Here is a 57,671-nt window from a genome sequence, read left to right on the forward strand (position 1 = left end):
GTACAGCTGTCGCAGGTGCAAACGGCGGTGCCATTTTTGTTGCGAGCGGTAGTAAGGTAAAGCTTTCACACTGCACGATTGAGGGCTGTAAAGCGAACTCCAGCGGAGGTGGCGGTGCCATTGGAAGTCAGGGAACCGTTACGACAGAGCATACTACTATCTCATCCTGCAGCGCTAAAAACGGCGGCGGTATTTATGCAAGAAATTCTATTGTTTCTCTCTCTGATTCAACAATCGTAAACTGTACCGCGATAGGATCTGATAAACAAGGCGGAGCTGTCTATATTGAAAACAGTACTTTTACAATAAAAGGCGGTACTAGCATAACGCCCTCATCAGGCTCTGATGAAAATGTTAAAGGTAAAAACGACGTGTATCTTAAAAACAGTCAAACAATTACCATTGACGGCAACCTGACGGGAACAAGCCCGATAGCACGCATAACGCCTGAAAACTACACTGACGGTGCCATTGTGGTACAAGGGACATCATCTTTTACACTTCCTTCAGGCTACGCTCAAAAATTCGTTATTACGCCATCTACTAATACTGATGAAAGCTGGGCTCTCGATGACTCCACCAATAATCAGCTCAAATTAAAAGATTACGGTGTATTCACTATTGCAGCTACACTAAGTTTAGCTGGAGACAAGATTACACTTTCATGGAAGAATAACGAATCGAGCAAAACCGAAACAATAACAAACCAGCCGTATCGTCTTATGCTGAGTCCGTATATTACCGACATAAAACTAGAGGCGGAATGCTCGTCAAGCACATTCCTAAAGAAATGGACACTGATAGGAGGAGGTACGCCGCCGCCCGGCTATACCGTAGAATATCCGAATAGTACAAGTGTGAAGGGAAAAACCATTACAGCAGTATTTGCCGGTCGCAGTTCTCTTCCTGCAGGCTTGAACCTTTCTTCCGACGGAAAAACGATAGAAAAATATACCGGCACAGAGTCTATTATTAATTTTAATGATCGCGGTCTCGGTTGCGTTGAAGAAATCGCAGCAAATGCTTTTAGAAATGAAAGCGGCGGCAGTTTCATCGATAATACTACGATACAAGAAGTTGTATTGCCGAATGGTTTAAAAAAGCTCGGCTCGTATGCTTTTTTTGACTGTACAGCGCTAAAGAAAGTTACCATCCCAAGCGGTTTTACCGGAGATATTAACGAAGTCTTTCCAGGCTGTACTGCCTTAGAAAAATATGTGATCGCTGCCGGCAATCCTCGCTACTGTCTTTCAACTCAGAAACACCTGTGTTCGAAGAAAGAGACCGCTCCCGGCAGTTATGCTCCGAATGACTTAACGCTTGTTTCGGTGGTATTCAAACCGTCAACTCATCCTATTCTAAACATTACGGATAGCAGAATAAAAGAGATTAAAAATATGGCTGCAGAGTTTCATACCTTTACCAAGATACAAATCTCCGGCCTAACAGCTCTTTCAAAAATATACCAGTATGCTTTTTTTAAGTCTGGAGGAGGTGGATATGAAGTTACCATTAATACATCTACACCGCCTGCGCTGCCTGAAGACCCGTCTTCAGTATTTGTCGGTGCAACCAAAATAAAGGTTCCTTCCGGTTCCGTTAATGCGTATAAAGCTGCATGGACTAATTATGCCGGTATAATAGAATAGAGGGATACTAAACCGGCGGTTTGAGGTTGTTCTTAAATATACGCAGCCGTAAATCAACATACCCCGACGCAGAGCGCCGAAGTATGTTGATTCATACCGATGAATGCGTGATGTAAGGGATTTTTTAAAAATTGACATTTTCAAAAAATCCCTGTATCATTTTTTTATGAGCATCAACGTGTATTCTCTGGGAGCCGCAGAGGAAGTAACCGGTTCAAAGCACATTCTCGATGTCGATGGGTATTTGTATCTTTTTGACTGTGGGGCTTTCCAAGGGAAACGAGCGGAAGCCGATAAAAAAAACCGCGACTTTAATGTCCCGGCCGATAAATTAACTGCCGTTGTTCTTACCCACGGGCACTATGATCACTGTGGGCTTTTGCCGCTGTTGGGTATACACGGGTTTACCGGCAATATCTATGCGACGCCCGCCTCACGGGATATCGCTAACCTCGTACTGATGGATTCCGCTCGCATACAGGCGCGGGATGCCGAATATTTACAAAAACAGGCAATCAAAAAACACGAAAAATTCGACTGGAAACCACTTTTTACCGAAGACGACGTTGTGCAAACTATCAATCAATTTGTAACGGTTTCGTATCATCGTCCGGTATGGATTGGGCCGAATGTTCAGCTTGAATTTTACGACGCAGGGCATATTCTCGGTTCCGCAATAGCCTTTATCACGGCAAAAGATTCTGCCGGTAAGACGGTAAGAATTGCCTTTACCGGAGATCTCGGCAGAAAGAATAAATCGATTATCCGCGACCCCGATATTATCCCTGCTGCCGATTATATTATGATAGAAAGTACGTACGGAAATCGCCGGCATGAGGATATTCACAATGCGATGGAGATGCTGGAGCATGCGGTAAATGATGCGGTAAAGATGCGCGGTAAGATTATCATCCCTGCTTTTGCCGTTGAGCGGACGCAGGAACTCATCTATTATTTTCACCTGCTGACCGATCAAAAAAAGATTCCGCAAATTCCCATCTATGTCGATTCGCCGATGGCGGTAAACGCCACTACAATTTTTCAAGTGCATCCCGAATGCTTCGATCATGAAACACAGGAAGCCTTTGTCAAACACCATAAAAATCCGTTCGGCTTTAATGCACTCAAGTTTATTACGAGTGTCGATGAATCCAAGGCGCTGAACGCAATGGAAGAACCGATGGTGATTATCAGTGCGGACGGCATGTGTGAATTCGGCCGCGTTACCCATCACCTTGCAAATAATATTTCAAAGCCATCGACAAAAATTATGTTGGTCGGCTATATGGCGGAAAATACGCTTGGCAGACGTCTGATGAATCGCGAACCGGAGGTAAAGATATTCGGAGAGTGGCATCAGGTTCGTGCCGAAATCCTCCAGATTAATGCGTTTAGCGCTCATGCCGATTATGTCGAAATCGGCGAATGGCTCGACAGTCTCGATACCGGAAGCTTGAAAAAGCTGCTGATGGTTCACGGTGAACCGGATGCGCAGAGCTTTTTGCAGGCATACTTACAGGAACATCGCTATGAATCGCATATTATGCGGTACGGCGATGTAATCGAGTTATAGCGATGCAGATTATTACCGGTTTTCATGCGATTGAAGAATTATTGCGCTCGGTTGAAGCGCAGTTGGAGAAAAAAAATTCCGCAACAAAAAGCTCCGCAACAAAGGAAACCGATACGGAGAAAACGATTGGCGGCGGAAAGGCTGTTGCCAACGGAAAAGCTGCTGTCAGTGGTAAGACTGTTGGCGACGGAAGGGCTGCTACCGGTGGAAAGGCAGCCGGACTGCGGCTTAAGATCCTTTACGCCAAGCAGGGGCCGCGCGTAAAAAAGATACTCGCGCAGGCGGAAAAACTTTCAATTACGATAGAGCAGCGGACTGACGCCGAGCTTGACAAATTGACGGCATCCCTGCCGGAATACCTGCAAAATCACCGCGGGATTATCCTGATCGATGAACGTCCGCAGGAACAGGCACCGAAGCTTTCCGCCGATGCGCTGCTCGCTGCGCTTGCTTCCCGCGAAAAAGCCTTTGTCGTTGTCCTTGATTCAATTACCGACCCTCACAATACCGGCGCCATTATCCGCAGCGCCGATCAATTCGCCGTTGACGCCGTTGTGCTCCCCGAACGGAGATCCGCCGGAGACTTCCAGACTGTCAGTAAAATCAGCGCGGGGGCGGCGGCGTGGGTTCCGCTTTTATACACGGCGAATTTGGTTCGGACGGTGGAAGAACTCAAGCGCAACGGCTTTTGGGTATTCGGCGCTGACGCCCAAGGGGAGCCGCTCCCGCACACCAAGTTCCCCGACAAAACAATACTGATTATGGGCAGCGAAGGGTCGGGCATCAGCCGCTTGCTAAAAGCCTCCTGCGATTCCTTTACGGCAATCCCCACCTCCGGCAAGCTCGACAGTTTGAATGTTTCGGTCGCCGCCGGTATTCTGATGTATGAGGTACGCCGGCAGCAAAACGGGTAGGGGGAGGCAGGGTAAACGCATCAGACCGTTTTTTACCACCCCCACGGAAAAATTGAAACTATTCGACCAGAGTTGAACCTCTTCGCGGTTATTCCCGCCGGAGTTCGGCAAGTGCGGAGCAGAAGAGGGTACCGGCTTGTGCTACATTCAGGCTTTCGATTGCTCCGCTGCCGCTGATTTTAACCAGCACATCGCAGAGTTTTTTTGCTTCGGCAGAAATTCCATGCTCTTCGTTCCCAAGTACCACTACAACCGCCTCGTCCGGTTGCACCACTGACGGAATATCTTTTAGGCTGCGGTATGCCCGATGATCCGCCCCTATCCGCACCAAATACCCGCTGCACATCTTTAAAAAATGTTCGGCGGATGCAGTTGTATGCAGGGCGATAAACTCCATACCCCCTTGCGCAATCCGGTAGGCGCTCGGTGTCAGCTGTGCCTGTGCGTCTTCTCCGCTTATCACAATATGTTCGACGCCGAAAAAGGCTGCACTGCGGATCACCGCCCCAAGGTTGTTTGCATTACCGATACGGTCGCATAGTAACACCGCAGCTTTTTCGGTTTCCCACCGTTTAATCTGTTCCGGTGTTACGGCTGCAATGCGGGGTTCTTCAATCATAGCGACAACGCCCTGATGGTGAACGGAGCCGCAGAGTTTTTCCAATTCCGCATCCGACTGCACGAGCCGATAGAGCCGTTTCCGCTGAGCGAGGTATTTACAAAGGGCGCCGAATGTCTTTGCCCTGCTTCCGGCAAAAAAAAGTCGTGAAATTTTTTCGGGATGTTCGGCGGCGAGCGCTTTTACTGCTTCAAAACCGCACACCGCCAATTCTTTTTGATGTGATTCGTTCATACTGTAAATTAAAAAAACGAGGGCAACCGCTTAAAATATTTCTGGCGCGATTGCCCTATAGTATTCGGGTTCCGGATGCCCTTCCGGTTTTTACCTTGAAGCCTTCTTACGCAGGAGCTTGCGCCCTTCGTTTTCTGCCTTTTCCAATTCCGCCTGCGCAATTGACAGGAGTGCGATCGGCACCGAATAAGACGAACAGGAGACATAATTCAACCCGGCCTTCATACAGAAAGGAATATTTTCGGGGCGGGCGCCCTGTTCACCGCAGAGACCGAGTTTAATATCGGGACGGGTAAGCTTGCCGCGTTCAATCGCAATACTGATAAGCTCCCGCACACACGGATCCAAAATCGCAAAGGGATTCCCGTTGATTAAGTCGTATAACGTATAATCCGGCATAAAGCTGTTAAAGTCGTCGCGGGAAAGGCCGAGTGTTGTTTGAGTAAGGTCATTGGTGCCAAATGAGAAGAACTCTGCATAGCGGGCAATTTCTCCCGCCGATAACGCTGCAACCGGCAATTCAATCATCGTGCCGATTTTGAAATCTATCGGTTGTGCTTTAAACTGGGTGCGTATTTCCTGTTCAATTGTACGGATACCAAGATAAGTATGCCCTTCGATCTTCTTTCCATAAGCGATTTGTTTGAGCTCACGGAAGTTCATCACAATCGGAACCATGATTTCGACATGGGTCTCGACACCTTCCTTTTGCAGCTTATAGGCCGCTTCGAAAATGGCACGGACTTGCATTGCGTAAATTTCAGGATATGAGATTGCAATACGGCAGCCGCGGTGCCCTAACATGGGATTTACTTCTGCGCGGAGTGCAATCGCTTCGGATAAAGCCTTTTTACTGACGGTTTTCTTCTTGTCTGCTTTGAGATACTCGATAAATCCATCCAGTTCTGTGTCATTATGCGGTAAAAATTCGTGTAGCGGAGCATCCAGGAGACGGATAGTAACTTCGCGTCCGTTCATCACCTTGAAAATACCATAAAAGTCTTCCATTTGAACTTTTTGAAGCTTGTTTAAAACTTTAATGCGCTCTTCCGTCGTTTCAGCAAGGATCATCTCTCTAAACGTATTGATACGTTTTGCCTCAAAGAACATATGTTCTGTCCGACATAGTCCGATGCCTTCCGCTCCGAAGCTAATTGCAAGTGTAGCATCGCGGGGACTGTCGGCATTAGCGCGGACATGGAAATTTTGGATAAATGAGCGGGTAAGATCAATAAAATCAAGTAAGCCGGACGTTTTAGGATCAGGTTCGATTAGTTCTGCAGCACCGAAGTATACGGTCGATTCGCCGTAATAGGGTACTTGAAGCGTAATATAATCCCCTTCTTTAATAGTAATACCATTAATAATAGCTTTATTCGCCATAATTTTCATATCCGGACGGACTAATGAAATTTTTCCGTATTGACGTGAAACAACGGAAGCATGTGCCGAATATCCGCCTTCATTCGATAAAACGCCGGTAGAAACTTCAATAGCCTTTACGTCACCCGCATAGCTGGCAGGTACACAGAGAATACATCGAGTATCGGCACTCTGCAAACGTGCAATACGCTGTGCTTCAATTAGCGAATCGGCACTGAAATATACACGTCCGACCGCAGCTCCCGGGGCGCCTGCAATACCGCCCTTTGAAGATTGGAGATTTTTGACGCTCGACATGTTGATAACCGGATGTAGTATTTCGTTTAGCTGACCGGGTTTGACATTCTTTACGACATATTCTGCATCAACAATTCCGCGATTGTGTAAATCGAGCAGAAAGTGTACCAATGCAATCGTGCTTTTTGCTTCAACGGCTCTTTGTTCGATAAGCCACAGTTTTCCTGCTTCGATCGTAAAACGGATTTCGCGGACATCTTTGCTGTGATCTTCGAGCCGCCATGCAATCGCTTCCAATTGCTCAAGATATGCCGGCTTTATATCGTTGATGTCCTTTCCGACGGCGTCGACTTCATCGAATTTTTCTTGGAAGAACATTCCCTGTAATTTCTTTTCGCCGGTAACGATATTGCGGCTAAAGAATCTGCCTGAGAAAGATTCTTTGTCATAATTACCATACACCAATGGCTGAATCAATAACGCAACATCATTTTCATTGTCGGATTCGAGACTAAGCAGTGTGCTGATAAGCTGGATGGTTTGATTCAGCTGTACTTCTGCTGTGCTAAAAAATTCCTGCGGCAGGTATGGCTGGTACTTATCCATAACGGCAGCCCCGGATTCAACACGTTTTTCTTTTTTTAGTTCATTTCCTATTTTCTCCAGCTGCTCTTTATAGAGTGCTAGTTTTGCCCCATCCTCTTGTAATTCTGCAATTTTATGTAGGATTGAAAAGATTCCGCGCAGCAAGAACAGTACTTCGTGACTCGCAAAATCTTTTCCGACTTTTTCTTCAAAACCGCCGATTGTTGTCTTTGCTAATCCGAAGTTATGGAGCGTCGGATAGTTGGCAATAACGAGATTTGAAGAAATAACGAGTTTTAATAAAAGGGGATTTTCCGGATCGCCGAATTCTTTCCTTACCGCTTCACCCATTTTTTTTAAGAACGGTCGTAGTGTCGATAATACGTTCGCCTGTTGTAACGTTTGTGTAATGGTTGCATCCATAACAAGACCCGGTACGATAGGCAATCCAAGTTCCGAAAATTCATTCAGTTGGCGCCCGCGAATACCGAGGAGCGTTTTGTCAATATTACTTTTAAGTGTTTCTTTATTACTGAAAAAATGGATCGATTTAGACATATTCATAATAGACTCCTAGAAAAGGTTAAGAACGGTACTGGGTGAACCGCGCAAAAATGCTTCAAAACGCGGACTTGCGCCTTCTGCAAAATATTTTGACAATTTTGACAAGTCTTTAATCTCTTCGCCTGAAACGGCAAATTGGATACTACTGCCGTGTTTTACTTTTCCCCACTTAAACAGCGTATTGATATCGACAATCTGTTCGCCATCATAGAATACGATAACTCTATTATGCGGATAGCGTGCATTGTAGCTACGGATAATTCGCTTCCATGCTTCAACGTTCCCGTTATGAAACAGCTCGTTGGTAACAACAACCGAAATTTGTTGAGAAATTCTGGTTTTTCCTGATGGTACTTGTATTTGAGCGGAGGCTGCCGCTTGTTTTGCCTGTGCAATGTTTTTTGTCGTAGACTTTACTTTTGCAGTCGCCGAATCTTTTACCGTTTTTCGTTTTTGCCCTTTTGCCTGCTGTTTTTTTGCTTTAGGTGCAGTGAATACGAACGGACCGTTCAGAAGTTTTGTAGGGACTGACGGCTTTATACCGCTTAAAAGATCAAAAAATGCATTAAATACCATTTCTGCAACAGAATCTTCTATTCTACCTTTATCTTGCTTCCCGACGTAAATATTTAAGAGCTCATTTTTTTTCAACATTTCAAAGAGGGAAACATTTGCCGGATTCTTAGGGTTTATCACCAAAAAGCCTAAGTCAGGGTGATGGTAACCGATTACAACATCAACGCCTTTCCATTTTGCCATTTCTGTGATGATAGTTGTAGGTGTTGTAGTGATTTCTCGAATGTTTTTAGATATCGACTTATATCCCCACATATCGAGTAGTATAACAGATAAAAACGCCGGAATTTCTTCATTTATTAATTCTTTGTTTTCAAGTAATATACCAATTTCATCGGCAATATTTTTTTTAACATTGCTGGCATCCAGAAGCGATAAGGCATTCTGAATATGTGTTACAGAGGCATTAAAACCCTGCTTTGTAGCAAGCGGTACATAAAATCCTAATGAATCGAGCATTCACTTCTCCTTTGCGTAGCAAGGATGATTTAGAAGTATTATCAAAAACTTTCCTTGCATTTACTTTTAGACTTGCGGGAAACAATTCCTTGAGAGGTATTTAAACGACGCGGAATCCAAGTTCCCCCCTATGCATAAAAGCCCTCCGAAACGGGTGTTTCAGGGGGCTTTTATACTATAATCTTAACTTATTGCCATACGGTAAGCTTTACAGAGTTCTTACACCGGATTTGCGTCCCCGGCGTCCTTTACTTGCCGTACTATCAACAGCACCCGCTTTCTTTGTTTTGGATGCCCCTCTGCGGCTGCGAGTTGCGGCCGGTGTTCTGCTAACGGTTTCTGCGGCAGGCGCTTCCAAACTCGGAGTATTGTTCAGTGCATCCATAAATTGGGCGCGTCCATTCGGGGTTATCGCAGCAGGTTCATCATCTCCGCCTGAGCTGAATGTCTGTGCAATATCCGCACGGACCGTTGAGCGGCGGCGGCTGAATGAAGCAAATGCCTGATCCATAAAGCCTTTGGAAACGCCATGGAGGAATTCGTTTAAGACGTTTGCCATACCGTCAAGGGTTGCCTTCTTGCGTTTGATGGAAGTGATGTCTACATCCAGCAAGAGACCCGGCTGCATATGGAACGGGTTGATGAGGTAGTCGAACTTGTTGAATTCAGCCTCGAGGAAGGCGAGCCGTTCTTCCATAACACGGCGTTCAACAGGGTACTGATAGTCGTACATTTTCTTGAGCCGTTCACGCATGATTACAAGCTTCTTGCGCATCTTGTCTTTTTCGTAGACAAACGTGCGGTTCATTTTTTCAACTTCCGTTTCGGCTGCATTGACAAACGAAATTTCGTCCCAGACTTTTGCGATATCCTTGTAGGCGGGTTCACCCTTCGGAATTTTGTATTTTTTCTGGATGTGCTTTTCGTAGATTTTTGCCAAATCGCCGAAATCGGTGATACGTACCATGAACTTCGATTTGTCATATTGGGTCTGTAATACGTCCCATAGGTGCTCGACTTCAGTTTCGAATGAACGGATCATGACCTCATACGCTTTGCGCTCTTCAAGCAGCTGGGCATTGTCGTAGTAGCGTAGACGAATCTGGTAGCGTTCATCAGGAAGGTTTGCAACGTTCGTATCGTCATATTCGCGCAACAGCAGCTCGCGAGCATTTTTTAAGTTTTCAATGTACTGGTACCCCATTTTAGAGGTATCGAGAATTGAAGTTAACGAGTTGATTGCCGTATTGAAGCCGCGGTTACGGATGTTTTCGATATCGATGATGTGCTTGATATTCTCACGGATATTGAGTTGATCGAAGGTCTCCGGATCGATTTCTGCTCTTAAGTTTGCAATGCGTTCCATCAATTCCTTTGAAACTACCGAATAGCGTTTGCTTTCGGGGTTTTCAACGTCATCATCGGTAACATCGAGAACTTTTCCCATCTTCTTGAAGATGATTTCGCTGTCGGTCATTTCTTCTTTGCCTTCATCGATAAGCTCATCTTTTAATACTTCGATTTCTTTATCGATAAGGTTCATCAGATGGTTGGAGAGCAAATCTTTGATTAAGTATTCAACCGTTGCCTGATATTGGAAAATAGGGCTGATAAGTTCGGTGTCGAGGATATTGACTGAAAGTTTTACATCCGTTACCGTTTTGGGCTTAACGATGTTGTCTTTGAACGCACACTTTACAATCGAGTAAGCGTTCTCACCGCGAACAAAAGCACCGACGTCGGTTTTCTGGCGCAGAAGTGAATTGGTCAACGTTTCGAGATCATTGATTCCGCGCTGTACGTGTCCTTGCAGGTGTCCGTACATATTAACGATCGATTTTTCGATTTCACCGGTATTGAACTTATCGGCACCGCCGACTTCATCCAGCAGAGTTGCAATCTCTTTCGGAGTGTAGCGGTTCAGAACTTTCATTTCTTCCCTATCGATAAATCCACGGACTTTTTTGAGCATTTCGTCTTCTGCGGTTACCATATAGCGATTGAACATATTCTGATAGTTCTGGTTAAAGTAGTTGTACAACTTTTCTTTTAAACCACCCATTACATCCAATCTTTCCAGAACATCTTTGGGTAATTTCGTTGATAAGTGGTGCAATACTTTATTGGTCTCTTCTTCGATCAGCTGATTCACTTCTTTTTGCTGATCGCGATAATCCTGCGCCAACGAATTCCTTGAACCGACAGCACTGGGCTTTTCGGGATGGAATACATTTGGACTTTGAGGTAAATCTAAACTTGCCATCTTACTGTCTCCTTATTGCAGTAGATTTATATCCGTAACGGATATATCAATACGGTTTTTATTATAAGGCTATTTTGCAAAATGTAAAGCCACTTGCCCCCTTTTTACTTTCTTTTTTTTATAATATTATGAATTATATCTAAAAACACGGTCTGTTTTTGGAAGTTTGTTATACAATATCTGTAATTAAGGGAGTTATTATGTTGAAAATCAAATCTATTCTCTTTATCATTTCTTTTTTTATTATTTCTTTTACAGCATTTGCCGGCGAAAGAACTATTCCCGTTGATGTTTTTTTGATGATTGATAAATCACAATCAATGAATGAACCCGGGAAATTCGACAGTTTGCATAAATGGGTACGCGATACGCTCGTTACCGAAATGCTGATACCTGAGGATTGGATTACCGTCTGGGAATTTTATGAAAAACCGTATGAGCTGCAAACATTAGTTATTAAGAATGAAAACGATCGTAATTCATTGATAAAAACAATCGACAATATTACCCCCAACGGTGCGTTTACCGATATCGGGCGTGCTCTTGATGCAATTCAAGATTCTTTGAATAAACGAGGAAAAAATAATCGGTATAAAATTTTATTATTAGTAACGGATCTTGAACAAGATGCTCCGTGGACATCAAAATACCGTGGAAAACAGGAATCGTTTAAAAGTCCGTATCTTGCAGAAGCGCGCATTATCAAACACGATAATTGGTACGAAATAACACTCGATATGGATATTCAGGATAAGGTCGTTAAAACGACAAAAGATCTCTATACAAATATTATTGATAATAGGGGCGTTCCTCGTAGTAACGATGATCAAAATAAAGTGCTTATTACCGAAGAAAAAAAATAAACCGAGGAATTTTAAAGTAAGGCGTTTTAAATATGAAGAAATTGTTTTATATGCTTTGTATTGTGGTGATCATCGTTATTATCGGAATATTGGCTTATCAGCGTATCGTTCACCAACGGACTCAGGTGATACCACAGAATGCTCAAACAATTATTCCTACTGCGCCGCAATTGCAGCAGCAAGAGGTTTCAAGTTCGGAAGTAATACCTGAAAATATACAATCGGGTATTACGCTGCTCAGTGATGAGGTTCTTGTCGAAGATATACAAGCGGATTTGAATGGTGATAATAAGGAAGATAAAATTATTGCAGCCAAAAAATTATCCGATCAATTCATCTATCTTTTCATATTTTTACAGGATAGTGAAGCGCAAACTTTTACAAGAGCCGTAGAAATAAAAACGGAAGCAACACATGCAAAAACGCTCTCTGTTTATACATTAATGGTACAAGAATATACGTATCCCGTTATAGTATATAATGGAATGAATGCCGATAGTATGCAGGTTTTCGGTATGTATAGGTTGGGGATAGATGAGGATAAAATAATCAGTATCTATTCTTTAGCCGACATACAAGCGGACGGTCAAATTATACTGAAAAACGAACAGGATAATTCGATCTCCGATTATACGATATCTGCATATTATTCCGATAAAGATGCTCCAAATACACTTAACCAAATAGAAAAGCAATATACATGGAATGCAAAAAAAGAATTTTTTGTGCAAACAAAAGAAACAAAAATTCCCGGAAAAAAAATTGAAAGTCAATTTCTTCAAAAATTTCAAACGGGGGATAGTAATTCTTTTCAAGAATTTCTTGACGGATTATGGTATCAACCAAGTGCAAAAAGAGATCAAAACCGGAGTATCTTTTTTAACCGGTCCGAAAACGAAATTATTTTTTCTGTCAATAATATTCAGGAACTCTTTACTATCGATTCTATAACACCGCGCAGATTCGGTATTTATTTTTCTACAAAAAATGCTTCTATTTCGAGTATTCATCGGCGCATCAGTATTGAATTACTTGGAATTGACGAAGTGCATATAAGAGTCATTGATGATATTGCGCGTTTAAAAATCGGCGTCGCATCAAACTGGGACGGATCATACCGAAAAATAAGTAATACTGTTCGCGAAGTACAAAGCAGTATCACGTTTGACAATATAAAAAAAATATTGACTGCAGATGAAAAAATATGGACAAGTGCAGAAGGATATTCTTTATATTTTTCGGATAATTCATATCGGTTCTTGCAAGATACGGCGGAGAATTCGGGATGGTATACGATTTTACAGATAAAAGGCAATACTGTTTTACAGCTTAAAGATACCGAAAATAATGAACGTTTTTTTAATCTTATACTTGATAATGCCGGTAAACGATTAAGCTTAATAGAAGTTTCCGTTACATTGAGCGGCATTATACCGATTGGAAGTTCGCCGCTTATATTTAAATAAACCTTTGTTGAAATATACCATAACATAAACATATCCGCGAAGCAAAGTGTATAAAAAAACTTCGCCTCGCGGAATACCGCGACTTAACTTTGACTGTTATGGCTGCGGATGTTTTTGATTTTATCGTTTTACAATAACGGCCGTTCCTTGCCCCCCTCCGATGCATAAAGAAGCAAGTCCGATCTTTTTATCCGTTTTGATCATTTCGTGGAGAAGAGTTACTAAAATGCGGTTACCCGAAGCACCAACCGGATGGCCGAGCGCAATAGCGCCGCCGTTGACGTTCGTTCGCTTTAACAGTGCATCGCGATCGACTCCATGCTCGCGTACCAGTTCATGGATAACGCCTAAAGACTGAGCGGCAAATGCTTCGTTCAATTCAATCAGTTCCATATCGGAGAGTTTCAGCGATGCATAGTTTAATGCATTACGGATTGCCGGAACGGGACCTAATCCCATTACGAGCGGGTCGACACCGCCTTGCCCGATGCCGATAATTTCCGCAATAGGTTTGAGGTTATATTTCTTTACGGCTGCTTCACTTGCAACCAGCACAAAGGAAGCCCCATCATTTATGCCCGATGCATTGCCTGCTGTAACAGTACCGTCGCTTTTAAAAGCAGGTTTCAGCTTGGCAAGTTTTTCGAGGTCGGTGGTACGATTGGGATATTCGTCGGTATCGAAAACAGTATCGCCTTTTTTTGAATGGATAGTAATCGGAACGATTTCGTTTTTAAATTTACCTGCATCGATAGCGGCAATCGCTTTTTGCTGGGAGGCGAATGCAAATCCATCCTGCTGCGCTCTGGTAATATTAAATTTTGCGGCGATATTTTCAGCCGTAATTCCCATGTGGATATTTGCACGGGCATCCGTTAAGGCGTCATAAATCATGTGATCGACCGCCTGCCAGTTTCCCATCTTATTTCCGCTGCGGGTATTTGCGGGTACGAGATACGGTGCGAGTGACATCGATTCTACGCCGCCTGCAAGAACAATGTCGTTAAAACCTGCTTGGATGGACATCACTGCTTCCATAACGGATCGCAAACCGGATCCGCATACCATGTTGACTGAGTGAGCACACACCGTTTCGGGAATGCCGGCTTCCAATGCGATGGTTCGGGCGATATTTTGACCGAGTCCGGCGCCGAGTACGTTACCGCAAATAAGCTCCGAAACTTGGTCGGGCTTTACCTTTGCCTCTTCCAGCACCGCTTTTACTACCGTTGAACCCATGTCCTTAGGCGGAACGGTAGACAGGCCTCCGAGAAACTTACCGATAGCAGTGCGCTTTGCACTGATGATGTACGATTTTGATACAGCCATTTTTGACCTCCTAGAAATACGGGAATATGTTCACGTTAAAGAAAATTTCTAAAAACTTCGATCTATGAAGTAATTTAGAGATATCCTTTAATCAAGATTCCCCTACGGTTTCTATCATATCACGCTTAAAACAATCTGACTATATTAGGCGATCGGGGGAAATGCATCAAGCAGTTTTTTATCAGGTTGCAGAATAATTGGAAATGAGATTTTCTTGCATTACGATTTTTCCTTTGATATAATTCGGAACAATTTAGAACGAACTTCTAAAATACACACTGTAAGGAATTCCCTCAATGGAAACACTCAGTCTGCGTCCGCACCATCTGTTATGTACTCGTGCATTTAAAGGCAACGGCTATTCTCCTGTATTTGTCGAAAATATGCAGCATGTTATCGATTTGTTAAAAAACGGCTGCTATATTACCTTAGTGACAGGCGTTGATGCCATTTGCGACCCATGTCCCGAAAGAGTCGGAAATCACTGCCGCTCGGAAGTAAAAGTAACGGGCTTTGATGAGGCTGTCCTATCGCAGCTTGGATTGGAAAGAAAAAACTATGCTTATACCGAAATAGAAGAGATACTTACAGCCCGATTAACCGAATCCGTATACGAGTGCATTTGCCGCGGCTGTGAATGGAAGCAAACCGGCATCTGCTGCTATGTCGATGTAAAACGCTCTTTATTCACAAAATAAAATAAGAGGTCGTGCCAGTCGAGCATTTATTTCAGCCGCGGCACGGATGCCGCTGGTTATATCAGAAGCGATGTTTCGACAACGTCGAAACTCGCAGCCAAAAGTGTACAAGGATGTACACTTTTGGCGTAGATGCGCCGTATATTTTCAAAAGATTGACTGATTTTGTCCCGAACACTATAATAGCCGGATATGAAACGAAAATTGATAACTTCAGCTCTCCCTTATGTGAATAATATCCCGCACCTCGGGAATTTAATCCAAGTTTTGTCCGCCGATGTCTTTGCACGTTTTTGCAGACTCCGCGGATATACAAGCTTATATGTATGCGGTACCGACGAATACGGTACGGCGACCGAAACAAAAGCCCTCGAAGAAGGGAAAACGCCGCGCGAATTGTGCGACTACTACCATGCGATCCACCGCGATATTTATCATTGGTTTAATATTGCGTTTGACTACTTCGGACGCACCTCCACACCTCAGCAGACCGAAATCGTGCAGGGGCTTTTTAAAGATATTGATAAAAACGGTTTTATAAAAGAACATGCCATAGAACAGCTCTACTGTGCACACTGTAACCGCTTTTTGGCAGACCGTTATGTACGTGGTACCTGTCCCCACTGCGGTTACGAAGATGCGCGCGGCGATCAGTGTGAAGCCTGCGGCAAGCTGCTGGAACCGACCGAGCTGAAAGCTCCCCGCTGTTCAACCTGCGGTGCTACTCCGGAGCCGCGCAGTACCAAGCACCTCTACATCGATTTGCCGGGCATCGTGCCGCAGTATGAACCGTGGATGCAAAAGGCAAGCGTAGAAGGGCAGTGGAGCAACAATGCCGTGCAGATGACCAAAGGCTGGCTGCGCGACGGTTTACAGGAACGCGCTATCACCCGCGACCTTAAATGGGGCATCCCCGTCCCGAAAGCGGGCTTTGAAGATAAGGTGTTCTACGTTTGGTTCGATGCCCCGATCGGGTATATCTCAATTACAAAATGCTTTACCGATTTAACCGGAGCCGATTGGAAAAACTGGTGGCTTGAGCAAAACGATATCGAGCTGTTCCAGTTCATCGGAAAAGACAATATCCCCTTCCATACGGTGATTTTTCCCAGCTCGCTCATTGCGTCGGGAAAGGATTGGGTAAAGCTCCATCATATTTCAAGCAGCGAGTACCTCAATTACGAGTCCGGCAAATTTTCAAAATCGAAGGGAATCGGCGTGTTCGGCTCCGATGCAAAGGATTCGGGAATTCCGGCGGATATGTGGCGTTTCTACATCTTCTATAACCGCCCTGAAAAGAACGATGCCCTGTTTACGTGGAAGGATTTTCAGGAGCGTGTAAACAGCGAGCTGGTCGGGAACCTGTGTAATCTGATAAACCGGACGCTCACCTTTGTGTCGCGCTATTATGACGGCGTTATCCCGCAGCGGGATGGGATGACTTCCGCCCGTGAAGATGTCCGCGCGGTTACGGAAGGCTTGCGCGCTGCAGCAAAGTACAGCATTGAAAAAATCACCGCACTGCTTGAAGAAGCGGAACTGCGCGATGCCTTCCACGAGCTGTTTGCACTTTCCTCCGTTGCCAACAAAGCGTTCCAAGACGGAGAGCCGTGGAAAAACCGCGAGGCTGATCCCGAAAAAGCGGAGGCGCTTCTCTTTGAACTGTGCTATTTAATCAAGGATTTGCTGATATTGATGCACCCGTATATGCCGGAATACGCCGATGCAGTTGCTTCGTTCTTAGGTATTAAGATATGGTCGGGCAATGTCTTTGACTGGGAACATCCCGTGCAGCCCCGTCCCGAAAATGTCCTTGCGTGGGACAATCTCTTAGAGCGGCGTGGTTTGGAGCGGGTACAAAAGCCTGCAATCATCTTTAAAACGCTGGAAAACGATGCGATTGCAGCGTATCGTGAACGCTATGCAGGAAGTCAGAAAGAACGTGCCGCGCAAGCCGGAAAACGGGCTGCGGGAAAGCAAGCAGGCGGAGAACAGGGCGGAAAAAAACAGCAGAATGCAGGAGGCAAAAATACCTCCGGAAATGCCGCTCAAAAATCGCCGGAAAAGCAGAAAGCCAAGCCGGATTGGGCGGATATTCCTCCCGAAAAGCTGTTTACCGATTATATTTCGTTAAAAACCGCGAAAATCATTTCTGTGGAAAAACATCCCGATGCGGATAAGCTCTTTGTGGAAACCATTGACGACGGCTCGGAAAGCGGGCGGATTATCCTTTCCGGCTTAGCGCCGTATTTTGCGCCGGAAGAGCTGGTTGGCGCCGATATTATCCTCGCAGAAAACTTAAAGCCGCGGAAAATGCGCGGTATTGAATCGAAGGGAATGCTCTTAGCGTCCCATTATACCGATGCGGACGGAACCGAGCGGGTTGAACTGGTTGGTATGCCCGGTGCGGCTGCCGGTACACCGGTAACACTGGAAGGTGCCGAAGCAGCTACGCCGCCGGTACAAAAACCGCAAGCCATCGATGCGGAACTGTTCTTTGCGGTGCCCTTTACGGTAGAAGATTTCCGCGTATGCGCCGCCGGAAAACAGCTGTTGGTAAACGGCAAACCGCTCGTAATGAAGCACGTTAAATCCGGGACGGTACAGTAAGCAGTAAGGGCGGGAAAGACAAAGATACTTTTTTCGGATGAAAGTGGTCTTTCCTGTCCTTCGCCCCTTTCTACCTTCAGAATATTCGGTGGTGTCTCAAAATCCGATTACTTTTTTGACATCCCCGCAAGTTTAAGATTAGAGCCGTTATCTTGTAACGCCTTAAATTGGAACATCTCAAATACGTCTACGGAAAACCTCTAAAAACCGATTCGTAATCCACGTTAGCGGATACGATAATTATTCCTTTTAGAACAAACCGATAGGCTTGCAGTTTTTAGAGGTCCCTTGTTCAATAAACCGGATAAATATGCCTGTGCAGTTCTTTATTGCTTTTGAACATCTTCACAGATATTTGCTTCCGTTTCGTTATCGAAGAAACGTGCTTTTTCCATATTAGGAACAAAGTGAAGCGATTCTCCGATGCCTGCTTCGACGGTATTGAATGTACGGGCGATGACCTGCTGGTTTTTTGAGGCCAGATAGAGGTGTGTTTCTGCTCCGAGCGGTTCTTTAACGGTTATCTTGAGTGTCATGCTATTTTTAGCGTTATCGCTTTCGGCAACAAGCTGTAAATCTTCCGGTCGAATACCGAAGAATACGTTTTTACCGATATACTTCTTTAAGTGTTTTTGCTGATCTTCGGTAGGTTGTAAGACGAAGGTACCTTCATCGATAGCAATGCTGCCATTTTTTTCTATTACTTTAACATTTAAGAAATTCATAGGCGGCGAACCGATAAATCCTGCTACGAATTTATTTACGGGATGATTGTAGAGGTAGAGCGGAGAGCCAATTTGCTGTACCTTTCCATCTTTCATAACAACGATTTTATCTCCCATTGTCATCGCTTCAACCTGATCATGCGTAACGTAGATCATTGTGGCTTTTAAACGGTTATGCAAGTCAGAAATTTCGGCGCGCATTTGGACGCGGAGCTTTGCATCGAGGTTGGAAAGCGGTTCGTCAAATAAGAATACTTTTGGGTTACGGACAATAGCACGTCCTACCGCAACACGCTGACGCTGCCCGCCCGAAAGAGCCTTAGGTTTACGGTCAAGAAGCTTTTCAATGTCGAGAATACGGGCAGCTTCATGCACGCGGCGTTCAATTTCTTGTTTATCAACTTTACGTATCTTCAATCCGAATGCCATATTGTCATAGACAGTCATGTGCGGATACAGTGCATAGTTTTGGAAAACCATTGCGATGTTGCGGTCTTTGGGTGGAATATCGTTCATACGTTCACCGTCTATGTACAGGTCACCTTCACTGATTTCTTCAAGCCCTGCTATCATGCGGAGTGTTGTCGATTTACCGCAGCCGGACGGTCCGACGAATACAACAAATTCTTGATCTTCAATAACGATATTGGCATTTTCTACTGCACGGACATTTCCATCGTAAATTTTGCCGATACCTTTCAATTCAACTTTTGCCATTACGGCCTCCTAAAAATTATCCTATACAGACAGTATATCGTCAAATTCCGCATCTGTCAAACAAAAATATATCTGGTGTCAGGGCAGCAAAAGGATATCCGCCGATAGAAAATATCATTTTTAACTTTCATATCTCTTACGAAAACCCACAGCAATAGTGATTTCCGTAGAATGAACTATGGAGGGGCTATTTTTACAGGCGAGATACTTAATATGTAATATTGCAATATGGGGAGTAATGCTTAAAGAATTTCTTTCAAATCCGATAGCCGAATAAAATGTAATAAGATACAATAGAGCCTATGCTTGAAAGTGTAAGTCCGATAATACTACATCAGATAAACGGAGCGGCGTATTGCTGTCTTGCTTCGGGGATGGAGCCGCGTGCTTTTGCGCATTCGGCTGTTACCGATTATCTTCACGACGCCTGTTTGCGTATTGCGCCTGACGGGACGGTGCAGGAGTTTTATCTTAACGAGACCGTTACATTTTTTAATACGGAAAAAGGACGGGAAGAGGTTGGGATTGTGCTGCCGCTGCGGGAAGCGCAACCGCTTATCGGTTTTGCTTGTCTCGATATGGATGCTGCTGCCGGTGCATTCCGTGATCCGCAGGCGCTTTTTCGTGCAGAGGCTGTATTACGAAAGTTATACCGGCTTTTTTCTTGTCTCCTCACTGCATATCAGCACGGTACGGTAAGTGAAGATTGTTTCCGAGCAGCTATGTCTGCCCCCTTGTGTTTGCTGGCGGAGGGAGGAATAGACGGCGGCGCTCAAGACCTTATCGTACTTCCGCCTCGATTAGTACTTCGCTGCGTTACTGCCGAAACCGCGGCGGCGCTCCGCTTCCATTATCCGTGGGTACATCCTGATGCGGAACGAGTGCCGCTTGACGATGCTGCGTCCTTTTTCTTAGCAACGCTCAGCTATGCCTGCATCACCGGAGCGCCGCCTTTTAATAGCGCTGCCGTCCCGTTTGCAGCGGTAGACGGGGATGACTTTTGCGCCAACGGTGCGGCGGAACAGCTTGTGCAGAATATACGGGATGGCGTTTATGTGCCGGTTGAACTCCGCTGTCCAGCGCTGTGTCCGCAGTTTGCGCATCTTATCGATGACGGATTTGCCGTAGCTGCGGGGCAGGGGAGTGCTAAAACTACAGGCCGGCATGGTAGTGTCGAAGCCACCGGACATAAGAGCATCGGTCTTGAAAAAACTGCGGGCGGCGATATAATGCCTAACCGCCGCGCCGCGCTGCTGCTGCTTGTGGAACAGCTCTGCAGTCATTGCGATGAATCGCTGCCACTGTTCGCCGGTATACAGGCGGATGGAGGACCGGCGCAGCATCCGGACACGCAGAAGGCCGGTATGCAGGAGCAAGCGGCGCTAACCAAAGAGGCGGAAGTGCAAGCAGCTGAGGATTCAGCGCAACGGGCGGCGCTTGAGGCTTTTATTCAAACAGCGAGGAAACGCATCAGCCGAAAACGCTTTGTTAGACAGAACTCCGGTAAAATTGCGGCAGCGGCGGTACTGTGTGCCGCGCTTATTGCCGTAACGGCAGCGGTTGTAGTTCATCTCCGTAAACCGCCTGAAACGGCAGGTATGTCAGCGGAAGCGGTAATACACGGTTTTTATACCGCCGTCGGAACACTCGATCAAACGATAACCGGCGCTTATACCAAAAACAAAGCCGCTGCCTTATACGACGGTCTGATGGTGCATTTGTATGTAACCGGTAAAACACGCGAGGCCTACGAGCGCAAAAAGATTTATTACACGCCTCAGGAGTTCTTCAACCTCTGTGAATCTGCGCGGAGTGTCCATGCCGTACCCGCTGTCGATGATGAGCTCATTCGCTATAAAAAAGCGGTGATCAAATTGCTGGGCGGAGGTTCCGTCTACGGTATTTCCGGCTTAGAGATTGTTCCCGCTGTCCAGACCGGCTGGTTTGACGTGAGGTTTTATCACTGGCTGCCGATTTTTTCATCGGAAGAAGCTGAGGCGGCGGCAAAGGCTATGGAAAGAGCACTTGAAGCTTCTGTAAGCGCATCCGATACGGAGTTTTCGGAGCGGAGCGCTTTTCCCGTACAGGTACTCTATAAGCATGACAGGGTACAGATCATATCGGTTAAGGGCAGCTTTTTTATCGGGGCAATCGAATCGGCGGAAAGTACGGTTGCCGTCGACTCGAGCAATGCACTGCTCGAAGATTGTGCGTTACCGCCCTCGGACAGGCCGACCTATTTAAAAGGATTGTAATATGAGAGAACGAAAAAATATCTATACGCTTTTACATCAGGATGCAGGTTCGGCTGCCCGCACGGGAGTGATACGCCTGCCTCACGGTACGGTACAAACCCCCGCCTTTATGCCGGTAGGAACGGCCGCGACGGTAAAGGGCATGACTAAGGATGATTTACACGAAATAGGCTTCGAAATCATCTTAGCGAATACCTATCACCTCTTTTTACGGCCGGGTATGGACGTTATCAAGCAGGCGGGCGGGCTGCATGGGTTTTCCGGCTGGAATAAAAACTTTTTGACGGATTCGGGCGGATTTCAGGTATTCTCGCTGTCTCAGCTGCGGAAAATTAAGGAAGAAGGGGTAACATTTCAGAGCCATATCGACGGGAGCAGGCAGTTTTTAAGCCCCGAAATCGCGGTGCAGGTGCAGGCCGCCTTTAATAGCGACATTCAAATGCAGCTCGATATCTGTTCCCCCTACGGTATTCCCAAAAAGGAAACCGAAAAAGCGCTGACGCTCACAACCGCGTGGATGCATCGGGCGGTGCGGGAATGGGATCAAACGGAAGGGTACGAGGGAAGCCTTTTCCCGATTATACAAGGCGGCTTTTTTGAAGATCTCCGCCTCAGAAGTATCGAATCGATTATGGAATGTGATCCGCACGGTATCGCAATCGGCGGCCTTTCCGTCGGCGAACCTGAGGAAGTGTACAAGGAATTTTTAGCCTTTACCGCCGCGCATGTTCCCAAACATAAACCGCTCTATGTGATGGGCATCGGTACCCCCGATTATATTTTAGAGGCGGTAAAAAACGGCGTCGATCTTTTTGACTGCGTGCTTCCCTCACGGAATGCACGGAACGGAAATCTTTTTACCCGTACCGGCCCCATCTCAATTAAAAAGAAAGAATATGAATACGATTTCGGCCCGATCGATCCGAGCTGCTCCTGCAAGGTATGCCGGAATTACAGCCGCGCGTATCTGCGGCACCTGTTCCGCTGTAAGGAGATTCTGTATTCAATGCTTGCAACCTACCACAACTTAGCATTCCTCCATCGAATGGTTACCGAAATCAGGGAAGCAATTACCGAAGATCGCTTTTCGGAATACTACCGCCGCTTCCTGAAAGACTATTATGGAAAAAAAATAACTTAATCACTTTGACTCCTCCGGTAAAGCCGTGATGGTGGATGTCGCCGGTAAGGATGAGACAAAAAGAATAGCGGTTACGCACGGCTTTATCAGCATGAATGCGGAGGCCTTTCTTGCGGTACGCGAAGGCAGCGTCAAAAAAGGCGATGTGCTGGGAATTGCGCGGGTTGCCGGAATTATGGCGGTAAAAAAGACGCCGGAGCTTATCCCCCTCTGCCATACGCTGCAGGTTACGAGCGCCGGTATTGACTCTCCATGAAATGAATCATTTTCCAATTGTTATATTTTACCGCTTATGTTAAAATACTTAGATTGATCAGAGAGCTTGTTAAAGTTTTCTGTGTAAGAACATCCCTTGCTGGGGTAATTTTAAAATACAATGCCAAGGTGTTATAATGATTAAAATTTTTCACGGTTTATTGCAAAGAAGTTTGTTCGTGCCATTTGCGTTATCTGCTGTTTTGTGTATGGGCTGTATGAATGCTAAAAAAGCCGATGTCGCTGCGGAAATTGAATTTTGGACATTTCCCAATTTCACCTCCGAAACCGGCGTCGAAGGAGATTTTGAAAAGAGTTTAATCGCGGCGTTTGAAAAAGAGAATCCTTCTATTAAAGTTCATTTTACATTGCTCAACTTTACCGATGGAGCGGAAAAGATTGAAAAAGCCATAGCAGAAGGCAAGGCTCCCGATATTATTTATGATGCCCCCGGCCGAATTATCGGATGGGCAGGGAAGGGGCTGCTTGAACCGCTGGATGATGTGCTCGCAACTGAAAAACCGTATATCACGACGGAGCTTTTGACTGTTTCTGCCGGTAAGGATAGGCGCACCTATATGTATCCGATGCACGAAGGTGCTTTTTCGATGGCGTTTAATAAAGAAATGCTCGAAGACCTTGGCCTTATCAATTTATTGCCGTATAAACGGAGAGACCGCCAGTGGACGGTTGAAGAGTATGAAAGGCTTTTAACAGCCCTTAAGGAAAAGCTTCCTGCAGGAACCGTCCCGGGGGTTTTCTATTATAAAAATATGGGCGGCGACCAAGGGACTAGAGCTTTTTTGGTTAACCTTTACGGAAATGCAAATCTGTTAAATGGAGATTATTCAAGTTACATTTATAATTCCGCTCAAGCAGTGCGGAATATGGACTGGACGGTACGTGCAATGAAACGGGGACTGTTGCTCGACGGAAAGGATCTTACTTCAAATGATGCAATTGCAATGTTCGTTTCCGCTAAAGCAGCTCATACTATCTTGTATTCACCTCAGCTTAATAAAATGAATGACGGTAAACGGCGGTATAAAGGAAAAGATTTTACGCCGATCTATATGCCGTTTCCCAATGATGCCGGCGCTCCGCTCCTTGAATTTTTGGCGGGCGGTGCTTGTGTCTTTAACAACGGCAATGCGAATAAAATAAAGGCCGCAAAGAAATTCCTGCATTTTGCCGCAACCGACGAAGTATGGGCGCCTAAGCTTATAAATGCAACCGGCGGTTTTCCTGCAAGCTCTAAAATTCAGATAGAAACGGAAGATACCGAAATACTGTATAATTCGGTGCTTCAACGGTTCTTTGGTCAGTATTACAATAATATTACCGGTTTCGGGCAGATGCGCGGATACTGGAATACGCTTTTAAAAGAAGTCGCCTCGGGGAATGATATTCAAGCTGCACTGAATCGCTTTGTGCAGAATTCCAACGCTGCGTTGAAAGAATAGAACATCTTTAAAAACTACGGGAGAGAACACAATGGCACACACAGCTTCACAGAGACAAAAAGTAACGAGTTTTTTTTCCATTAGAAATAAGATGATTACATCTTTTGCCGTATTTGCCGTTTCTATTTTAACGATTGTCTATATTGTCGCGATATACTTTGCTTCCGTTTCGCTTTTGAATAATACCGAATACTTCTTAAAAGAACTCGTAAAAAGTTCATCAAAAGTTTTAGACGAACGCTCTCAGGCCTTGTTCGGAAAGTTGGAAGCGTTTTCAAACCTGCCGTTTATTCAAGACGACACCGTATCGTATCAAGAAAAAATAGAATTATTTAAAAATGAGATACAAATGCAAAAACAGCGCGGCTGGCTCAGTTTCGGTATAAGCGGACTTGACGGTATGTTGTACCGAACGGATAATACGGTTGAAAAAGTCGCAAGCGCGGATTGGTTTCAATCGGCACGTAAAGGAAAGTATATTATTACGGAACCTTCGCAGTCCGCTACCGATCGAAGATATATTTTTATCGTGGCAATTCCTATGAGGGACTTACAAGGGAAAATTACCGGCGTTATCAATGCGACGATTTTAGGTGATGCACTTTCAAATTTAATAAGCGATATTATTGTCGGCGAAACGGGCACTGCGTATTTGGTGAGTTCATCCGGAACCGTTTTAGGCAACCGCCGTCCCGAAATTCTGTATAAGAGTATCTACAATGAAATAATCGGAAGCGATACGAGTGCATTTGCAAAATTTCTTAAGCAGGCGCTTGCTTCGCATAAATCTTTGGTCAACGTATCCGAAATAAAAGGAGTCGAGTATATATCCGCCGTTGCCTCGATGCGGTATGCGGATTGGACACTCCTATTAACAGCTCCCATCTCGGAGTTTATGGCGGAGAACGTGACAAATCTTATTAAGACATTTATCATCATTGCGTTATGTCAATTGATTATTGCTATCGCGTTAGGTGTTCTTATTGCGCGTAATATTACCCGTCCGATCAATCACGTGATAGCAGCACTGAAAAATATTGCGCAGGGAGAGGGAGACCTTACGATTGAGCTTCCTGCAAGTGGTAAGGATGAAACGAGCGTATTGTCATCGTATTTTAATCAGACGATTTTAAAACTAAAAAATTCAATCCAAAAAGTCGGGGCGGATTCCCGCGAAATGGAATCGGTCGGTTCCGATCTCGAAAGCAATATGATGTCGGTCAGCGAAGTGGTCTCAAATATTACTGCCGGTATTGAAGATCTGAAAAAGCGGTTTGTCGAACAGGAAGAAAGCGTATCCGGCACGGCTGCCGCTATCGAACATATCATCAAAACGCTAAGGGGGTTGGATGAAAGTATCGGACAGCAAGCAGCTATGATTACCGAATCCTCTACCTCTTTTGATAAGATGTCGCACAGTATCAACACCGTAGGGGAAAATGTCGTGGAAACCCGTGAGGCTATCCGGAATCTTTCTGCGGCTACCAATGACGGCAGGGAAACACTTGCTAAAGCGAATGAGGTGTCGCAACGGATATCGGACGCATCGGGTGATTTGATTGAAGCGGGTGCCGTAATAGAAAATATTGCAAGTCAAACGAACCTGCTTGCAATGAACGCTGCTATCGAAGCAGCCCATGCGGGAGAGGCGGGGAAAGGCTTTGCCGTCGTCGCTTCGGAAATAAGAAAACTTGCCGAAGAATCGAGCGCTCAGGGTAAAAAGATTTCCATAACGCTTAAAAATCTCTCCGCCGAGATCAAAGCGCTTGCGGATTCCGCATCGGGTGCCGTTGAAAAGTTTAATATCATTTCGGGATACTCAAAAGGTTTGAGCGGCTCCATCGAAGGAGTGGTTCAAGCGATGGACGAGCAGGAAGAAAACGGAAAAATCATCTGGGGTATTATCAACGATGTTACCGGCGTGACAAACGAGGTAAAAAGCGGTTCCGGCGATATGCTTGCCGACGGTGAGAAGGTCGTTTCAGCAACAAAGCGGCTGGACGATTTAACGCGTATCTTGCGGGAAAATATCGAGAATATCGCTTCTCAGACGGAGCTGATCAATGAAGCGGCACAAGAGTCTCTTGAAATTGCCGTAAAAAATAAGCAAAGTATAGACGGTCTTGTCTTGGAAGTAGGCAAGTTTAAAACAGAGAAATAATCACAGAAGGTTTGCGTTGCAAACTCGATTATTTACGGATGCGCGTAACGCGCATGGCTAAAAACTTTTTCGGATGTTGAAACATCCTGCAAAAGTTTTTATAGGAGAAGGTATGAAAACAGTAAGAGTAACTTTCGGCCTGTTGTGTATGGTAGCATTGATTGTGCTGACAACGATAGGCTGTGAAAAGAAAGAAAGCGGAGAGAAATCCGAGCATCACCTTGATAGGACAAAAGAGTTCGTCACGGTTGCAACAGGCCCGACAAGCGGTATTTATTTTCCGATCGGCGGAGCTTTTGCCGAAGCCTTAAAATCGGCTGGGTATAATACCAGTTCACAAGCGACCGGCGCGTCAGCCGAAAATATTTCGATGATCTCCAAAGGAGAGGCTGAGCTTGCAATCGCAATGCAGGACTCCGTCATGCAAGCATATAAGGGCTTCGGCGCCTATGAAGGTAAAGCAAATCCTAAGCTGAGAGCATGTATGCGTTTGTGGCCGAATTACGTACAGCTCGTAACGCTGCGTAAATCCGGTATTAAAACCGTCGCAGACCTGAAGGGAAAACGTGTCGGTGTCGGTGCTGCAAACTCCGGTGTTGAGTTAAATGCCCGTATGATTTATGAAGCCTATGGGTTGACATACTCCGATAGCAAGGTTGACTATTTGTCTTACGGTGAAGCAATCGATCAAATGAAAAACGGTCAGTGCGATGCAGCTTTTGTTACCTCCGGTTTGCCGAATGGAACGATTATGGAGCTTGCTACCAGCTATGATATGGAAATTGTTCCTATTGATGGGGCAGGTAGAGATGCACTGATTCAAAAGTATCCGTTTTTCTCGCAAACGATTATTCCGGCAAACACTTATAACAACACAACAGATGTAGATACTGTCTTTGTATATAACATCATGTTGGTAAACAGCGACCTTTCCGAGGATGTCGTGTACGATATGCTGACTGTTATCTTCGATAATATTTCGACGATTAAAGCATCGCACAATGCGGCAAATAAGCATATCGATTTGTCCTTCGGCGTAGAGGATGTAAAAATTCCACTGCATCCGGGCGCTGCAAAGTTCTGGCAGGAAAAAGGCTTTAAGACTCCACAGAATTAACGGATACGTTGGATGGAACGGCTTTTTGTTGTATTGCGGCTCATGCCTATGCGAACATCCTTGCATAAAGCGTGTCCGTTTATTTTTTTCGTATTGCTGCTGACAAGCTGTTCCTCCAGTGAGTCTGTCGAAATTTCAAATCAGGTAACGAAAGAACGATATTGTATACAGACAGTGCAGATAGGCGATGTTCTTTCGTTTGAGTGGGAACATTCGTTTGAACATATCTTATGGAAAGAGTTTTATCGGGTAACCGATGAACATACGTTTAAACTTTTTACCATTGCCGTTCAAGGTTTCGGTGCCGGTATTCCGGCGGAGATGGACTGTACTTACCGATATGAGGACGGGTTTATCTATATGGAACATATAGAAGGCAGCGTGTTCAAAGAGTTTAATTGGATCCATTCGCAAAAGCATCTCAAAAATATCACGATAAATGATACCGTGCTCATACGGGGAGAAGAACTTCCCCAGCGGGCAAAAATACGGCTAAGCTTACAGAGACTTAGAAAGCCTTCCTATAACCAAAATAACAAAACGATTCTGTAATTTTGCAGGCTTTTTTGTTTTTAGATAGCTAAAATGAGGAGCGATGCCGTTGGAAATAACAAACAGCTTTGACTTATAGTCATGTGCCGTAAGTTGGTTTGCAATATTGCGCATAAAGGACGGTATCTTAAGCGGCGGAACCACGAATTTGTCAATAGCCTCTTTCCCCGTACTTATAATTTTTACTTCGTATCCGATATTTCGGAGTTTTTATTGTGTGAAATTCCGATGGAGAATACCTCATTGCATATTTTACGATTTTATGGCATATACCGATTATGACTTCAATTATTTCGTGGAACGTAAACGGCATCCGCGCCGCCCAAAAAAAAGGTTTTTTGGAATGGCTTTATATCGAAAACCCTGATGTACTGTGTTTACAGGAAACAAAGGCTCGGAAAGAGCAGCTGACTTCAGAATTGATCAACCCTGTTTGGAAAGAAGGCGTCTATAAAACATATTGGCAGGCGGCAAAAAAGCCCGGCTATTCGGGAACCGCCGTCTTCTGCAAAAAGGAACCGCTCAATATCCGCACGATGAACATTCCCGCCTTTGACGATGAGGGACGAGTGCTGGTAGCCGATTTTAAGACGGTATCGGTTATTTCCGCCTATTTTCCCAATTCCCAAGAAGGAGGAGCTCGGCTCGGCTATAAGCTCGATTTTTGCGCTGCGATGCTTGAGTTTTGTAATGCACTGCAAAAAGAAGGTAGGCATATCGTACTCTGCGGGGACTATAATATTGCGCATAATCCCATAGATCTTGCCAATCCAAAGGCAAACGAGCAAAACCCCGGCTATCTACCCGAAGAGCGGGCATGGATGGATACCTTTACGCAGGCGGGATACACCGACACCTTCCGGCATTTTTGTGCGGAACCTCATCAATATACCTGGTGGAGCTACCGTTTCCATGCCCGCGAGAAAAATATCGGGTGGAGAATAGACTATCACTGTGTAGACAACGCCTTTTTACCGAATATTTGCGAATCATCAATTAAAGCCGATGTATTGGGTTCCGACCATTGCCCCATCAAGTTGGTCTATAAGGAATAATGCGGCAGGCTATGTTTGCGGTATCGTGTACAATGCTTGTAACCGTACCTTGACATTTTTTATGTCATTATTATGATACAACACATGAAAATTTTATTAACTTTTTTTTATTTGAGTGCCACTGCTCTTGTATTCAGCGCTGAAAGTGCTGTGTTATATCGTCAAATAGTCAATGTTAAGGCTCTTTCCAATGGGGCAGAAAAAACGGTATACAGTACTATAGACAAAGAATCAGTTGAAAACAAAGTAATGTTGATCGTAACGGCACTTCCATCGGGAGATATTGAAATACGGTCGGATAAATTCAAACTGGGAAGGATGCCCTTCTCTTCATCTTTTCAATTTATTATTCCTCAAGAGGAAATAATACAAAATACAGTCGGCGGATATATTATTGACGGTCTTACCGGAATCTATAAGGTCGCGATGTCAAAGCCGCAGGCTGTATTGACGGGTACGCTCAGCCCTTTTACCTGTGACCTTACCTTAGCAGTAGACGGTATGGGGAAGAAACTTACCATGCAGCTTTATTCCGTAAAAGTTCAAGCGTCTAATTCTAATAATGAAGAAACCGAACTTCCAGTGAATGAGGGGGAAGACTCGTCCGGTTCTACCGATCAGAATCAATAACAATCGCTTCCTGCACCTTTTCTTTTGTCGGGTCGGGGGCGGTTTTTATCTTAAAGATAAATACATAATATTTTATGCATATCAGCAATATGATGATAATACGGGCATAGATATTCTTTGAAAAATAAAACCCGGCAATCAACATTGAAGAAGCGAACCCTAAAATAACTATTTTACTTTTGAGCGTCATTGTACGGGTTTCATTAAACTTTTTAACATGCTTTTGATACAGCTTCGTAGAAAGAAGCCATCTATGCATACGATCCGAACCTTTTGCAAAACAAAACAATGCGGCAAGCACGAAAGGGGTGGTTGGCAAAATAGGCAAAGCCACACCAAGTACGCCAAGCCCTAAAAAAAGGCATCCTGCTACAAGCCAAATATATTTCATAATATTTCCCTACATTCTAAATTCTTCACCGAGATAAACCTTCCGCGCAATCTCGGAGTCCAATATCTTCTGACGCGGCCCTTGTTCCACGATTTCACCTTTATTGATGATATAGGCACGATCGGTAATTTCCAAGGTATCGCGGACATTGTGATCGGTAATAAGCACTCCGATATTTTGGCGGGCAAGCAATCGGATAATCAGCTTGATATCGTGTACGGCGATCGGATCAATACCGGCAAAGGGTTCGTCGAGTAATAAAAACTTAGGTTCGATAGCCAGTGCCCGTGCAATTTCAGTACGTCTGCGCTCTCCGCCCGACAAAGTATAGGCAGGTTGTTTTCGATTGGCGGTTATACCGAATTCTTCCAGTAGCGCATCCAGTTTTGCCTTTCGTTCTGCACGGCTTAAGTCTTTTCGTGTTTCCAAAATAGCATCGATATTTTGCTCGACGGAGAGTTTACGGAATACGGAAGCCTCCTGCGGCAAATAGGATATACCGATGCGAGCGCGCTTATACATCGGAAGATCGGTTATACGGTGATCGTCAAGGTAGATACTACCGGAGTTTGGCGTATAGAAGCCGACAATCATGTAAAAGCTCGTCGTTTTCCCCGCACCGTTTGGTCCGAGCAGTCCGACGACTTCTCCCTGTGCCATAGAAAAACTGACATCACGGACAGCTTGTTTTTTATGGAACGATTTATTCAAGCCTTCCACACGTAATATGCTTTTAGACATATAAGCATCTATAGAATACCGAGAGGCATACAAGAAATCGCTTCGCGCCGGCTCATCATTACTCTCGGCATCTTGAAACGGTTCGGCGTTAAGCAATGCCATTTCCGTATTTTGTTCGGAATGCTCAATATCATGCTGCAGCACATCTTCTTGGAGCAAATCGTTAAGGTCGCCACTCATGGTGTTTTTGTTTCTTCCTTTGACGAAATCGCTCCCTTTGGGGGAGTTTCCGTTTTTGTTGTTTCTTCTTCTTTTTCTTCGGTAACCGAGCCGCTCACCTTTCCTTCAAGTTTAATATCCTCGGTATCAAGATTGACTGAAATTCGAGCAGCCTTAAATTCATCTTTTCCTTTCTTAACCGTAGGCTTCCCCGTTAATTCAAGCATAGAAGTATTCCGGTTATACACGGCAAAAAGCGAATCACAAGCAATACCCTTGCTCTTTAATTTTACAGCCATTTGCAAAAGAATAATTTCATTCTTTTGATTATACTCAATACGTTCGGCGGATGTTTCCACCTTATTTTTGGTATCCTCAACCTTCGCTTGCCCCATGAACTCAGCAACTTCCGTTTCGCGGTCATAAGATAACGAGGCAGCGGAAAACGTAAATCCTTTTTCGGCATCCTCACCCGTTACATTCCCGCTCGCTTTAATATATCGGTAATCTTTACCATACAATTCGATACGTTCCCCATAAATATTGAGGGAATCAACGCTTACCTTTGCGTTACCGGTTAGTGAGGTCGAAGTTTGTCCCTTTCCACCAGAGCCTTGCAGCTTATCGGCAGAAAAAGTAATTTTTACCGGTGCCGCCGGTACAAGCGGAGCAAGCACGAGAAAAGAGACAAGAATGCAAAGCGAATGCCGAAATCTACACATAATGAATAGATGAGAGAGGATATACGCCGTAGGTAATCTCATCCGATTTCTTTAGTGTGAGCCGGTTACCGAATAGCCTGCATCGGTTACGGCAGCTTTGAGCGCATCGATTGTTACGGAATCGGGATAGGTAACGGAGGCGGTTTTTGCACCCAAATCGACTTTTGCCGATACCCCTTCGATAGCGTTCAACGCTTTTTCAACCCGAGCGGAACAATGCCCGCAGGACATTCCTTCAACAGTCAACGTGATATTTTTCATATCAATATTCTCCTTATGCGTTATATTTTCCGGTTTTGTATCATCATGCTTTTTATCGGTAGGAACAGCCGAACAGTATTGCATATTATGAACATCCTGTGCAATGCGTTTCGGGCGGAATCTATTCAATCGTAATGCATTGGTAACAACCGTCACCGAACTGAAGCTCATTGCAGCGGCGGCAAACATAGGATTGAGCCTAAGCCCGAATACGGTATAAAAGAGACCTGCCGCAAGCGGAATACACAGCGAATTGTAAAAGAGCGCCCAGAACAGGTTTTGTTTAATGGTACGCATCACAGCCTTACTAAGCTGAATTGCAGTAACCGCCGTTTCGAGGCTGTTGTTCATTAGTACGATATCGGCGCTTTCAATAGCGATATCCGTGCCGCCGCCGATCGCAATACCGACATCCGCAGCAGTCAGTGCGGGAGCATCGTTAATACCGTCGCCGATAAAAGCCGGTGAAAACCCTTTCGAGCGATAGTATTCGACTTTTGCTTTTTTGTCCTGCGGCAACAATTCCGCTACGACATCTCCGATACCGACAATTTTTTGGATAGCCTCTGCCGTCCGTTGATTATCTCCGGTAAGCATAACCGTATGGATGCCCATTTCATGGAAATCGCGAATGGCTCGAATGCTGCCTTCCTTTACCGGATCGGCGACGGCAATAAGCCCGACACATTCATCCCCTATTATAACCAACAACGGAGAAGCGCCTTTTTCGGCAGCTTCCGCAAGCCGCGTATGGATCGCTTCCGATATGGGAATAGCCAATTCCTTGCAGAGTTTCGTATTTCCGGCGCCGATTCTTACATTTTCGATTAACGAGATTCCGTTAAGCTCATCGACTGTAGCCGTTCCGCAGATTCCCTTTCCATGTATCGCCATAAAATCACTCACTTTAAACGGCGATAGTTTTTTTTCTTCTGCTGCCCGGATGATTGCATGGGCAAGCGGGTGTTCGGATAAATGTTCAAGGCTGTAGGCAACCCACAGGATATCATTGTCGGTGTAGCGTTCGGAAAATACTTCAATGCGCTGCAACGTCGGTTTTCCTTCCGTAATAGTCCCTGTCTTATCGAGCAAAACAGCGGTAATGCGGTGAGCGAGTTCGAGTCCTTCCGCGGAACGGATAAGGATACCAAGCTGAGCACCCTTGCCGGTACCGGCCATAATCGCAGTCGGCGTCGCAAGTCCGAGCGCACAGGGACAGGAAATAACCAACACGGAAATAGCGGTCGAAAGTGCAAACTCAAAAGTCGCCCCTGCGATAAGCCAAGAGATAAAGGCAACAAGCGAGATCAGCATGACAATCGGCACAAAATAGCCGCTGATAACGTCAGCTAGTTTTGCAACCGGAGCCTTTGATGAGGACGCTTCTTCGACAAGCGCAATAATCCGCGCCAATGTCGTGTCATTCCCTACTTTGTCTGCCCGGAAAGTAAAGCTGCCCGATAAATTATGCGAGGCGCTAATCACCGAATCTCCAACAGTCTTTTCGACCGGGATGCTTTCTCCGGTAATGGCCGATTCGTCAAGCGATGTGCTTCCTTCTATTATGGTACCGTCAACGGGTAAGGTTTGCCCCGGGCGGATAACGATGGCATCGCCAATCACAATATTTTCGACGGGAATTTCAATTTCCGTACCATTCCGTAATACATGAGCTGTCTGCGGTCGGAGCTGTATCAATTTTTGTAATGCCTCTGAAGTCTTCTTTTTTGCCCGTGCCTCCAAAAATTTTCCCAAGGAAATCAGCGTTAAAATCATTGCTGAAGATTCAAAATAGAGATCCTTCATATAGAGCTGCACGACATCTAATTGACCGTGCCCTAGGCCGTATCCGATCCGGTACAGCGCAAAAACTCCGTAGATCACTGCGGCGCCGGAACCGACAGCGATAAGACTGTTCATATTCGGTGCGCGGTGATATAAGCTCGTAAGTCCGTTAGTGAAAAAACGGCGGTTCAGTATGAGAACCGGCAGCGTGAGCAGAAATTGCGTAAAGACAAAGATGAGAGCATTCTCGGTTCCTGCAAAAAAGGGGGGAAGCGGCAACTTGAGCATCCGTCCCATTGACACATACATCAACGGAATCAGAAAGAAAAGGGAGAAGATGAATTGTTTTTTTTCAGCATCGGCGATTTCAGAATCAGTCTTTTGAACAGACGGTCGCACCGGATTTTCTTCAGACAGCGGAAATGCTCCGTAACCGATTTTTTCTATCGTTTGTATGATGGTATCGGTATTAAGGGTATCGGGATTATAGGTGACGGTCATCCGATTTGTTAAGAGATTGACCTGCACCGTCTCTACACCGGCAAGACGACTTACCGCCTTTTCTACATTTGCGGAGCAGGCGGCACAGCTCATACCGGTAACGGTAAAATAGCGCGTTTGCATATCGTTAGTATAGTAGAATACGGGGCTAAAGGCAAGCAAAACGCATTGTTAAGGAATGTGAGAAAAGGTACAGTCACTGTTTTGCCGAAGACGAGGCAACCGCATCTTCCGATACGGTTGCCTTTTAATTTTTTTCACCTCGTTATCAGCTGTGCTGATGAAGTATTTCTAAAAACTAATCACGTTTTTGAAAATACTCTACAGTAAATACGCATACTGCGTCTTTACCGCATTGATAATCTGCAAGAGCTCTTTGGGAAGAGCGGTTTCCGTTGCAAGTGTGATGTCGCGGACTTCTCCGGAAAGCCGCACTCTGCATCGGCTGCGCGCATCATCAAGATAGAGGAAGCCTTCATTTGTGCTGTCGAGGAAATCTTTTTCCGAGTGGAACAGCGTGAATTTATCCTTGTACGGAGCGCTCTCGTAGGGGCAGAATGTCGCGCAGTTGCCGCACTCGTTACACATACCGTCCACGTGAACAATCTGCTTCATACGCATACCGGGTACGGTGAGCGCAAGGTTCGCGCGGTTCGGGCATACATCGACGCAGGATTCGCAGACAGTCGAGCATTCCAAACAGCGGATGCTTTCTTTTGCAACGCCGTCGGAGGCGGCAAGGTTCATCGGCATTAAAATTGCCCGCTTTGAGTACGCCGATGCGGTAACAGGGTTGTAGTTCAGCGTTGTAAACTGAGCCGTCCACGCCTGTGCCTTTACCGACTCGATAATCGCCTTTGCCGCTTTGGTTGCATTGGCAATAGCTTGTACAACCGTGGCAGGCCCCGCGGCGCAATCCCCGATGACATATACATTTTTCACATTCGTTTCAAACGTAGCCGGATTGTATTGCGCTCTTCCTTTTCCGTCCAGCGCAATGCCGGATTCCGCAAAGAGATCGGTGTCGATTTTTTCACCGATAGATGCGATTACGGTGTCGGCGGGGATGTCTATAAACTCACCCGACGGTACCGGTTTTTGCCGGCCGTCTGCGCCCCGTTCACCGAGCTTCATCTTTTCGCAACGCAAAATTCCGTTTTCGTACGAAACAGGCGCAAGCAGTTCTTTAAATTCAACTCCGTCTTCCAAGGCGAGTTCCAGTTCTTCCGCATCGGCGGGCATAAACTGCTTGGTTCTGCGGTATACGATAAAGGAATGTTCGACCCCCTTCGTACGCTTTGCAACGCGGGCGGCATCCATCGCGGTGTTTCCCGCACCGAGGATCACGACATTTTTCCCCAGCTTGAGCGTTTCGGGCGCTTGCTTCGCCTGTTCAAGGAATTCGATAACATTTGCCGCCGTGCCTTTTTCTAACAGTAGCGCACTCTGCTTCCACGCGCCGATAGCAAACACAACATGGGTAAAGCCCTGTTTTTTGAGCGCTTCAACGGAACGCTGTTCGCTGTTATACACGAAGGAGGCGCCGAAGGAAGATGCCAGCTCAATATCCTGCCCGATCGACGCGGCAGGGATTCTGAACTCAGGGATGACGTACTGCACGATACCGCCGGCGCGCGCTTTCTTTTCAAACACGGTAACGTCCGCTCCGTCGCGGGTTAAGAAATAGGCGGCTGCAAGACCGGCAGGGCCGGCTCCGATAACGGCAACCTTCGCTCCGTTTTTCTGCGCCGGTTTTTGCGCCTTTATGTTTTGTTTCAAAGTTTCGATGGCATGGCGCGCCGCTTCGAGTTTAACGGCACGGATATGCACATGATCTTCATAGAAATTGCGCGTACAGCCGGTCATACAGCGGTGATTACAGATCGTACCGGTGATAAACGGCAGCGGGTTTTTATCGGTGATAACACGGAGCGCTTTTTCGTATTTTTGCTCGCCGGTCAGTCTGATATAGGCGGGGATATCCTGATTGATGGGACAGCCGGAAATACAGGGAGCGGCAAAGCAGTCGGCAAGCGGCACCTTTGCAGGAATCTTGAGGAATGCTTCGGGCTTAACCGATTTGCGATGACGCGGGTTTTCAACAACGGCATTTGAAAGGCGGCGCAGTTTTTCCACGTTGATGGAAAAATCCTTGTGAAACGGCTTGGCTGTCAACTCGCCGACCAGCTGCTGACAACGGGCATATCCACCCGGCTTCAAAATCGTTGTTGCAATCGTAATGGGGCAAATCCCCGTTTCATAAATATCGGCAATGTTAAAGTAATCCGCGCCGCCCGAATAAGAAATACGAAGCTTTCCGTTAAAGACTTCCGACAGTTTCAACGCAACGGCGATAGACAGCGGGAACAGCGACCGCCCCGACATATACATTTCCTGTCCGGGCAGCTCCCCGCGGGCAATATCTACGGGGAAGGTGTTGGTAATCTTAACCCCGAACATCAGTCCGCGCTTATCAGACTCTTGCAGCAAACGCTCAAGCATGGGTACCGCATCGCTGAACTGTAAATCATCTTTAAAGTGATGATCGTCAAACTGAACGTACTCATAGCCCATCTTGTTCATACGATCGCGGGCAAATTCATAGCCGAGCAGCGTGGGGTTACACTTGATATAGGTATGGAGGTGTTTTTCCGTGATGAGGTACATCGCGATGCGTTCGATTTCGGCAGGCGGACAGCCGTGCAAGGTGGAAAGCGTAATGGAGGTACACACCTGCGTCGGCAATCCGCGGAGGAAGGCTTCCGACACGGACGGGAACAAATCGGTATGGCTTAAAAGGTAGTCGGTACATTCCTTCCACACCGGCGTATTCGAGGCGTTCCGCATCCCTTCGATGAAGGCGTCAACTTTCGGGGTCTTAATCCCTTCAAGGTCGTAGCCGACGCTCATGTTAAAGATAAAACCGTCGGGGCTGCCGAGACCGTATTCCTGCGAAATCACTTTAAGCGCAAACCACGCCTTTATATACTCGTCAAAAGCCTGCGGTACGCGCAGCTCGGTAGACCATTCGACATTGTAACATTCGTCCGCCGCATTGATACACGGCTTTGCAACCGGCAGGTCTTCTCCGTCTAACTTTTGGACAGTCTTTAGCTCGAAGAACCGGCAGCCCGCAGCATACGCAGCAACGATATTTTGCGCCAACTGTGTGTGCGGCCCCGCAGCCGGCCCAAGCGGGTTTTCAAACCGCTGTTCGAACAGTTCCAAATAACGTTTGGAATCGGCGCGGTACAGTTTTTTAACGCCGAAAATCGTCCCCTCGGTTTGATACTCCGTTCTAATCCATTCCATCAAATTCTTGAATGGTATCGGGTTCATTCTATCACTCATACTCTATTTTCTCCCTTGTATCATCATAAATTCGATACAATTGCAGTGTGAATAACTGCTTCGTTTACCTCTAAAAACTTCAGTTTTTAGAGGTTTTCCTTAAGCTTATTTGCGATGTTTTAATTTAAGTTACTGTACTATAAGGACTTAAATTAAAACTCGCCGGGCATATCTAAAAATCTAACCGAGTTTTTAGATATGTCCAGGTATTCCTCAGATGCATACTCTTGTGAATACCGGTATTCATAATTCATAATTCATAATTAAGAATTATCATAGGTTTACAACCTCTTCCACAGGGCGGCGCTGACTTCCCGTGCTTTGGCAAAGACGGCTTCTTCGTCGGCGACGGTAATAACGCGATCCTTCATCAGCACCTTGCCTGCCGCGATAGTGGTTACCACGTTACGGCCATTCATACCGAACAGGATGTGACCGTTCGCGTTACCGGCATGGAGAGGTGTCAGCGGGTTATAGTCGGTAACGATTACGTCCGCATTCGCTCCCGCTTTCAAGACGCCGAGTTCACCGTCAAAATACCGCGCAGCAATCTTTGCATTATTGGTAAACAGCATTTCGGGGATTTCCGTCCACGCGGCCGTGGCATCGCAGGTGTTGTGCTTGTGTAGAATATTCGCAACCTTGTACGATTCAAGCATATCGCTCGTATATCCGTCCGTACCGAGTCCGATCAAAATGCCGCGCTTAAAGATTTCCAACACCGGCGGACAGCCGACTGCATTACCCATATTCGATTCGGGGTTATGCACAACCATCGTATCGGTTTCTTTCAATAAATCCATTTCCAAAGGATTGATGTGGATACAGTGCACGGCAAAGGTGTTTTTACCGAGGATATCAAAATCGTAGAGGCGCTGTACAACCCGCTTTCCGTGTTTCTGCACCGAATCGAACACATCGGACATACCCTCAGCAACATGGATGTGGTATCCTGCGCCTGCCGGAAGCTGAGAAGCGCAGTATTCGAGTGTTTTATCGGACAATGTAAATGCGGCATGAAGCCCCATCATCGCTGCTTGCTTGGGATTTTTCTTCTTTTGACAAGCGCGGATAAATTCGGCATTTTCGGCAACCGCCTTTTTCATCTCAGCCTCGCCGTTCCGGTCGGAAACTTCATAGCAAAGGTTCACCCGCAAACCGAGCTCTTCGGCGACATCCGCAAGGGTAAAAAGACTCCCCGTTGTTTCGCCGTAGCTTGCATGATGGTCAAAAACCGTCGTTACGCCGTTTTTAATACAGTCAATCAGCGTCGTGTAAGCGCTGTATTTTGTGTCCTCTAAAAGAAGGTTATTATCAAGATGCCACCACAGCCCTTCCAAGATATCCAAGAAATTCTGCGGATTGTAATTTTTTAACGCAATGCCGCGGGCAAAAGCGCTATAGATATGATGATGCGTATTGATAAAGGCAGGCATGATGCACCGCTTTTTTGCATCGATATATTCCGCTGCGGGGTACTTTGCCCGCAATTCGGCATCGGTACCGACCTCTTTGATTGAACTTCCCTCAATACAAACACAGCCGTTTTCGATAAAAGGCTTGTTCGGATCGCGGGTAATAAGCATACCGTTTCCAACTAATAACATAGAATGATCCCTCCACGCTTGGGTAAACGCATCAGATTTAGGTTTTAACAGCCCCGCAGAATAAGTGACTTCGTCCAACCAGAACTGCCAAGGATAGCATCGCTAAAAAATGTACATCCTTGTACATTTTTTAGCTTCGAGTTTTCCTAATGAAAAACTCGATACTGTTTGGAACCACTGACTTCCTGTCAGTACAGCGATGTTTTGTGCACGCACAAAACTCGCTGTCAATTCGCCCAAGGATGGGCGGGGGATAAGTCAGAAACAAGTTTTGTTCCAAAACTTGTCCTCAACCGATGTACATGGACGTACATCGGTTGAGAGGTACACGGATGTACAACAGTTGAAGATGGCGCAAATGGTTGTTCGTCCTCACTTATTCTGCGGGTTTTGATATTAGCAATCTGATGCGTTTACCATTCTTGTAACATAAAAATGTGCGAAATGTTATCGAAAATTTCGCACACAAGGAAGGCAACCGTTTGAAATAGTTCCGCTACGGTTGCCATGGATACGCAACACAAAGATATTTGCACTTTCTCCAGTATCCCATAGAATTAGATAAAACGCAAGAAAAAACTAAAAAAAATTTGGAAGGCCTAAAATTTTTTATGATTAACTGATTCTTTGCACGAATCATTATTGTTCTATAGCTGCCAGCATTCGGTAAGCCACTGCTGTACTGCCCTGAAGCGTTCAAACATTTTATCGTGATGCCCGAACGGATCGAACACAACGGTTGTATGTGCTATCTGCATTCTAAGCGCCTGATGTACTTCTGCTGCGTATTTCGGCGTATTCTCTAACCGGTTGCCGTGTTTTCCGCCCTCTCTCTTTCCGTTCAGCAAATAGACAGCGGCATTGCTATGCAAAACTTTGTGTTCACGGCAGTATTCCGGAAATCCGGGATACCAAAACGAACCGCAAAGGGAAAATATATACGGTATATCGGTATATTCGAATAAACTCCACACGGCAGCTAAGCCGCCGAGGGAATAGCCGCCATATGCAAGCCTCGAATCGTCAAGGGGATATTTAGTTTTCAGTTCGGGCAGTAGTGTCTTGAACAATAGATGATGATATTCCGCGCCCTTGCCGCCAAAAGGAGGACAATCGGTGCGGAATGACTCGGCAGCCCATGGTGTATAGTCGTCAAATCGGCTGCGTGCGTGCAGCCCGAACAAAAAAATACTCGGGGCCAGTGATTCCAGATATTCAATCTGTCCGTCGTTGACAAAAACCGCAGGATAACGGTGCTGCAGGTTATATTCTGCAGGTTCCGATACGGTAATGTCTATACCGGACAGACTGATATGGTTCGTTATATCGCGTTTCGTATTGAAGCTACTTCCGCAGGAAGGCATCAACAGCTTCCAAGGCATTCAGCACAGCCGGACCATAGTCCATCAGCTCATCATAGGAAATCGTCATAATTTTACGCTGAGCAATAGCGGGTACGTCAACTAGTACTACATTTGCCTGCAAGGACGAAACCGCATTTGCGTCTAATTTTTTATTCCGGTCGCTCGTTACATAGATGATCAGTTCAGGATTCATAGTTATCAGATTTTCTGTCGTAAGCCCTGACGTACCCGTTGCAATATTGGTATAACCGAGTACATTCAGAAGGCTTTCTTGCAATGCAGATTTATACGCCCCGAACGTTGTGCCATTATATGCACACATAATAAGCGCCTTCTTTAAAGAAGTCCCCTTTGTTGAAATATGTTGCAGCACAGCATTCAAACGCTGTTCGAGTTGCTTTGCATACGCTTCTGCCTTGTCCTGTACATTAAAAATAATGCCGAGATTTCTCACATCTTCGATAATATTTTGAAGGTCTTGCTTGATATTTAAAACCGAAGCTTTTTGTGCATATATCGGGATGCCGTTTTCATTCCAAAAGCTCACCGTACCCAAAGATTTTTCGGAAAACATCATGTTTCTACCGAGGACTGCATCCGGTTCATACGAAAATACCACTTCCCGGGAAACGGTTTTCTTATTCCCGATATGAGGGATAGAATCGATCGCTTTCTTATACTTACCGGTCACTGCATTATCCGGATCCAGCATACCGATAATACGATCCTGCAAGCCGAGTTCAATCAGCATTTCCGTCATTGAAAGATTATTGGTAATAACCTTTTTAGGCGCTTGCTTAAAGACCTGCGTTATTACTTTGCCGTCTTTGTCATAGGTGGTAACGCTGACCGGATATGCCGTTTCCGCACTCACTGCGGCAGCAAGAAAAAGAGCCAATGCAATACTAATACATTGCTTCATTTGAATAACCTCCTGAGAGTTGTGTGACTCTCTAAAAACTGAGATATAGATTTTTAGAGATGCCGATGTCTTTTCTATCTATCAAAGATAGCATAGCCAAAGATATTATAGCGGCCCCCTATAGTGAATCATCGCCTGCGAATCCTCTGTCCAGCTGATATTGCAGCGAACACCGTAGATCGTCAGCATGGATTCTTCGGTAATAGTTGTGCGAGGACTTCCTTCATATAAAATATCCCCGTCTTTCATCAAATACAAATAATCCGAATACCGGCATGCCAACTGTATATCGTGCAGCACAGCCAGTACGTTAATCCGTAAATCTTTTACAATCTGCAATATCTCAAGCTGATATTTTATATCCAAATGGTTGGTCGGTTCATCCAGCAATAAGAGAGAAGGTTGCTGAGCGATTGCACGGGCAAGCACAACCCGCTGTTTTTCTCCCCCTGATAGCGATTGATACGGCTGATCTTTTCGAGTCAACATCCCGACCTTTGCCAGTGCATCCTGTATAATGGTAAAATCCTCTTCCCGTTCGGTTTGCATAAAGCGGATATGAGGTGTCCGCCCCAGCATCACAATATCCTGTACCGAACAGTTGAAATTCAGCGTATTAAATTGTGCGACAACCGCCATTTCCTTTGCCGAATCCTTGAGGCGGACAGCACGGATGTCTTTTCCGTCAAGATACACGGCACCCGAGTCCGGTTTGATAATCCGGTAGATATTTTTTAAGAGCGTCGTCTTACCGCACCCGTTTGGGCCAAGTATCGTATAAAATTTATGCCCGTCCGCATGGAGCGATATACCTCGTAAAATTTCTTTATGAGCGATACTGCAGTGGACATCCTTGCACATCAAATCCATATTACTGCCCTGCTCCCCGTTGGTGCTTTGCAACAATAAAGATAAAAAACGGAGCTCCAACCAATGCAGTGAATATCCCGATCGGTAATTCCGCATTTTGAATCAATATTCGCGCACATACATCCGCCCAGATAATAAAAAGCGCACCCAAGAGTGCTGCGACGGGAAAGAGTCTACGATGGTTTGCTCCCACAAGTGCACGGGCAATATGCGGGGTAATCAGCCCAACAAACCCGATGATTCCACAGACAGACACCAATACACCGGTTATTACCGCAATGACTGCCATAAAAAGATACCGATAGAAGTAGAGCGAAATCCCCAACGTTATCGCGACTTCATCGCCCATCATCATTGCATTAAAAACGCGGTACTGTAAGAAGAAAAAAAAATACGAAAGGCTGACTACGAGCAGCGGTAACGGGAGTGATGACCATGAAGTACCGGCAAGAGAACCCATTGTCCAAAACTTAACCGTCATAATACTGTCAGAATTTGCCCCAATTGAAATGATAAAATTGGCAAACGCCGTAAACAGGGCATTTACCACGGTACCTGATAAGATGAGACTTGTCGTGGTCATCTTTCGCTGTGATGAAGCGATGATCAGCACCAATATGGTCGCGGCAATCGCGCCGAGAAAGGCTCCAAGCCCTACGGCAGAAATAAAGCCGAGAATGATACTGACAACAGCCCCAAATGTTGCACCGGCAGAAATACCCAAAATGTACGGCTCAGAAATCGGGTTGTTGACCGTTGTCTGCATAACGCATCCACAAACGGCAAGCCCTGTACCGGTAAAAAACCCGAGTAAAACCCGCGGTACACGCATATTCCATACAATCGCAATAGCAGCGTTTGAAATACCGGTCAGTAAATTGGGGACAACTGCTTTTCCCAGCATAATCCGGTATGTATTTGCCAATCCGATTTTAACAGGGCCGAGCGAAACAGCAATAAATATGGAAAAAATCGTTATCGCTATCAGGAATAAAAATAAAACAAGATGTTTTACTGTTTCAACAGAGAATTTTTTTTGCAGCATCAATGTATTCTTCTTGTTTACCTCGGTTTACAAGCTAGTGCTGTTATAGCATATTTTAATACATTCTGCAAGAAGTTTACCTCCCGGCATTCCATGAGACATCATTTGTCGCAAACGCGCCTCTCATCCCATGCTTTTATTATTGCTTATTTTTTGAGTAGCCTTTTTAAAAACTTGAGTTCCATGTTCTACTTACCGCCCCCTCTTTACCGATTCTTTCTTTCTATACTAATATAGATCTTATAAAATATTAGTATAGAGATCTTACAAACAGAGAGGAGTAATGCAATGGGATTGATAACAGCAGCGCTCAGCGCAGTAGGCGGCGGTTTAGCGGATCAGTGGCTTGAGGTTGTCGAAGCGGATGATATGGGTGAGGGCATCGTACTCGCAAAGGGTGTACCGGTGCGCACGGATAAGCGTAATAGGAATACCAAAGGCTCAAGCGATGTGATTTCTAATGGGTCGATTATCCATGTTAATCAAAATCAGTTTATGATGCTGGTAGACGGCGGAAAAATTATCGACTACACGGCGGAACCGGGATATTTCAAGGTTGATAACAGTTCGGCTCCCTCTCTTTTCAGTGGCGGCTTCGGCGATGCCTTAAAAGAAACATTCAGTCGTTTTAAATTCGGCGGAACAACACCGATGAAGCAGGAAGTTTTCTACATCAATTTGCAGGAAATCAAGGGGATTAAGTTCGGCACACCTAATCCGCTTCAGTATTTTGATAATTTCTATAATGCGGAGCTTTTTTTGCGGGCATTCGGAAACTACTCCATCAAGATAACCGATCCTATCAAATTCTTTAAAGAAGCCTGCCCCCGAAATGCAACGCACGTACATATCGATGAAATCAACGAGCAGTATTTAACCGAATTTTTAGAGGCATTGCAGGCGGCCATCAGCCAGATGTCGATGGAAGGCGAGCGGATTTCGTTTATTCCGTCAAAGGGAACACTCCTCAGTAAGCACATGTCACAGATTCTCGATGATTCGTGGAAAGATCTGCGCGGTATGGAGGTGCTGGCAGTCGGTATCGCAAGCATCACGTATGACGACAGCTCCAAAGAACTCATCAATATGAGAAACAAAGGTGCAATGCTCGGCGATCCTTCTATCCGTGAAGGTTATGTGCAGGGTTCTATTGCGCGGGGTATGGAAGCAGCAGGTTCCAATCAGGCAGGCGCCGGTATGGCATTTATGGGCATGGGGATGGGCATGAACGCAGGCGGAAACTTTATGGGACAGGCAAGCCAAACCAATATGCAGCAGATGCACATGCAGCAAGCAGCTCAACAACAGTCTGGGCAGCAAACCGCTGCGGCGGGACAAGCCGCTCAAGGAAAAGCGGCAGGCGAATGGTTCTGTACCGAATGCGGACACAAGAATACCGGTAAATTCTGTGCGGAATGCGGCACGCCGAAACCCGCAGGAAATAATTGCCCTTCATGCGGCGCAGAAGTCAAACCGGGAACAAAATTCTGTTTCGAGTGCGGTTCAAAACTCTAGCACGACCGCGAATCTTAGAATTAAGAGGATTTAAGGCAACTGCAACCCAAAATCCCAAGCAGGTGCTTTCCTTATTCTGCGAAATTTTAAAAAAATTTCGCTTTATGTTTCAGAAGAAGGGTAAACACACCAGATGGATAAATCAAATTCCTCAGAATAAGAGGTTGGGCAACCATTTGAGCCGCAAAGCGGCGAAACTCTGGTTGAACAGCCTCTTATTCTGAGGGCGTATTAATTTATAAAAATCTGGTGTGGTTACCCTGACAGAGGAATGATATGAGTGTGATGAACTACAAATGCCCCTCCTGCGGTGCTCCTATCGAGTTTAACCCGCGATTGGGCAAATTTAAATGCGGATACTGTTTTACCGAGCATACGGAAGAAGAACTGACTGCCTATCTCGAAAAACTGCAAGCTAAAACTACTGCAGCAGACGAAAGCGCCGGTGATGCTTCTGCCGGCCATAATGTCGCACCGGAATCCGGTACGGGAAATGACAGCGGAGGAACTCCTGATAAAGATACCGCTTCCGGCAACAGCAGCGGAAAAAGCAGACAGACCGTTAAGGTGTACCAATGCGCCAACTGCGGCGCGGAAGTTGTTGCGGGCGACACCTCAACGGCGGCTTTTTGCTACTACTGCCACAGCCCGGTGGTTATAACCGACCGGCTCAAGGGCGATTTTAAACCCGACCGCATTATCCCGTTTAAGATTGATAAAAAGACCGCTGTGCAGAAATTTCTGGAATGGGCGGGCAAAAAAAAATTTACACCCAAAGGCTTTACGAGCGAAATGCAGCAGGAAAAAATCACCGGCATTTACCTCCCCTACTGGCAGGCGGATATCGATGCAAAGGTTGACTACCATGCGGTCGGTGTGAACGTTACCCGCTGGTCAAGCGGAAACCGGGACTATGTAAAAACCGATAAATACAAAATCGACCGCACCGGTGATATTTCCGTAAACAATCTACAAAAACTCGCATTTTCCAAAATCGACGAATCGTTACTCAACAGCATTACTCCCTACGATGAAGCGGAGATGAAAAATTTTTCTGCAGGGTATTTAGCAGGATTCTTTGCCGAACAATACACCGAAGATAAAGAAGCAATAAAGCCCGCTTTAATGACACAGGCAAAACAAGCCACAGCGGCGCTGATAAAGGAATCTACTTCTTGTACTCATTTTGAATCGGAAAAAGATTCAACCGCGTATTCTGTCCGTGAGCAACGGTATGTGTTACTCCCTTCGTGGATTCTTACCTACGTCTATCACGGTAAGCCGTACGTTTTTGCTGTAAACGGACAAACCGGTACAACCTGCGGCGAACTGCCGCTGGATAAGGCAAAAGCAGCACTGACATCGGGGCTTCTCGGCATAGTATTCGGTGCGCTCATGTTCTTAGGAGGGATGTTTATATGGTAACAATGATAACGCCGGTATGTTCAAAAAAATATGCCTACAAAAAACGGCTCATTACGGCTCTTTTTTGCTGTTTTCTCCCCCTTATACTTCTTTATGCAGAGACGAGCACTTCGGACGAGGCTGATTGGAGCGAAACCGAATGGGATGCAGACGAACTTTTTATTCCGATAGAACAATTTGCCGGACGACCGGTCGTCGATATGGCGGGCATTCTGACTCTTAGCGAACAACAGGAAATAGCGTCACGCTTTACGGAATTTTCCGAAAGCCTCAAAACGGATGCGTCAGTGGTACTGGTTCCCGACACCGGTGATTTGACGGCGGAAGCTTATGCAGATGATTTCTTTGATTACGGCGGCTACGGCTACGGAGAAGACCGCGATGGAATCTTGCTGTTAATCGTAACAGGATACGGCGACGGCAGCGGAAGAAAAGCGCATATTTCAACCTCAGGTAAGCGTACGATCAATACCGTTACCGATTCCCGTATCGATGATCTGCTCGATGCGCTCATCGACGGAGGAGCAGCGGACGGAAATTATGCCGCCGGTATCAATGCGTATATCGATAAGCTGAACACCATAATCCAATCGCCGGAACAAGCAGCTGCTGCAAAGCTGAAAAGCAGCCTCTTATTTGCCCTCGGTACCGGTGTTTTCGTGTTTTTAATCAGCTTTTTGATTCTATTAAAACGCTATAAAATAGCCGGTGCAAAACCGTACTACGATCGGGCGAAACAAACACAGGTACGCTTTGCTTCTACGAACGACCCGCTTATCAGTACCAATACGATAAGTACCGTACGGCCTAAAAGCAATTCAAGCGGCAGTTCCGGAAGCTCCACTCATACATCTTCAAGCGGGCGCTCTCACGGCGGCGGTGGAAGATCGTTTTAAGTTTTAAGCGGGTACCTTTCGGGCATCCTGATTGCGTTCACCAAGGCTGGAAGTACGTCACAGCATTTTGAGCAGCTCAAAATAGAACTGCTCAAAAGCTTACTATAAAGTTTTATACCGACAAATACTGAAAAGATATAAGCGATCTACCATTTACCGGTCTAAAGCGGTTTTAATGTATACTCTACTTCAATAGTTTTCTTGCCGGACTTTTCAACTGCATCGGCAGCGTTTACCGTATAGTTACGGTACTGAATTATAAATCTATGAATTACTGAAGACTCTCAACTTCTTCTTTGGAGAGTTCGACAATTTTGCAAATATCACCAAGGGGGTAGCCCATAGTAAGCATCATTTTCGCTGTTTGAAGAGCTTTTTGGTGGGAACCTTCAACAAGTCCGAGGGATTTACCTTCCTGCATGCGAAATCCGTAATTGACCGCTGGATAGATTTGATTTATTATCTATTTCAGGGAGTGTACTATGAACCATACCGGTCTTTTTTCCTACATACTGACAAGAAACGTCAAAAACAAAAAAATGAGATGTATACCCATTGCTGCAGCGCTGTGTCTCGCTGCAATGTTTATATTCGCAGTTATGAGCCTTACCGGATGCGCCGATAAGCGGCAAACGGCGGCGGACAGCGGAACGGAGGAATTTGTTACGGCGATTTCTCCGACCAATATCGGACGGCTTGCTCCTATTGCCGTCAGCTTTGCCTGCGATATTATCTGCGAACCTGAACAGGCTTTGCAGTTTTCTCCCAAGCAATCGGGAACATGGGAACTTCAAGACAGCAAAACGGTTGTGTTTACGCCGTCCGTTCCTTATTCTTTCGGTCGTAAAATCATCTTATCTGCAGACTGCGCAAAGTTGTTCGGAAAAGATACGGCACAAGGAACATATCGCCATGTCTTTTTAGCCGATACCCCTTCCTACGAGGTCGCGCTGGATACATTAACTCTTGATCAGTATGAAGAGGCATATTCGCTCAGCGGCAGCATCACTACGGATATTCCCGTTACGGCGGACACCATCCGGCACTGCGTTTCGGCAAAAGCGGGAGGCTTTTTTAAAAGATCCTGCGCAATACAATGGGAACAAGGTTCGTCGGGAAAGGTATGGAAATTTTTTATCCAAAATATCAGTATTAAAAAACGGGCACGGAGCTTATCGGTTTCGTGGCAGGGGCGGAAGCTCGGTTTGTCGAAAAAACAGGATGCGGCATTTGCGGGCGAAAAATTATTTACTATTCCGCCGGAAAATGAATTTTCGATTATCGATATCAATACTTCAAAAAAGAACACCATACTGGTAAGTTTTTCGCGAATGCTCGACACATCTCAAGATATACAGGATTTTATTTCGACTCACAATGAAGACGGTTCTCGGAGCGACGATGTTAACGTATCAGCCAGAGGTAACGTACTGACGATTTATGACGATTCAAATTGGCGGAATATCAGAACTATCCGTATTTCAAACGGGATCAAAAGCTCGAACGGCATCTACCTTGCCGCAGCGCGGACTATCACTCTTTCGGATAATTGGGAACTGCCGTCCGTGCGTTTTATGACCGACGGAACTATTTTACCGTCATCACAGGGGACGGTGCTACCGGTCGAGACACGGAACGTGAGCGGTCTTTTAATACAAGCTTTTGCTATTTACGATCATAACATCGTTCAATTCTTGCAGGTCAATGAATTGGACGGAACCGATGAACTGTACCGCGTGGGCGAGCCGGTGTGGACGCAAAATGTTTCATTCGATTGGGACGATTCGATGCAGAATAAATATATTCCGCGTGGAATCGATGTGTCGGCGCTCACTAAAAAATATCCTCATGGGATGTTTCAAATACGCATTTCATTCAGAAAAAAGAATATCAAATACCGTATTCCCACAGATGCCGATGAAGCGTTTGCTTCGCTGCCGCAGCCTCCCGATATAATCGAAGCTGATTTGCCGCCCGACGAAAAAAGTTGGTGGAATTACTGGGAAGATTTGGATTATGATGAACGGGATACCTATTGGTCAAATAAAAACAACCCCTATCATCCGGCCTTTTACATTCCGCGTTTTAATAGTAAGAATTTGATAAAGCGGAACATTCTTATCTCGGATGTCGGCATTATGGCGAAAAAGGCAACGAGCGGGAAACTGTACGTCAGTGTTGCCGACATCAAAACGGCGCAGCCTATCAGCGGAGCGGAAATTACCTGCTATTCGTATGTCGGCTCAAAAAATGCCGAACTTCGGTCGGATAAAAACGGCTCCGCAGTACTCGAAGACGCTTCCAAGGCAGTATTCATCGCGGCAAGCTACAAGGGACAGACTTCATATTTGAAAATTGGAGCCGGAACGGGATTGAGCGTCAGTCATTTTGAAACCGGCGGCGAAAAAACCGTAGGCGGCGTAAAGGGATTCATTTACGGAGAGCGCGGCGTATGGCGGCCGGGTGATCCGCTCTACCTGACCTTTGTGCTGCAGGATTTACAGAAAAGCCTCCCCGCGGATATTCCGGTCTCTTTTGAACTTTCCGACCCGCTCGGACGGGTAACAGAGTCGCGCCTCCTAACCCATTCGGTAAACGGCTTTTATCCGGTGGAAACAAAAACCGCCGCCGGAGCGGTAACCGGTCTCTGGCAAGCAAAGGTAAAAATCGGCGGACAGGAATGGACTCGGCCGCTCCGCATTGAAACGGTCGTCCCGAACCGCCTATCGGTTAAACTGGAACCTGAGAAAAAAATGCTTACTAGCGGTACGAACAACTTTACGCTTTCGGGGGCATGGCTGCACGGTGCACCGGCCCCCAATTACAACGCAGACGTTGCCGTGTTCTTTACCTCTGCGCCGGATAATTTCGGTTATTCCGATTTCAGCTTTACCAATCCGTCGGTAGAAATGGAACTAGGCCGCTCAACCATTTGGGAAGGAACACTGAATAGCGCCTCAAAGGCAACATTCAGCGAACATTTCACCATCGGCGCAGATGATCCCGTACCGGGAAAACTACAGGCGCATTTTGTCAGCCGCATCTTTGAACCGTCGGGAGCCTTTTCTACCGAACAAAGCGCTTTCCCGTATTCGCCGTACAGCCGCTATGTCGGTCTGCGGCTGCCGAAAGGAGATGCCGCCCGCGGAATGCTTTTAACCGATGTTCAACATACCGCCGATGTACTGCTGATAGACCAAGACGGTAAGCCGGTTCCTTCCGGCGAACTATCATATACGATTCATAAATTGGATTGGAAATGGTGGTGGGAAAAAGACGCCCTTACCGACGCAACGTATGTCTCCAGCAACTCGTCTTATGAAATTGTACGCGGCTCGGTACCCGTTACAAACGGAAAAGGGAGCTTTCAGTTTGAAATAAAATATCCTTCATGGGGACGTTATCTTGTTACGGTCTCCGATGGGCGGCGCGGACACAGTGCGGCAAAAATCGTGTATATCGACTGGCCGGGATGGGCCGGACGCGCTCAAGAAAGCGGTTCGGGCAGCGCGGCGATGGTTACGCTCATCACCGACAAACGGCAGTATAGCACGGGCGAAACCGCTTCTGTTTCGTTTGCCTCAAGCGCCGGAAACAGAGCCCTCGTTACGGTAGAAAAGAACGGCGAAATTCTCAAACAGGATTGGCTTGAAACCGCTAAAGATACCACGGTGTATAAACTGAAATTGACGGAGGCAATGGCGCCGAATGTGTACGTGCATATCACGGTATTGCAGCAACACTTGCAAACGGCGAACAGTTTGCCGATCCGCCTTTACGGTATCGTACCGGTGATGGTCGATAATCCCGCCACGAAACTCAATCCGGTGATTACCGCTCCGGCCGTCTATGCGCCCAACGAAAAAGCGGTTATCTCCGTATCCGAACAAAACGGAAAACCGATGACATTCACGCTGGCTGTTGTCGATGAAGGGCTTTTAGGATTAACGAACTATCACGGGCCGGAACTGAGACGCGAATTCTATAAGAAAGAAGCGTCACAGCTTTCGAGCTGGGATTTATATCAGTATGTTATGAACGCCTATAGCGGAAAGCTTGAAACACTGCTCGCAATCGGCGGTTCCGAAGACCTTGCCGATAACCGCGAACGGGGCAACAATCGGTTCAAACCGGTGGTACAATACCTCGGCCCCTTTACGATCGCCGCCGGTGAAAAGAAGCAGCTTTCGTTCGATATGCCTGAATATGTCGGAGCTGTGCGGGCGATTGCGGTTGCGGGCTTTAACGGCGCTTACGGTATTGCGGAAAAGACCGTTCCCGTAAAGGCCGACCTTATGATACAGGCCGCGCTCCCCCGCACACTCGGTGCCAACGAGCGTATCGATGTACCCGTTACGGTATTCAACGGGACGGACTCTGCACAAAATGCAAAAATCACCTTGAATACAAAAGGCGCCATTCCGTCCTTTAACGCTGAAAAAACCGTAAAGGTTCCCGCTTCTTCGGATACGACCGTTACGTTCACGGTAAAGACGGAAGCGGCCGGTACAGCCGACTTCACCGCCGCCGTAAAAACGGACAAAGGTTTTGCGCAGTCGGTAACGCCGGTAGAGGTACAGGCACGGGGTATTCCCGTTACCTACCGTACACCGTTTACGCTGAAACCTTCGGAGAAAACGATTGTGAGCGTGCAAAGTCCGGGAGAAGTCAGTTCGACAACACTTTCGATGGAGCTTTCTTCCATACCGGCGCTCAATTTAGCAAGCAGACTCGACTACCTGATTCGGTATCCGCACGGATGTATCGAACAAATTACCTCCGGCGGCTTCCCGCAACTGTATCTCGCAGACTTTGCACAGCTGTCGCCGCAGGAAAAGACGCGCATTCAAAAGCATATCCAATCGGTTATCGAACGGTATCCTCAGTATCAAACCGCATCGGGAGCCTTCGCATACTGGCCGGGCAACAGCGCGCCGTCCGCATGGGGTTCGAGCTATGCGCTCCACTTCTTAACGGAGGCAGAGAAGCAGGGCTATGCGGTACCCGATTCGATTAAAAAACCGCTGACCTCTTGGCTCGCCTCTTCCGCGGCGGAATGGGAATCCTATAGTGAAGATTCGGCTGAAATACAGGCATACCGGCTCTTTTCGCTTGCGCTTGCAGGCAGCCCGAATATCGGCGCAATGAACCGGCTGAAAAATGAACGACTTGATGCTTCCGCTGCACTGCTGCTGGCTGCTGCATACTCGCTTACGGGCAGAGATGACACGGCGGAGGATGTGTTTGCAGATGCATTGGGCGCATTGACTAAACAGGAGACATCCTACCGGTATACCGGCGGCTCTTTCGGTTCGTCCACCCGCATACAGGCACTCTATTTGATGGTATGTACGCTGCTGAAGGATGATGTAAAGGCAGCGAAAGCAGCCCGCGAGGTTGCATCCGTACTTTCCTCCGATGATTGGTGCAGCACGCAAGAGACCGCATGGCTCCTATTCTCGCTTTTACCCTATTACAAAAACCGCGATGCAGCCTCGTGCAGCTATACCGTTACGGCGAACGGCGCGGCGCGACAGGGACAGCTTAAAAACGCCTCTATTATCGAAACCTTGCCTGCGGGAACGGCGGACAAACAGACCATCGAAGTAACGAACACCGGAAAAGCGATCCTCTACGGCATTTTAACCGCAGAAGGCATGTCCGTACCGGGAACGGAACAGCGGCAGAATGAAAATATCGACCTTGATGTTTCGTACTTCAATTCCGACGGATACATGATTTCTCCTACCAATTTGAAGGTAGGGGATTCATTCGTCATAAAAATTCTTGTCGCGAACCAAACATCGAAGAAGATCGAAAATATCGCGCTGACGTTCCCGATTCCAACCTGCTGGGAAATCAGTAACGACCGGATAGCCTTGGACAGCAGCGACGGTTCGGATTCTTTCGCCTATCAGGACATCAGAGACGACGTCGTGTATACCTACTTTGATTTAGCGCGTAGGGATTCGGTAACCTACAAGTTCTATGCAACGGTTGCCTATAAAGGAGAATACTTTATACCGGCTATCCATGCGCAAGCAATGTACGATAATAAGATTAGGGCGGTGGTGCCGGGTCTCAAAGTGTCCTTTTGAAATATACGACGCATCTACTGCGTCGTACGGCAAAAAAGTGTCCTCAACGTATCAAAGATACGCCTGCGGTACTTTTTTGCCTAACTCCTTGTATCTGCACCGTCTATTTCAAAAGGCTTACGGAAAAGTTTGTTTCAAATGCTGCAGGGTATGCAGAAACGCTGGAGATACGGCGCATCTACTGCGTTGCATCATTAAAAGTGTACATCCCTGTACACTTTTAATGGCGAATTTCGGCAAAGCCGAAATATCGCTTCTGTTTAAACCAGCGGCATCCGTGCCGCTTCTGAAAATCCTCAACGTATCAATTCCGCCAAGGACGGCGGTGGCTCTAGTCAGTAGTGTGTTTGCCCTGCAAACACGCAGGTAAAAAATATACAAGGATGTATATTTTTTACCGTGCCTGCGGTACTTTTTTGCCTAACTCCTCGTATCTGCACCGTCTATTTCAAAAGGCTTACGTGTTCGCGCCTTGTAATTGCAGAACGGACAAGGATGTCCGTGGATTGAGCAGAAGCAAGTTTTTCAGTAGAAAAACTTGTCGTTGAGCAGTTGTACACGGATGTATAACTGCTCAACAGGCTATTTTCAAAAGCGCTGCAGATACGGCGCATCTACTGCGTTGCATCATTAAAAGTGTACATCCCTGTACACTTTTAATGGCGAATTTCGGCTTTGCCGAAATATCGCTACTGTTTAAACCAGTGGCATCCGTGCCAATGTTTAAGCGGCAATGCCGCTTAAACTTGCAAGTTTTACTCTTGGCAAAACGTTGCTGCCGAAAATCCTCAACGTATCAGAACGCCCAAGGACGGGCGTGGTTCCCAGCAATAGCGATATTTTGGCTTTGCCAAAATTCCCGTTCAAAAATTGACAAGGAGGTCAATTTTTGAACTTGCCACGGATGGTGGTGGTTCCCCTTAGCGGACGACTTAGGTAGATTGCGAGCCGGTGCAGCAATCTATCCTAATGACCAGCCTTTGTTCCAAAGCTTCGTTCTTATAGTGCTTCCACTTCTGCTGGAGAGAGTCCGGTTGCTTGCGCGATATTTTCCCGTGATAACCCAAAATGCAGGAGATTTTTCGCGGTTTCCAGCGCCTTTTGGCGGGAACCGCGAGCTTCGCCTTCAGCTAATCCGCGCTCAAGGCCTTTCCGCTCAGACTCGCTTATCATTGATAATCGATCGCTTTCATATTCCCATGCTGCCTCATATCGCTTCCGCTCTTGCTCATCCAGATAAAAGATATCCATTACTTTGTTTGCCTTCGCCATTACAGGATTTCCTTGTGCTAGCATAGTCCTTTCCTCTTTACTGTCTGTTTTGATAAACATAAGCCATTTTTCTAGGCTTGTCAAATTCTCTTTCGGCAGCTTGGTTAAGTCTAAAAAGTGAATCTCCAACAGTTCATCCAAAAGTGTCCGATCTTCTTCTTCCCGTATCCGATAAACCGAATGTACTTTGCGGCTTAATTTAAACGGACTATTCAGTACATTGATTGCAATACATTATATGTACTGTAAACCACGGGAAAAATGCTCATGAATCATTTTTGAACAGTAGAAAATACTCCGCTTGGGATAATAATCAAAGTAGGTATTCTGTATTTCCACATCGATTTTTCGCCCATCATTTAAGCGGATTTTTATATCGAGCCGTCCAGCTTTCTCGTTGTAAAATAGAGGGATATACTCTTCTTTTGCAAATAAGCGGGCATCTGCGTTGTCGCTATGCCGAAATAAATACTCAACGTATACCCGATACGTCTCCGTTTTATTTCGGCACGGTTCCTAGCATCTACTCCACCTATTTGCAAAAGTCATTTCAGGATTGCTATGTCCGTATGAGGTTCTTTCGTACCAAAGAGACAGAAGCGGCATGGATGCCGCTGGTTATATCAGAAACGATGTTTCGGCAGCGCCAAAACTCGTTCTTTCCATTGTACACGGATGTACAATGGAAAGAAATGCGTAATCGTTTCGAGCTGTAAAACTCATAGGGATATTATGAAATTTTCTTACTATCTTTCGCCTCCGCGCATATACCTCTCTTATAAGGCTCGGCTACAAAAATGGCTAAGAATTTCAAGAGAAAATCACAAGTTTTTATTAAATGCTTATTTTGTCACGCCCTACACATTTTGCCGGTTCGGATTCACCGCGTACTGCCATGGAGTTTTTTTAGACGTATTTGCGACTTACATAACCTGTTAGCCGCTACTCCGCTAAAAATTCCTCTATCGTATCTACAAGATCGTTGAAATTATTACGAAGGCGGTTCATTAATGCTTTCGTACGCTTACCGTTATAGGATGGCATCGCACCTACCAGTAAGAACAGTTCATACGGTTCCACGTCAAGCGCAGCGGCGATAGATGCAATTGTCTCAAATTTCCCGATTTTCTTTTGATTTTCAATTTCACTGATATATGCGCTTGTAATACCGGCACGTTCAGCAAGCCGTTCCTGCGTCAGTTTTTTAGATAACCGTAGCCGCTTTATGTTTTCCGAATACAATTTTATCAATTCAATTTCAGTCATAATGTTATTATAAAATTACGATTTGCCGGAAAGAATATACAAATCGCTATAATACAACAACAATACGCCGATAATTTTAACGAATGGTTATTTTTTTAATAAAATTGTTCACTTTTGGTTAAAATTCCTTACAAATAGTAAATGGAGCCGTTATGCCGTATACTGAAACACCTGAAACGAATGCGCTTAAGCAGCACATTGAAACCATACTTGCTGCAGTACCGGATTTTGTAGAACCGGCTGCCGATAAAAACCAAAAACCGAGATTAAAAATTAATGTGATAAAGGATTGTGCCGAACGCGGTGATATAAAATTGCTTGCACCGCTGCTTAACAATCCTTCCGTAAAAAAAGCCTTTTTTTACTCCGGTTTTAGATAGTTTTGTTTTTAATACGGCGAGATTTAAAGAATTTTTGGAATATTCTTCCGCCTGTAATTCATACTCAAAATACCTCGGACAAAAAATCGGTTTATATATGGGAGATATTCCATTGATAGACTGGAGCGAAGTTGTTTTGAATTTTCCGTTCAAAGATTGCATACTGGAAGGTGGTCAGCGTAAAGAAGACGGTTTGGATACCTATTTTGAGTATGATGAAAAAGAGCAAAGATACACGGAAAAAAAGAGCAAACGTCGAGAAGTGTTTTACAATGAGGTACTCGCCCGCGATGAAATAGACAGTTTGTTTTCCCCGAAAGCATTTTGCAACGCAAAGCGTTATGAATCGGGAAAATCTTCTCTTTGTAAAAAATTAAACCGCGATGCGGAATTGAATAAGAAACGCGGACTTTCGGAAGATACCATCACCGATAATTTGATAATCAAAGGAAATAATTTACTTGCGCTTCATTCGCTTAAAGAAGAATTTACAGGCAAGGTAAAGCTCATTTACATAGACCCGCCGTACAATACGGGGAACGATAGTTTTGCATACAACGATAATTTTAATCATTCCAGTTGGCTCACCTTTATGAAAAATCGACTTGAAATTGCGCGGGAACTATTAAAAGAAGACGGGGCTATTTTTGTACAATGCGATGACAATGAACAAGCCTATTTAAAATTACTGATGGATGATGTATTTGGAAGAGAAAATTTTATAAGTACAATTGTATGGAAAAGAAAACGCGGAAGGGATAATTCAGCACGATGGTTCAGTAAAGCTCATGAGTATTTTCTTGTCTTTGCGAAACAAAAAAGTATTTTGAACTTTAATCTTATAGAACTGGATGAAGAAACAAAACTCCAATATAAAAATCCTGACAATGATAAGCGCGGCAAATGGCGAATGCTTGCTTGTTGGGCTAGAGGTACACAAGGCGGGGTACAATATGATTTTACTACTAAAGAAGGACACTTCTTTTCAGAACGGCTATGGCTATTTT

Annotated in this window: 41 protein-coding genes and 1 pseudogene (2 of these 42 only partly in view); 22 read left to right on the top strand and 20 right to left on the bottom strand. The window is 45.7% G+C overall.

Annotated features, from left to right (window positions below):
• The 3 genes from ABH09_RS05070 to rlmB all read left to right on the top strand — a co-directional run.
• On the top strand, nucleotides 1-1,649 hold the 3' portion of the coding sequence (locus ABH09_RS05070; RefSeq protein WP_253715457.1) for a leucine-rich repeat protein. 1,612 nt of this gene lie to the left of the window's left edge; the window shows 1,649 of its 3,261 coding nt (coding positions 1,613-3,261); the start codon falls outside the window, past its left edge; its stop codon occupies nucleotides 1,647-1,649.
• A 166-nt stretch (nucleotides 1,650-1,815) separates the two neighbouring features.
• Nucleotides 1,816-3,222 (top strand): MBL fold metallo-hydrolase RNA specificity domain-containing protein, encoded by a 1,407-nt coding sequence (locus tag ABH09_RS05075; RefSeq protein ID WP_253715458.1) that lies wholly within the window; start codon nucleotides 1,816-1,818, stop codon nucleotides 3,220-3,222.
• A gap of 2 nt (nucleotides 3,223-3,224) precedes the next feature.
• Nucleotides 3,225-4,136 (top strand): 23S rRNA (guanosine(2251)-2'-O)-methyltransferase RlmB, encoded by a 912-nt coding sequence (gene rlmB, locus ABH09_RS05080; protein WP_253715459.1) that lies wholly within the window; start codon nucleotides 3,225-3,227, stop codon nucleotides 4,134-4,136.
• Nucleotides 4,137-4,224: 88 nt separating this feature from the next.
• On the opposite strand, the gene ABH09_RS05085 is transcribed toward rlmB, so the two are convergent.
• From ABH09_RS05085 to cfpA, 4 genes are all read right to left on the bottom strand, one after another.
• Nucleotides 4,225-4,989 (bottom strand): TrmH family RNA methyltransferase, encoded by a 765-nt coding sequence (locus ABH09_RS05085; protein ID WP_253715460.1) that lies wholly within the window; start codon nucleotides 4,987-4,989, stop codon nucleotides 4,225-4,227.
• Between the two features lie 90 nt (nucleotides 4,990-5,079).
• Nucleotides 5,080-7,758 (bottom strand): putative PEP-binding protein, encoded by a 2,679-nt coding sequence (locus tag ABH09_RS05090; protein WP_253715461.1) that lies wholly within the window; start codon nucleotides 7,756-7,758, stop codon nucleotides 5,080-5,082.
• A 9-nt stretch (nucleotides 7,759-7,767) separates the two neighbouring features.
• Nucleotides 7,768-8,793 carry a hypothetical protein gene (locus ABH09_RS05095; RefSeq protein WP_162663279.1) on the bottom strand — a complete coding sequence of 342 codons (1,026 nt, stop codon included), beginning with the start codon at nucleotides 8,791-8,793 and terminating at the stop codon, nucleotides 7,768-7,770.
• Between the two features lie 208 nt (nucleotides 8,794-9,001).
• Nucleotides 9,002-11,056 carry a cytoplasmic filament protein CfpA gene (gene cfpA / locus ABH09_RS05100; RefSeq protein WP_162663281.1) on the bottom strand — a complete coding sequence of 685 codons (2,055 nt, stop codon included), beginning with the start codon at nucleotides 11,054-11,056 and terminating at the stop codon, nucleotides 9,002-9,004.
• A gap of 200 nt (nucleotides 11,057-11,256) precedes the next feature.
• On the opposite strand from cfpA, the gene ABH09_RS05105 reads away from it, so the two are divergent.
• Nucleotides 11,257-11,919, top strand: a complete 663-nt coding sequence (locus ABH09_RS05105) for a vWA domain-containing protein (protein ID WP_253715462.1) — start codon at nucleotides 11,257-11,259, stop codon at nucleotides 11,917-11,919.
• Between the two features lie 32 nt (nucleotides 11,920-11,951).
• A complete protein-coding gene (locus ABH09_RS05110) occupies nucleotides 11,952-13,385 on the top strand; it encodes a pallilysin-related adhesin (RefSeq protein WP_253715463.1) in 1,434 nt (477 codons plus the stop codon).
• Nucleotides 13,386-13,505: 120 nt separating this feature from the next.
• Here ABH09_RS05110 and ABH09_RS05115 read toward each other — a convergent pair whose 3' ends face one another.
• Nucleotides 13,506-14,714 carry an acetyl-CoA C-acetyltransferase gene (locus tag ABH09_RS05115; protein WP_253715464.1) on the bottom strand — a complete coding sequence of 403 codons (1,209 nt, stop codon included), beginning with the start codon at nucleotides 14,712-14,714 and terminating at the stop codon, nucleotides 13,506-13,508.
• 296 nt (nucleotides 14,715-15,010) lie between these two features.
• On the opposite strand from ABH09_RS05115, the gene ABH09_RS05120 reads away from it, so the two are divergent.
• Together ABH09_RS05120 and metG are read left to right on the top strand one after the other, a co-directional pair.
• On the top strand, nucleotides 15,011-15,412 hold the full coding sequence (locus ABH09_RS05120; RefSeq protein WP_253715465.1) for a DUF1284 domain-containing protein: 402 nt from the start codon (nucleotides 15,011-15,013) through the stop codon (nucleotides 15,410-15,412).
• A 192-nt stretch (nucleotides 15,413-15,604) separates the two neighbouring features.
• Entirely contained in the window at nucleotides 15,605-18,022 is a 2,418-nt protein-coding gene (gene metG / locus ABH09_RS05125) for a methionine--tRNA ligase (RefSeq protein ID WP_253715466.1), read from the top strand.
• A gap of 326 nt (nucleotides 18,023-18,348) precedes the next feature.
• On the opposite strand, the gene ABH09_RS05130 is transcribed toward metG, so the two are convergent.
• Nucleotides 18,349-19,464 (bottom strand): ABC transporter ATP-binding protein, encoded by a 1,116-nt coding sequence (locus ABH09_RS05130; RefSeq protein ID WP_162663293.1) that lies wholly within the window; start codon nucleotides 19,462-19,464, stop codon nucleotides 18,349-18,351.
• A 302-nt stretch (nucleotides 19,465-19,766) separates the two neighbouring features.
• On the opposite strand from ABH09_RS05130, the gene ABH09_RS05135 reads away from it, so the two are divergent.
• The 9 genes from ABH09_RS05135 to ABH09_RS05175 all read left to right on the top strand — a co-directional run bounded on the left by ABH09_RS05135 (nucleotide 19,767) and on the right by ABH09_RS05175 (nucleotide 30,093).
• The gene (locus ABH09_RS05135; protein WP_253715467.1) at nucleotides 19,767-21,719 is read left to right on the top strand and encodes a hypothetical protein; all 1,953 of its coding nucleotides are present in this window, start codon (nucleotides 19,767-19,769) and stop codon (nucleotides 21,717-21,719) included.
• Nucleotide 21,720: 1 nt separating this feature from the next.
• On the top strand, nucleotides 21,721-22,860 hold the full coding sequence (tgt, locus tag ABH09_RS05140; protein WP_253715468.1) for a tRNA guanosine(34) transglycosylase Tgt: 1,140 nt from the start codon (nucleotides 21,721-21,723) through the stop codon (nucleotides 22,858-22,860).
• A 28-nt stretch (nucleotides 22,861-22,888) separates the two neighbouring features.
• Nucleotides 22,889-23,116, top strand: a complete 228-nt coding sequence (locus tag ABH09_RS05145; protein WP_253715469.1) for a cyclic pyranopterin monophosphate synthase MoaC — start codon at nucleotides 22,889-22,891, stop codon at nucleotides 23,114-23,116.
• Nucleotides 23,117-23,324: 208 nt separating this feature from the next.
• Complete coding sequence (locus tag ABH09_RS05150; protein WP_371922145.1) at nucleotides 23,325-24,578, top strand: ABC transporter substrate-binding protein; 1,254 nt, start codon at nucleotides 23,325-23,327, stop codon at nucleotides 24,576-24,578.
• Between the two features lie 31 nt (nucleotides 24,579-24,609).
• A complete protein-coding gene (locus tag ABH09_RS05155) occupies nucleotides 24,610-26,739 on the top strand; it encodes a methyl-accepting chemotaxis protein (RefSeq protein WP_253715471.1) in 2,130 nt (709 codons plus the stop codon).
• Between the two features lie 112 nt (nucleotides 26,740-26,851).
• Complete coding sequence (locus ABH09_RS05160) at nucleotides 26,852-27,856, top strand: TAXI family TRAP transporter solute-binding subunit (RefSeq protein WP_162663303.1); 1,005 nt, start codon at nucleotides 26,852-26,854, stop codon at nucleotides 27,854-27,856.
• A gap of 12 nt (nucleotides 27,857-27,868) precedes the next feature.
• Complete coding sequence (locus ABH09_RS05165; RefSeq protein ID WP_230978082.1) at nucleotides 27,869-28,408, top strand: DUF1850 domain-containing protein; 540 nt, start codon at nucleotides 27,869-27,871, stop codon at nucleotides 28,406-28,408.
• 278 nt (nucleotides 28,409-28,686) lie between these two features.
• Nucleotides 28,687-29,463 (top strand): exodeoxyribonuclease III, encoded by a 777-nt coding sequence (locus ABH09_RS05170; protein WP_162663305.1) that lies wholly within the window; start codon nucleotides 28,687-28,689, stop codon nucleotides 29,461-29,463.
• An 84-nt stretch (nucleotides 29,464-29,547) separates the two neighbouring features.
• Nucleotides 29,548-30,093 carry a hypothetical protein gene (locus ABH09_RS05175; protein ID WP_253715472.1) on the top strand — a complete coding sequence of 182 codons (546 nt, stop codon included), beginning with the start codon at nucleotides 29,548-29,550 and terminating at the stop codon, nucleotides 30,091-30,093.
• Here ABH09_RS05175 and ABH09_RS05180 read toward each other — a convergent pair.
• From ABH09_RS05180 to ABH09_RS05225, 10 genes are all read right to left on the bottom strand, one after another.
• Nucleotides 30,074-30,484 carry a YbaN family protein gene (locus ABH09_RS05180; protein ID WP_162663309.1) on the bottom strand — a complete coding sequence of 137 codons (411 nt, stop codon included), beginning with the start codon at nucleotides 30,482-30,484 and terminating at the stop codon, nucleotides 30,074-30,076. The two genes, ABH09_RS05175 and ABH09_RS05180, sit on opposite strands and share 20 nt — an antisense overlap.
• Before the next feature lie 9 nt (nucleotides 30,485-30,493).
• On the bottom strand, nucleotides 30,494-31,225 hold the full coding sequence (gene lptB / locus ABH09_RS05185; protein WP_203232462.1) for an LPS export ABC transporter ATP-binding protein: 732 nt from the start codon (nucleotides 31,223-31,225) through the stop codon (nucleotides 30,494-30,496).
• A gap of 176 nt (nucleotides 31,226-31,401) precedes the next feature.
• Nucleotides 31,402-32,148 (bottom strand): LptA/OstA family protein, encoded by a 747-nt coding sequence (locus tag ABH09_RS05190; RefSeq protein ID WP_253715473.1) that lies wholly within the window; start codon nucleotides 32,146-32,148, stop codon nucleotides 31,402-31,404.
• Nucleotides 32,149-32,157: 9 nt separating this feature from the next.
• Complete coding sequence (locus tag ABH09_RS05195) at nucleotides 32,158-34,776, bottom strand: heavy metal translocating P-type ATPase (RefSeq protein ID WP_253715474.1); 2,619 nt, start codon at nucleotides 34,774-34,776, stop codon at nucleotides 32,158-32,160.
• A 198-nt stretch (nucleotides 34,777-34,974) separates the two neighbouring features.
• A complete protein-coding gene (gene ygfK, locus ABH09_RS05200) occupies nucleotides 34,975-38,004 on the bottom strand; it encodes a putative selenate reductase subunit YgfK (protein ID WP_253715475.1) in 3,030 nt (1,009 codons plus the stop codon).
• A gap of 281 nt (nucleotides 38,005-38,285) precedes the next feature.
• Nucleotides 38,286-39,611 carry a putative aminohydrolase SsnA gene (ssnA, locus tag ABH09_RS05205; protein WP_253715476.1) on the bottom strand — a complete coding sequence of 442 codons (1,326 nt, stop codon included), beginning with the start codon at nucleotides 39,609-39,611 and terminating at the stop codon, nucleotides 38,286-38,288.
• 647 nt (nucleotides 39,612-40,258) lie between these two features.
• Nucleotides 40,259-40,993 carry an alpha/beta hydrolase-fold protein gene (locus ABH09_RS05210; protein ID WP_253715477.1) on the bottom strand — a complete coding sequence of 245 codons (735 nt, stop codon included), beginning with the start codon at nucleotides 40,991-40,993 and terminating at the stop codon, nucleotides 40,259-40,261.
• The gene (locus ABH09_RS05215) at nucleotides 40,956-41,897 is read right to left on the bottom strand and encodes an ABC transporter substrate-binding protein (protein ID WP_253715478.1); all 942 of its coding nucleotides are present in this window, start codon (nucleotides 41,895-41,897) and stop codon (nucleotides 40,956-40,958) included. Before ABH09_RS05215 ends, ABH09_RS05210 begins: the two co-directional genes overlap by 38 nt.
• 105 nt (nucleotides 41,898-42,002) lie before the next feature.
• Entirely contained in the window at nucleotides 42,003-42,767 is a 765-nt protein-coding gene (locus ABH09_RS05220; RefSeq protein ID WP_006189453.1) for an ABC transporter ATP-binding protein, read from the bottom strand.
• Between the two features lies 1 nt (nucleotide 42,768).
• On the bottom strand, nucleotides 42,769-43,812 hold the full coding sequence (locus ABH09_RS05225; protein WP_162663319.1) for a FecCD family ABC transporter permease: 1,044 nt from the start codon (nucleotides 43,810-43,812) through the stop codon (nucleotides 42,769-42,771).
• A gap of 288 nt (nucleotides 43,813-44,100) precedes the next feature.
• Between ABH09_RS05225 and ABH09_RS05230 the strand changes: the two genes are divergently transcribed.
• The 3 genes from ABH09_RS05230 to ABH09_RS05240 all read left to right on the top strand — a co-directional run bounded on the left by ABH09_RS05230 (nucleotide 44,101) and on the right by ABH09_RS05240 (nucleotide 47,648).
• The gene (locus ABH09_RS05230) at nucleotides 44,101-45,327 is read left to right on the top strand and encodes an SPFH domain-containing protein (RefSeq protein ID WP_253715479.1); all 1,227 of its coding nucleotides are present in this window, start codon (nucleotides 44,101-44,103) and stop codon (nucleotides 45,325-45,327) included.
• A gap of 276 nt (nucleotides 45,328-45,603) precedes the next feature.
• Nucleotides 45,604-46,752 carry a TFIIB-type zinc ribbon-containing protein gene (locus ABH09_RS05235; RefSeq protein ID WP_253715480.1) on the top strand — a complete coding sequence of 383 codons (1,149 nt, stop codon included), beginning with the start codon at nucleotides 45,604-45,606 and terminating at the stop codon, nucleotides 46,750-46,752.
• Complete coding sequence (locus tag ABH09_RS05240; protein ID WP_253715481.1) at nucleotides 46,746-47,648, top strand: TPM domain-containing protein; 903 nt, start codon at nucleotides 46,746-46,748, stop codon at nucleotides 47,646-47,648. Before ABH09_RS05235 ends, ABH09_RS05240 begins: the two co-directional genes overlap by 7 nt.
• A gap of 271 nt (nucleotides 47,649-47,919) precedes the next feature.
• Here the strand turns inward: ABH09_RS05240 and ABH09_RS05245 are convergent, their stop codons facing one another.
• Nucleotides 47,920-48,069: a hypothetical protein gene (locus ABH09_RS05245; protein WP_253715482.1), complete on the bottom strand. Its 150-nt coding sequence runs from the start codon at nucleotides 48,067-48,069 to the stop codon at nucleotides 47,920-47,922.
• A 61-nt stretch (nucleotides 48,070-48,130) separates the two neighbouring features.
• Between ABH09_RS05245 and ABH09_RS05250 the strand changes: the two genes are divergently transcribed.
• Nucleotides 48,131-53,746: an alpha-2-macroglobulin family protein gene (locus ABH09_RS05250; protein WP_253715483.1), complete on the top strand. Its 5,616-nt coding sequence runs from the start codon at nucleotides 48,131-48,133 to the stop codon at nucleotides 53,744-53,746.
• Between the two features lie 999 nt (nucleotides 53,747-54,745).
• On the opposite strand, the gene ABH09_RS05255 is transcribed toward ABH09_RS05250, so the two are convergent.
• The 3 genes and pseudogenes from ABH09_RS05255 to ABH09_RS05265 form a co-directional block, all read right to left on the bottom strand.
• Nucleotides 54,746-55,249, bottom strand: coding sequence for an Rpn family recombination-promoting nuclease/putative transposase (locus ABH09_RS05255; protein ID WP_371922146.1), 504 nt, complete (start codon nucleotides 55,247-55,249; stop codon nucleotides 54,746-54,748).
• A 3-nt stretch (nucleotides 55,250-55,252) separates the two neighbouring features.
• Nucleotides 55,253-55,438, bottom strand: a pseudogene (locus ABH09_RS05260) (PD-(D/E)XK nuclease family transposase); the annotation flags it as partial.
• 522 nt (nucleotides 55,439-55,960) lie between these two features.
• Nucleotides 55,961-56,284, bottom strand: coding sequence for a helix-turn-helix domain-containing protein (locus ABH09_RS05265; RefSeq protein ID WP_253715484.1), 324 nt, complete (start codon nucleotides 56,282-56,284; stop codon nucleotides 55,961-55,963).
• A 152-nt stretch (nucleotides 56,285-56,436) separates the two neighbouring features.
• Between ABH09_RS05265 and ABH09_RS05270 the strand changes: the two genes are divergently transcribed.
• Together ABH09_RS05270 and ABH09_RS05275 are read left to right on the top strand one after the other, a co-directional pair.
• Nucleotides 56,437-56,664 (top strand): hypothetical protein, encoded by a 228-nt coding sequence (locus ABH09_RS05270; RefSeq protein WP_253715485.1) that lies wholly within the window; start codon nucleotides 56,437-56,439, stop codon nucleotides 56,662-56,664.
• A 34-nt stretch (nucleotides 56,665-56,698) separates the two neighbouring features.
• On the top strand, nucleotides 56,699-57,671 hold the 5' portion of the coding sequence (locus ABH09_RS05275; RefSeq protein WP_253715487.1) for a site-specific DNA-methyltransferase. It continues 776 nt past the right edge of the window; 973 of the gene's 1,749 nt are visible here — the first part of the coding sequence; its start codon is at nucleotides 56,699-56,701; its stop codon lies beyond the right edge, outside the window.

It is taken from the genome of Treponema sp. OMZ 803 (assembly GCF_024181165.1).
Lineage (GTDB): Bacteria > Spirochaetota > Spirochaetia > Treponematales > Treponemataceae > Treponema.

Bases quoted from the DNA above. Each gene is read 5' to 3' on its own strand.
- ABH09_RS05075 (WP_253715458.1), top strand. From the start codon at position 1,816: ATGAGCATCAACGTGTATTCTCTGGGAGCCGCAGAGGAAGTAACCGGT.
- rlmB (WP_253715459.1), top strand. From the start codon at position 3,225: ATGCAGATTATTACCGGTTTTCATGCGATTGAAGAATTATTGCGCTCG.
- ABH09_RS05085 (WP_253715460.1), bottom strand. From the start codon at position 4,989: ATGAACGAATCACATCAAAAAGAATTGGCGGTGTGCGGTTTTGAAGCA.
- ABH09_RS05090 (WP_253715461.1), bottom strand. From the start codon at position 7,758: ATGAATATGTCTAAATCGATCCATTTTTTCAGTAATAAAGAAACACTT.
- ABH09_RS05095 (WP_162663279.1), bottom strand. From the start codon at position 8,793: ATGCTCGATTCATTAGGATTTTATGTACCGCTTGCTACAAAGCAGGGT.
- cfpA (WP_162663281.1), bottom strand. From the start codon at position 11,056: ATGGCAAGTTTAGATTTACCTCAAAGTCCAAATGTATTCCATCCCGAA.
- ABH09_RS05105 (WP_253715462.1), top strand. From the start codon at position 11,257: ATGTTGAAAATCAAATCTATTCTCTTTATCATTTCTTTTTTTATTATT.
- ABH09_RS05110 (WP_253715463.1), top strand. From the start codon at position 11,952: ATGAAGAAATTGTTTTATATGCTTTGTATTGTGGTGATCATCGTTATT.
- ABH09_RS05115 (WP_253715464.1), bottom strand. From the start codon at position 14,714: ATGGCTGTATCAAAATCGTACATCATCAGTGCAAAGCGCACTGCTATC.
- ABH09_RS05120 (WP_253715465.1), top strand. From the start codon at position 15,011: ATGGAAACACTCAGTCTGCGTCCGCACCATCTGTTATGTACTCGTGCA.
- metG (WP_253715466.1), top strand. From the start codon at position 15,605: ATGAAACGAAAATTGATAACTTCAGCTCTCCCTTATGTGAATAATATC.
- ABH09_RS05130 (WP_162663293.1), bottom strand. From the start codon at position 19,464: ATGGCAAAAGTTGAATTGAAAGGTATCGGCAAAATTTACGATGGAAAT.
- ABH09_RS05135 (WP_253715467.1), top strand. From the start codon at position 19,767: ATGCTTGAAAGTGTAAGTCCGATAATACTACATCAGATAAACGGAGCG.
- tgt (WP_253715468.1), top strand. From the start codon at position 21,721: ATGAGAGAACGAAAAAATATCTATACGCTTTTACATCAGGATGCAGGT.
- ABH09_RS05145 (WP_253715469.1), top strand. From the start codon at position 22,889: ATGGTGGATGTCGCCGGTAAGGATGAGACAAAAAGAATAGCGGTTACG.
- ABH09_RS05150 (WP_371922145.1), top strand. From the start codon at position 23,325: ATGGGCTGTATGAATGCTAAAAAAGCCGATGTCGCTGCGGAAATTGAA.
- ABH09_RS05155 (WP_253715471.1), top strand. From the start codon at position 24,610: ATGGCACACACAGCTTCACAGAGACAAAAAGTAACGAGTTTTTTTTCC.
- ABH09_RS05160 (WP_162663303.1), top strand. From the start codon at position 26,852: ATGAAAACAGTAAGAGTAACTTTCGGCCTGTTGTGTATGGTAGCATTG.
- ABH09_RS05165 (WP_230978082.1), top strand. From the start codon at position 27,869: ATGGAACGGCTTTTTGTTGTATTGCGGCTCATGCCTATGCGAACATCC.
- ABH09_RS05170 (WP_162663305.1), top strand. From the start codon at position 28,687: ATGACTTCAATTATTTCGTGGAACGTAAACGGCATCCGCGCCGCCCAA.
- ABH09_RS05175 (WP_253715472.1), top strand. From the start codon at position 29,548: ATGAAAATTTTATTAACTTTTTTTTATTTGAGTGCCACTGCTCTTGTA.
- ABH09_RS05180 (WP_162663309.1), bottom strand. From the start codon at position 30,484: ATGAAATATATTTGGCTTGTAGCAGGATGCCTTTTTTTAGGGCTTGGC.
- lptB (WP_203232462.1), bottom strand. From the start codon at position 31,225: ATGTCTAAAAGCATATTACGTGTGGAAGGCTTGAATAAATCGTTCCAT.
- ABH09_RS05190 (WP_253715473.1), bottom strand. From the start codon at position 32,148: ATGAGATTACCTACGGCGTATATCCTCTCTCATCTATTCATTATGTGT.
- ABH09_RS05195 (WP_253715474.1), bottom strand. From the start codon at position 34,776: ATGCAAACGCGCTATTTTACCGTTACCGGTATGAGCTGTGCCGCCTGC.
- ygfK (WP_253715475.1), bottom strand. From the start codon at position 38,004: ATGAGTGATAGAATGAACCCGATACCATTCAAGAATTTGATGGAATGG.
- ssnA (WP_253715476.1), bottom strand. From the start codon at position 39,611: ATGTTATTAGTTGGAAACGGTATGCTTATTACCCGCGATCCGAACAAG.
- ABH09_RS05210 (WP_253715477.1), bottom strand. From the start codon at position 40,993: ATGCCTTGGAAGCTGTTGATGCCTTCCTGCGGAAGTAGCTTCAATACG.
- ABH09_RS05215 (WP_253715478.1), bottom strand. From the start codon at position 41,897: ATGAAGCAATGTATTAGTATTGCATTGGCTCTTTTTCTTGCTGCCGCA.
- ABH09_RS05220 (WP_006189453.1), bottom strand. From the start codon at position 42,767: ATGGATTTGATGTGCAAGGATGTCCACTGCAGTATCGCTCATAAAGAA.
- ABH09_RS05225 (WP_162663319.1), bottom strand. From the start codon at position 43,812: ATGCTGCAAAAAAAATTCTCTGTTGAAACAGTAAAACATCTTGTTTTA.
- ABH09_RS05230 (WP_253715479.1), top strand. From the start codon at position 44,101: ATGGGATTGATAACAGCAGCGCTCAGCGCAGTAGGCGGCGGTTTAGCG.
- ABH09_RS05235 (WP_253715480.1), top strand. From the start codon at position 45,604: ATGAGTGTGATGAACTACAAATGCCCCTCCTGCGGTGCTCCTATCGAG.
- ABH09_RS05240 (WP_253715481.1), top strand. From the start codon at position 46,746: ATGGTAACAATGATAACGCCGGTATGTTCAAAAAAATATGCCTACAAA.
- ABH09_RS05245 (WP_253715482.1), bottom strand. From the start codon at position 48,069: ATGCAGGAAGGTAAATCCCTCGGACTTGTTGAAGGTTCCCACCAAAAA.
- ABH09_RS05250 (WP_253715483.1), top strand. From the start codon at position 48,131: ATGAACCATACCGGTCTTTTTTCCTACATACTGACAAGAAACGTCAAA.
- ABH09_RS05265 (WP_253715484.1), bottom strand. From the start codon at position 56,284: ATGACTGAAATTGAATTGATAAAATTGTATTCGGAAAACATAAAGCGG.
- ABH09_RS05270 (WP_253715485.1), top strand. From the start codon at position 56,437: ATGCCGTATACTGAAACACCTGAAACGAATGCGCTTAAGCAGCACATT.